Below are 56,127 nucleotides of genomic sequence, written 5' to 3' on the forward strand. Positions count from 1 at the left end.
GTCGCCGCTGTGCGCCGCCTCTCCGCTGCCGGGCGGCGGTGGCGGGGCGTGCAGCTCGCGGTCTGTGCCGCCTCCCTGGCCGTCGCGCTCACCGCCGGTGCCGTGGTCGTCGGGGCCCTGCGGGACAGCGGTACGGCTCCGGTCGCCTCGGCGCCCAGCGGGGTGTCGCCCGAGCTCCTCGCGGGCGGCGATCTCGACAGCGGCATCCGAGCGCTGCAGGCGCACCTCCGGGCCCAGCCCCGTGACTACGGCAGCTGGGCCACCCTCGGTCTCGCCTACGTCGAGCAGGCCCGGACCAAGGGCGATCCCGCCCGCTATCCGCAGGCCCAGCGCGCGCTGGAGCGTTCGCTGCAGGTCCGGCCCGACAACGACGCCGCGCTCGCCGGTCTCGCCGCCCTCGCCGCCGCCCGGCACGACTTCGCCGGCGCCCTCGACCACGCGGACCAGGCCCTGAAGCAGAACCCGTACAGCGAGCGCGCCCTGTGCTCCCGTATCGACGCCCTGGTCGAACTCGGCCGCTACGCCGACGCCTCGAAGGCCGCCGACCTGGCCGACTCTCGCCACCCCGGCGTCCCGGTCTTCACCCGCTACGCCTACGTCCACGAACTGCGCGGCGACGTGAGCACCGCCCGCCGCGTCCTGGAGCAGGCGCTGGCCACGGCCACCTCCCGCGGCGACATCGCGTACGTCGCGACCGCGCTCGGTCAGCTCGCCTGGAACCAGGGCCAGTACCGGACCGCCCTCGACTTCTACGCCCGTGCCCTCGCCGCCGACGACACCTACCTCCCCGCCCTTGAGGGCCGCGCCCGCGCCCAGGCCGCCCAGGGCGACACCGCCGACGCGGTGCGCGGCATGGAGCAGGTCGTGGAGCGGTATCCGCTGCCGCAGCCCCTCGTGGAGCTGGGGGAGTTGTACGAGGCGCGCGGCGCGTCCGGTGACCCGGCCAAGGCCCGCGACCAGTACGCCCTCGTCGACGCCTGGGTCTCACTGGCCCGCGCCAACGGCGTCAACGCCGACCTCGACACCGCTCTCGCCGCCGCCGACCACGGCGACCGCGTGGCCGCCCTGAAGGCCGCCCGCACCGAGTGGGCACGACGCCACACCGTGCACACCGCCGACGCCCTCGCCTGGGCCCTGCACGTCAACGGCCGCGACCAGGAAGCCCTTCCCTACGCCCGCCAGGCCACGGCCACCGGTTACCGCAACGCGGCCTTCCTCTACCACCGCGGCATGATCGAGCGCGCCACCGGTCATACCGACCAGGCCCGCGCCTCGCTCACCGCCGCGCTGAAGCTGAACCCCGGCTTCTCCCCGCTGGGCGCGCGCGAGGCCCGTAAGGCCCTGGAGGCGATGCGGTGAACACCCGTCGTATCGCCGCCTCGGGCGCGGCCGTCCTCACGGCCCTCTGCGCGCTCGTCCTCGGCCCCGCCGGCACCGCGAGCGCCCACCCGCTCGGCAACTTCACCGTCAACCGCTACGACGGCCTGGTCGCCGCCCCCGGGCAGCTGCGTGTCGACCACGTCGAGGACCTCGCCGAGATCCCCGCCACCCAGGCAAAGCCCGACATCACCAGGCTCGGCCTCACCGCTTGGGCCCGTCAACGGTGCGCGAAGGCCGCCGAGGGCAGCGAGCTCACGGTCGGCGGTCACCCGGCCCCGCTCAGCGTCCGTACCGGCCGCGCCCAGCTGCGCCCCGGGCAGGCGGGGCTCAACACCCTGCGCGTGGAGTGCCGGCTGACCGCACCGCTGCCCAAGGGCGACACCCTCACCGTCGGCTTCCACAGCGCGGGCGCCACCACCGGGCCCGGCTGGCGGGAGATCACCGCGCGCGGCGACCGCATGACGCTGACCGCCTCCGACGTGCCGAAGACGTCCGTGTCCCAGGAACTGACCAGCTACCCGAAGGAGTTGCTCTCCTCACCGGCCGACACCGTCAAGGCCTCGCTCCGGGTGCGCCCGGGCGGCCCCGCCCTGGCCGACGACCAGCGGGACGCGCCCGCCGCCTCGATCCTTCCGCGCGGCGCGGACCGCTGGACCCGGGCGCTGGACAACCTGGTCGCGCGCCACCACCTCACGCTCGGTTTCGCCGCGCTCGCCCTGGTCGTCGCCATCGGCCTCGGTGCGATGCACGCACTGGCGCCGGGCCACGGCAAGACCCTGATGGCGGCGACGGCGGCCGCCCGCGGGGGGCGGGCCAGGCTCCGGGACGTGCTTCCCCTGGCCGCGTCGGTGACGGTCACCCACACCCTGGGGGTGGTCGCCCTGGGCCTGCTGGTGACCGCCGGTTCCGCGGCGGCACCGTCGGTGATCGCCTGGCTGGGGATGGCGAGCGGCGCCCTCGTCACCCTGGCGGGCGCGTCCCTGGTACGCCGGGCCTGGCGCAACCGAGGACACGGGCACGGGCACGGGCATGGGCACTCCCACAAGCACGGGCACGGGCACGATCACGGGCACCCCCACAAGCACGACCACGAGCACGACCACCACGGTCACGGTCACACCCACACCCACGGCGGCATCCCCCACACGCACCCCACCGCCCCCACCCTCCGCGGCACCATCCTCCTCGGCTTCGCGGGCGGGCTGGTGCCCAGTCCCTCCGCCGTCGTCGTCCTCGTCGGGGCCGCAGCGCTCGGCCAGGCCTGGTTCGGGCTGCTGCTCGTCGTCGCGTACGGCGTCGGGCTCGCCCTGACGTTGACCGCGGCGGGGGTCGCCGTCGTGAAGCTGGGCAGCGGGATGAACCGTCTCCTGGACCGGCGACCGCGCTGGACCCAGAACCCGGCGGCCGCCCTGGTGCGCAGGGCCGCGCCCCTCGGTTCCGCTTTCGTGGTCCTCGCCCTGGGCGCCGGACTGGTGTTCAAGGGGGCGGCATCCGCACTCGGTTGAGCTACTTTTGGGGAGAAATGACGCGGAGTGGATACATCGCACGGATGCGAATGGGGGACGCCCGTGTCCGAAGAACCGGGCAGTGAACGTGTGATCGCCGGGCGCTACCGTCTGCTGGCCCCCCTCGGTCAGGGCGGTATGGGCACGGTGTGGCGGGCCAGTGACGACGTCCTGCACCGCGAGGTCGCCGTCAAGGAGGTGCGCGCCCCGGCCGGGCTTCCCGCGCCGGAGGTCGAGCGCATGTACACCCGGCTGGAGCGGGAGGCCTGGGCGGCGGCCAGGGTGGCGAACCGGAACGTGGTGACGGTCTACGACGTGGCCCACCAGGACGGCCGCCCCTGGATCGTGATGGAACTGGTCCGCGGCATCGCCCTGTCCGACCTGCTGGACGCGGAGGGACCCCTCTCCCCGCAGCGGGCCGCGCACATCGGCGCCGAGGTACTGGCCGCCCTGCGTGCCGCGCATGCCGCGGGGGTGCTGCACCGCGATGTGAAACCGGCCAACGTGCTGCTGGCGAACGACGGCCGGGTGGTCCTCACGGACTTCGGGATCGCCATGGTCGAGGGCAGCTCCGCGCTCACCATGACCGGCGAGGTCATCGGCTCCCCCGAATTCCTCGCGCCCGAGCGGGCCTTGGGGCGCACGCCCGGACCGGAGTCCGACCTGTGGTCACTCGGTGTGCTGCTGTACGCGGCGGTCGAGGGCAACTCGCCGTTCCGGCACGACACTCCGCTGAGCACGCTCCGTGCGGTCGTCGACGAGGAGCTGCCGCCGCCGCGCCGGGCGGGCCCGCTGGCGCCGGTGATCGAGGGGCTGCTGCGCAAGGAGCCGGCCGAGCGGATCCCGGCGGAACGGGCCGAGCAGGATCTGCGGATCGTCGCGGCGGGTGGCACCCCGCGCACGGGTGCCGCGGTCCACACGCCGACGGTCGCGGCGTTCCCGGGTCCCGCCCGGCCGCCCACCGCCCCGTTTCCCCCGCCGACCGCGACCCGGCCCGCGCCCGCGCCCGTGTTCTCCCCTCCGTCCGAGCCGCCGCCCCGCAACCGGAGGGCGGGCCTCGCGCTGGTGGCGGGCCTGGCCGCGCTCGTCCTGGCGGTGGCGGGGTTGACGTACGCGCTGGTGCCCCGGCACGGCGCGGGCGGTACGAACAGCGGGGCCCCGCACGGCAGCACGGTCAGCGGGCCCGCGAGCAGCCCGGAGGCGAGCACGTCGCGGGCCGCCTCCCCCACCGGCGGCACCTCGGCCGGCAGCGGCAGCGGGGGCGGTCGTACGACGAGCCCGCCCGCCCAGTCGGTCCAGGTGACGGTCACGGGCGCACACACCGACTACACGGGGACCTGTCCGCCGCCGGACGCCAAGACGCCCTCGTTCACGGCCACGTTCACGGTGGGCAGCGTTCCGGTCGACGTGTCCTACCGCTGGGTCACGAAGACGGGGCAGGTCTCTGATCCCGGCTGGAAAACGCTGTCCTTCGCGGAGGGTGACGCGAAGACCAAGCAGCGTCAGGTGATCGTCACCACGTACGAGGAGGGCGGTTCGGTGCGGAACGCGATCGGGGTGGAGGTGCGCAGTCCGGTGAAGGTCACGTCGGAGTCGGTGCCGTTCTCGGTGACCTGTGAGGGGGCGACCCCGTCGGGAGGGGCCTCCCCCTCTTCTTCATCGTGACGCGTGACCGTCAGACCGCGCCGGTCAGCACCGGCAGATAGCCGCCGGACTGGCCGGCCGCGGTCGGGTGGTAGGACTCGCCGATGTTCAGCCAGTTGACGCTGTGCAGCCAGGGGTCTGCGGAGCAGATCTCGTGGCCGCTGAAGGCGGTGCGGACGTCGCCGAAGGTGAAGCCGTGGTCGGCGGCGCGCTTGGTGATGGCGGCGTCGAGGTGGTCGGCTGCGTCGTTGATCGCCGAGCGCTTGGTCCCGGACAGTCCGAGGCAGGTGGTACCGAGCTGGTAGAAGCGGGGGTAGCCCAGCACGACGACGTGGGCCGAGGGGGCCTTGGCGCGGATCGCCGAGTAGACGGTGTCCAGTCGGCCGGGCAGGGTCGAGTCGACGTACGCCTTCGCCGTGGCGATCCGGGAGAGGCAGGCGCTGTCGGACTGGAGCACACAGGTCGTCATGACGTCGGAGAAGCCCGCGTCATTGCCGCCGATGGTGATCGAGACGAGTCCGGTGGCGGCGCCGAGGGTGCCGAGCTGACTGCTCAGCACATCGGTGGTCTTGGCGCCGGAGCAGGCCATGAAGCTGAACGAGGCAGGCGCGTGCGCGGCCTGCCACAGGTACGGATAGGCCTTCGTGCTGCGGTCGCAGTCGCCGCCGGAGCTGAGGTAGCTGCCGGCGCCGACACCGGAGGAGTAGGAGTCGCCGAGCGCCACATAGCCGGTGGCCGCTGCGAGGGGGGACGCCTGCGCCACGGCGGTCCCGGTCAGGGCGAGGCCGAGCGCGAGGAGAAGCGAACTCACATATGCCGCATATCGGGAACGTCTCATGGAACCTCCCTTTAGCAGGATCTCTGCCACAACCGGCATAGCGGCTACGCGTGTTGACAGGAAGTGTCCATGCCAAGACTTTTCGGGTCCGCCCGATTCACCCTCGCTTGAACGGATGTTTGAAGCAGGCCGAGAACCTTCGCGGGCGATTTCGGCATCTTGACGGCCTCCCGCCCGCTGCGCGACATTTAAGCCCGGCATCCGGCGCTTCGGGGGGCAAAGTCGCCCATGCAGACCTCAGGCATCAAGCCACCTTCACCAGAGCGGGACGGGCGGCCGGGGCAGGGTCCGGGGAGGGACCTGCTTCCGCTGCTCATGGGCGTGGCCGTCGCCGTCGCGGCGGTCGGCGCGATCCTCGCGCTGAGCGACTCCGGCTCACCGCTGCGCGGCCCGTTCACCCTGTTCTTCTTGATCGCCGCGCCGGCGACGGCCATCGGAGCCGCCCTGAGGGGGCTGAAACCCTATCCACGCACGGTGGTGTCCGTGGCGGGAGGGATCGCGATCGACCTTCTGGTCGCCCAGGGCATGCTGGCGGTGCACCGGTGGTCCGTGACCGGCGGGATCGTCGCGGTGACGGTGCTCAGCTCCCTCGTCCTCCTGCCCGTCCTGGCCCGGCGGTACCGCGGCCGCGTGGCGGGAAAACGGGGCTGACGACGTGGACATCGGCGCGCACCGCCGGCAATACCAGGACCCTCTGAGGACACGGAAACGTTCCGGTGCCCGAAGAGTGGGTGACACCTCGTCACCCTGTCGTGTTCGGACCCGGAGCGCGTCGCGCCCCGGTCCGGGCGCCGCGCACTGCGGTGCTGTCCCGGCCGGAAGTCTTCGAGCCGGCCGTTCGGACACTCAAGCGGATGGGATAAATCCGTTCGATGAGTTGAGTTACGGCCATACCAACAAAAACGCGGACCCCTTCACAGGTCTTGCCATATCGGCGTAATCGTCAATACCGTCATACATCAACCCGCATCGGTCCATCATCATGCGGCTCCAGGGGAGGGCTCAGGTACCGCGATGGTTCCCGGCGCGGGGCGCGGTAGGGGGGTGCCGTGCTCGGCGACTTGAAAGGTCGTACGAGCCGTGCCGCGCGACCGGCTGCCGTTTCCCGGCAGACGGCCAGCTTTGCCAGCTCACCCGGCGTGTACGGAGATCCATTTCGGCATGCCGTCGGTGAGAACCCCCCTTTCGAACCGGACACAGAGCCGGACCGTCCAGGGGCGGACGGTCCGACCGGACGAGAGGGACAAGACTCATGAGTTCTGTTCTGCGCCCTGCTGTTTCGGATCAAGGTCCGTTAATGCAGGGCAAGTACCGGCCCATCTCCTCTCACCTGGCCATCGCGCCGCCGGTGAGCGTGGTGATCCCCGCCATGAATGAGGCGGAGAATCTCCCCTACGTCTTCAAGACCCTTCCGGACTGGATTCACGAAGTGGTTCTCGTGGACGGCAATTCCACCGACAACACCGTGGAGGTCGCGCGCGAGCTGTGGCCTGAGGTGAAGGTCGTCGAGCAGCGCGGCAAGGGCAAGGGCGACGCCCTGATCACCGGGTTCGCGGCGTGCACCGGCGACATCATCGTGATGGTCGACGCGGACGGCTCGGCGGACGGTCAGGAGATCGTCAGCTACGTCTCCGCACTGGTGTCCGGCGCCGACTTCGCGAAGGGCTCGCGGTTCGCGAACGGCGGCGGCACCTCCGACATGACCCCGATCCGCAAGCTGGGCAACCGGGTGCTGTGCGCGATCGTCAACGCCAAGTTCGGCGCCCGCTACACCGACCTGTGCTACGGGTACAACGCGTTCTGGCGGCACTGCCTGGACAAGATCGACCTCGACTGCACCGGCTTCGAGGTCGAGACCCTGATGAACATCCGGGTGGTCAAGGCCGGCCTGAAGGTGCAGGAGATACCCAGCCACGAGTACCTCCGCATCCACGGCACCAGCAACCTGAGCGCGGTGCGCGACGGTCTCCGGGTGCTGAAGGTGATCCTCAAGGAGCGCTCGAACCGGCGTGCGCTGCGCCGCCGTCCGCGCGCCGTCGCTCTCAACTCGGATCAGGGAGAGATGTCTTGAGCGAGCCGGACATCTCCGTGGTGATCTGCGTCTACACCGAGGACCGCTGGGAGGACATCCTCGCGGCGGTCACCTCGGTGCGGGCGCAGTCCCGGCCGGCGCGCGAGACTCTGCTGGTCGTGGACCACAACGAAGCCCTGCTGGAACGGTTGGCCAGGGAGTACAAGGAGGCCCGGGAGGACGGGTCGGTCCGGGTACTCGCCAACGCGGGCCCCCGCGGTCTGTCCGCGGGCCGCAACACCGGGATCGCCGCCTCGCACGGCGAGATCATCGCCTTCCTCGACGACGACGCGGTGGCCGAGCGGGACTGGCTGAAGCATTTCGCCGAGGGATACGAGGACCCGCGGGTCATGGCCGTCGGCGGCCGTACGATGCCGATCTGGGCGTCGGGCCGCCGCCCGGCCTGGTTCCCGGAGGAGTTCGACTGGGTGGTGGGCTGTACGTACAAGGGGCTGCCGCCCGGCCGGGCCCGGGTGCGCAACGTCCTCGGCGGCAACGCCTCCTTCCGCCGCAGCGCGTTCGACGCGGCGGGCGGCTTCGCCACCGGCATCGGACGCGACGGCGACAAGCGCCCCCTGGGCTGCGAGGAGACGGAGCTGTGCATCCGCCTCACCCGGGCCAGACCCGACGCGATCCTGCTGATCGACGACCGGGCGGTGATCCACCACCGGGTGCCCGAGCCGCGCGAGCACTTCACCTACTTCCGCACCCGTGCCTACGCCGAGGGCCTGTCCAAGGCGCTGGTGGCCCGCAGCGTCGGCGCCGGGAGGGGCCTGGAGACGGAACGCCGCTACGCCACCCGGGTGCTGCCCGCCGGGGTGGGGCGCGGCCTGCGCGACGCACTGCTGGCCCGCCCGGGGGGCGCCGGCCGGGCGGGCGCGATCGTCGCCGGGGTGCTCACCGCGGCCGGCGGGTACCTGGTCGGGAGCGTCCGGGCACGCAGGGGCGACACGGCCTTCTCCGTGGTCGGCATCCCGGACGGTGAGGAGGCCGCCGTATGAGCGACCAGCCCGTGCCGATCCTCATGTACCACTCGGTGGCGACGGCACCCAACGAGGCGACGCGCGCCCTGTCGGTGGCGCCCGAGGCGTTCCGCGAGCAGATGGCCCTGCTCGCGGACCTCAAGTTCACCCCCGTCACCACGGCCGACCTGGGGAGGAGCTGGCGGGCGGGCGCTCCGCTGCCCGAGCGGCCCGTCCTGATCACCTTCGACGACGGTTACGAGGGCGTGCACCGGCACGCGCTGCCCGTGCTCGCCCGGCACGGCTTCGCCTCCACGCTGTTCGTCTCCACCGGCTGGATCCGGGGCACCCACGACATGGGCGGCGGCCTGGACACGATGCTCGACTGGGACCAGGTCCGCGAGCTCGCGGGCGCCGGGGTCGAGATCGGCGGGCACAGCCACACGCACCCGCAGCTCGACCAGCTCGCCGACGACGAGCTCTGGTTCGAGCTGCTGCGCTGCAAGGAGATCGTCGCCGGTGAACTCGGCGCCCGCCCGGTGTCGTTCGCATACCCGTACGGCTACTCCAGCCGCCGGGTGCGCCGCACCGTGCGCGAGGCGGGCTTCACCCAGTCGCTCGCCGTCGGCAACGCTCTCGCCCGCCGCCGCCAGGGCCCGTACGCGCTGCAGCGGGTCACCGTGCGCCGCACCACCGGTGCCGAGGAGTTCGAACGGCTCGTCCAGGGCCGCGCGATCGCCCGCACCTTCGCCAGGGACCGCGCCCTGACCAAGGGGTACGCCATGGTCCGAAGAGCACGCCAGGTCCGCCGGAAGGCCATCCGTTCCCGTGTCTGACACGACCACCACCACCCAGGCCGGTGAGGCCACGACCGAAGAAGCCGGGCAGCCGTCGGGCCGCCGCCTCCGTCTGCCCGGAAGGGGCGGCGGCCCAGGAGGCGGCAGCCAGCTGTTCCGCAACGCCTACGCGCTGATGCTCAACACCGGGATCTCCGCGGTGCTCGGCCTCGGCTACTGGCTGGTCGCCGCCCGCTACTACTCCGACGCAGCGGTCGGCCAGGGCTCGGCCGCGATCGCCGCGATGAAACTGCTCGCGGGGCTCACCGCGGTGACGCTGACGGGTGCCCTGGCCCGCTTCATCCCGGTCGCGGGGCGCACCACCGGTCGCCTCATCTTCCGTACGTATGCGGGCAGTTCGCTGGTCGTGGCGCTCGCCGCCGGGGTGTTCCTGCTGACGCTGAACGTGTGGGGGTCCTCGTACCACTTCCTGCACGGGACCGGTCCCGCCCTGGTCTTCGTGGTGGCCGTCGTCTCCTGGAACCTGCTCACCCTTCAGGACGGTGTGCTGACCGGGCTGCGCAGCGCGCTGTGGGTGCCGGTGGGCAACACCGTCTTCTCCGCGGTCAAGCTGCTGCTGCTCGTCGGTTTCGCGACGGCGATCCCCATGCTGGGCGTCTTCGTCTCCTGGGTCGCGGCCATCGCCACCTCCGCGGTGCCGCTGGGCTGGCTGGTGTTCCGGCGCCTGGTGCCCCGGCACATCGAGGCGACCGAGAACCACGCCGGCCCGCCGTCGCTGAAGGAGATCGGGCGGTTCCTGGCCGGCGACTACACCGGCTCGCTGTTCTCCCTCGCCGTGGTCTACCTGGTCCCGGTGATCGTGGCCTCGCAGGTCAGCCCGGCGGACAACGCGTACTTCTACATCACCACCACCATCGGCGGCACCACCAACCTGCTCGCCATCAACATGGGCGCCTCGCTCACCGTCGAGGGCTCGCACGACCCGGCGCGGCTCGCCGCCAACACCCGGGCGGCACTGAAGCGCATGGCCCGGATCATGCTGCCGGTGTGCGGGCTGCTGTTCCTGGGCGCGCCCGTCATCCTGCACGTCTTCGGCGAGGGCTACGCCCACGCGGCGACCCCGCTGTTGCGCTGGTTCGCGGTCGGCGCGCTGCTGCGGGTCGTGATGGAGACGTACTTCGCGGTGCTGCGCGCCCAGAGCCGTACCTCCGGACTCGCCTACCTCCAGGGACTGCTGTGCGTCCTGGTGCTCGGGCTGACCATGCTGCTGCTGCCCCGGATGGGGCTGACCGGCGCGGGCGTCGCGGAGATCTCCAGCCTGGCGGTGATCGTGGCGATCGCCGCGCCGAAGTTGTTCAGGATCGTGCGCGCGGCCCCGGCGGACGCGGTGCCCGAGGACGCGGCACCGGACGGGGACCTCGCCGACCTGGAGGTCCCCGAACCGAGGAGCGGCCCGTCCTGGGCGAGGAAGCTGGACGCGGACACACTGGCGCTCGGCGTCCATGTGGACTTCGACCACCAGGAACGCAGGCCGGACGTGCGGCCGGGGCCGGGCACCCCTCCCACGGGAACGCCGGTGCCGTACAACACCCCGGACGAGGCCTGGGACGTGACCTCACGCGGCTCGGCCGCCGGGGCGAGGCCGGCCGCGAACGACCCGCAGGGCACCCGGTCGCCCAGGGGGCCGGTCCTGCTCGGCTGTCTGCTCGTCCTCGCGCTCCTGCTGTACTGGGTACCGGCGCTGGGCCTGGACGACGCCGCCCTCGACCGCATGGGCGGCCTCGGCCTGATCTCGGTACTGCCGCTGCCGACGCTTCTCGGCGCAGCCCTGCTCGTCGTCGTGTTCGCCGCCCTGCTGTGGCGCGGCCGCGAGCACAAGGTCCTGCTCCTTGCCACGCTGCTCGCCACCGTCGTCTCGCTGCACGCGCTGCCCGCCGTGATCGAGACCGAGCCGCGGTTCCCGACGGCCTGGCAGCACCTCGGATTCCTCGACTACATCGACCGCACCGGGTCGGCCGTACCGTTCCTGGACGCCCGCTGGAGCTGGCCGGGCTTCTTCGCGGTGGCCGCGTTCGTCGCGAAGGCGTGCGGGGCCGGCGACCTCACCGAGGTCATCCGCTGGTGGCCGCTGACCATCCAGTTGCTCTATCTGGCGCCGATGTTCCTGCTGGTCCGCTCGATGCGGGCGAGCTGGCGGGCCAAGTGGACCGGCATCTGGATCTTCGTGCTCAGCGGCTGGGTCGGCCAGGACTACTTCTCCCCGCAGGGCTTCACGTATCTGTTCTACCTCGCCTTCGTGGCGATCCTGCTGGTGTGGTTCCGCGCGTCGCGCGTGGTGTGGACCAAGCGGCGCCCCGGCGAGGCCGAGGTGGAGCCCACCAGCCGCGGGCAACGAGCCGTGCTGCTCATGGTGCTGATCGCCCTGTACGCGGCGAGCGTCCCGGCCCACCAGCTCACCCCGTTCATGATGCTGGGCGTGCTGGCGGTGCTCGTGCTGGTCGGCCGATCCGAGCTGCGCGGTCTGCCCGTCCTGTTCGCGGTGCTGGTCATGTTCTGGCTGGGTTTCATGGCCGAGCCGTACTGGTCGGGGCACTTCAACGAACTGTTCGGCGGCGTCGGCGGCGTCGGCAGCAATGTGTCGACGTCCGTCGCCGGCCGTATCCAGGGCGGCGACTCGACGCACAAACTGGTGCTGTACACGCGCGTGCTGCTGGCCGGCGTGGTGATGGCGTTCGCCTGCTGGGGCTGGTGGCGGCGGCGCGAGCACAAGTACCGGGAGCGGTCGCTGCTGGTACTCACCTTCGTGCCGTTCCTGGGCTTCGGCATGCAGTCCTACGGCGGCGAGATGGCGCTGCGTGTGTTCATGTTCGCGGTGCCGGGCGCGGCCCTGCTCTGCGCGCTCGCCCTGTTCCCACGCACCGGCGTGACGGCCGAGGAGCGGGACAAGGACCGGGTGAGCCTCGCCCCGCTCGCCGCCCTGATGGCCGGCCTGCTGCTGATGGGCGGCTTCCTGGTGGCCCGCTGGGGCAACGAGCCGTTCGAGCGGGTCCGTCCGGGCGAGGTCGCGGCCATGGACTACGTGTACGCGCACGACAAGCCGACGGTACGGCTGCTGTGGCTGAGCAACGACACGGTCAACGACGTGACGCCGGCGATGCCGTGGGGCGCCAGGGACATGGAGAAGGTCAACTACGTGCCCACCCTGGCGCCCAGCGATCCGGTCCTGGTGTCGGGCCTGGTCAAGTCACTCAAGGACGCGGGCCCCAACTCGTACCTCATGATCAACCGCAGCCAGGTGACGTATCTCCAGATGGACGTGGGCTACTCGGCGACCTGGGAGTCCCGGCTCATCAGGAACCTGGACGACCGCCAGGAGCTGAGCAAGGTCCTGGTCAACGACGACGTCACCCTGTACGCGCTGCGCGAGCAGCCCGCGGGCGAGGTCCCGCAGCCGCACCCGGGCCCGATCGGCCCGCGGGTGACCTGGACGCCGTGGTCGGTGGTCGGGGGGCTCGCGGCCGTGGCGCTGGTGCTGATGCTGACGGCGCGGGAGCTGGTGCGGGTCGCGGTACGGCCGGGAGTACGGCAGCTGCGGGTGCTGCAGTCGAGCTTCTGGTTCTCGCTGCCGCTGCTCGCGGTACTGCTGGCCTCGCTGGTGCAGCGGTTCCTGACCATGGGTAAGGGCTGAGGCTCACACGGCCTACGGGGGCGTACGAGGTGAAGCGGCTCAGCGCTGGAGCCACTTCACCTCGTACGCCTTCATGTCGAACCGCTGGCCGTCGACCTGGGCGCTGATCGTGCGGCCCAGGGTGTTCACCACCAGCACGACCTTGTCGGTGGCGAGGACGCGGACGTTGGGAGCGTCGTCCGGGGCGACCGACACCGTCCGGTACGTGGTGCCGGGCGGGAACTCCTTGGAGAAGCGGGACACCAGGCCGTACATCGGCAGCGCCCGGCCGCCACCGGCGGTGTCGGTCGGCGTCCACAGGCAGCCGGGGCAGTCGGTGCCCTTCTCGTCCTCCGGGTTCCAGTAGAAGCCGGAGGACGCGCCGCCCTTGACCAGGGCGATCATCCCGGCGGCCTGGACGGCGACGCGGCGGTCCTCGCTCCAGCCCTTGCGCTCGTCGTTGCGGTCGGCGGGCTCGACGTAGTACTCGGCCCACCACAGCGGCAGGTTGTGGGTCTGCCGGCGCACCCACGCGCTGACGGCGGTGAACTTGTCGGTCGCGGCGAACTCGTCGGGCAGCAGCTCGTCGTCGTCGGTGTAGCTGGAACCGTCCACGACGACGAAGTCGGCGCCCGCCTTGTGCGTGTTCCAGTAGTCGAAGGCGTCGATGATCCGCTGGTCCATGGCGCCCCAGGGCCCGCGCAGGGCGGTGGACGCGTTCTCCTTCTGCCGCGGGTCGACGCTGTCCATGACCAGGTACGGACCGCCCACCATGATCTTGGGGTCGACCTGTTTGAGCGCCTTGTAGACCAGGTTGTACAGCTCGGTGTAGCCCTCGTAGTCCCAGCGGGCCCTGGAGTCGTTCCAGAAGCCCTTGAACTCGTTCCAGACGATGAAGTGGCGTACGTCCGGGTAGCGCCTGGCGACGGTCGCGGCGAGGGCGGCGAAGTCCTTGTAGTGGGCGCGGGTCGGGGCGGTCTCCAGGGCGGCCTGGCTCCAGTCGGTGTTGTCGGCGCCCGCCTTGCCGCCCTTCATCCAGTCGGGGGCGCAGCACAGGGTGACGACCGGGGTGCCGCCGGTCTTGCGGACGAAGTCGATACGGCGGTCCATCTCCGTGAAGTCGTAGTGCCCCTGGACCGGTTCGGGGTTGCCGGCGCCCCAGCCCATGATGTGCTGGTTCTGCGGCAGCCCGGTACCGGACAGCAGCCCCTCGACGCGCTCGACGGCGCCGTCGCTGCCCTGGTCGGCGCTGTACTGGGTGTGGGTGAAGCCCCAGCCGACATCGGGTCTCGTCACCTCGGGCGGGGTGGCGGGTGTGCCGTGCACCTTGTCGCCGTCGCGTGTGGTGCCCCGGATGCTCGCGCCGTTACCGGGCAGTGTGCTGAGCAGTGTGACCACCAGGGCCAGAGCGGTCACGGCCACGCCGAGCAGTGCGGTGAGGCGCCACCGCCGTTCCCCCGAATTCCACCCATGACGTCCCATCATGGGCCACAGTAACCGGGCCCCTTGGTCCGCGGACAGATTTCAGCGTGCGACAGCCCGGTAACAGCACGTACCGGAAGGGCCGGATCCGTAAAGCCCCACACGGGGACACGGGCGACACATCCGGCGGACCACGGAAAGCGGATGCACCAGGCGGCCCCGTGACGGATCATGGCGGCATGTCTGCGAACCCATACGAAGCTCTGCCGGTGCGGCTCAACGTCGACGACAGCGACTCTCCTTCCGACGTCGTCGACGCGCTGTTCCTCGGCCGCTTCGCGACGGGCGAGCAGCCGTACTCGCACGCGGCCAACATCGACCGCGTGCGGTCCGGGGCCACCCTCCTGCCGCCGGACGCCCGGGTGCTGCGGGTGGCCCGCGACGACGACCGCAGTGCGACCCTCGCGGAGGGCGACGGCTGGACACTGCTGGTCTCCCGCTGGAACCGCGGCGCGGACGTCACGGTGACCGCGACCAGCGCCGAGTTGGCGGAGAAGGTGCTGGGCGAGGCCACGGACGGCGCGGCCGACGAGCCGGAGCCGCAGCCGGAGAACGTGACGATGGGGTTCTGGTACGTGTCGCCGCGGCGCGGCCCGCACCGTACGACACGGCAGATCTCGGCGGGCACCTGGGACGAGGTCCGCCCGAACTACACGGCACCGGTGGCGGACGCCATGGACCGGCTGATGAAGACGACCCCGGAGGACATCGCGGGCCGTCTGCTGCTGCTCCACGGCCCGCCGGGCACGGGCAAGACCTCGGCGCTGCGGACACTGGCCCGCTCGTGGCGGGACTGGTGCCAGGTGGACTGCGTCCTGGACCCGGAGCGGCTCTTCAGCGACGTCGGCTACCTGATGGACATCGCGATCGGCGAGGAGGACACGGCGGGCAAGGGCCGCTGGCGGCTGCTCCTGCTGGAGGACTGCGACGAGCTGATCCGCGGCGAGGCGAAGCACACGGCGGGCCAGGCGCTGTCCCGCCTGCTGAACCTGACGGACGGGCTGCTGGGGCAGGGCCGCAACGTGCTGGTGGGCGTGACGACGAACGAGGACCTGGAGCGCCTGCACCCGGCCGTCGTCCGTCCCGGCCGCTGCCTGGCCCGTATCGAGGTCGGCCCGCTCACCCGCACGGAGGCGGTGAGCTGGCTGGGCCGCGAGGAGGGCGTGGGCCGCGAGGGGGCGACGCTGGCGGAGCTGTACGCGCTGCGGCGGGGCACGTCGCCGGCGTCGGTGCCGGACCAGCGGGCGGGGGCGGGCGCGGGGCTGTACCTGTAGCGGGCTGCTGCTGGTGCTTTGATGGAGGTATGACCCTGTTCGTCGGCACGTCGGGGTGGCAGTACCGGGACTGGCGGGACGTCCTGTACCCGGCGGACGTTCCCATGCGGCTGTGGCTGGAGGAGTACGCGACGCGGTTCGCCACGGTCGAGATCAACAACGCGTTCTACCGGCTGCCGTCGCGGGAGACGTTCGAGGCGTGGCGGGACCGGGTGCCGGCGGACTTCGTGGTGGCGGTGAAGGCGAGCCGTTATCTGACGCACATCAAGCGGCTCAGGGAGCCCGAGGAACCCGTGCACCGTCTGATGAGCCACGCGGCCGGGCTCGGCAACCGCCTGGGCCCGGTCCTGCTCCAGCTCCCGCCCACCCTGCGCGCGGACCCGGCCCTCCTGGACGACTGCCTTGCCTGCTTCCCACCCGGCACCCGGGTCGCGGTCGAGCCACGCCACGACTCCTGGTGGACACCCGAGGTGCGCGCGGTACTGGAGGCGCGGGGTGCCGCCCTGTGCTGGGCCGACGTCCTGTCCCGCCCGGTCACCCCGCTGTGGCGCACCACGGACTGGGGTTACCTCCGCTTCCACACGGGACGGGCCCGGACGTGGCCCCACTACGGCCGGCGGGCCCTGGCCACGTGGGTCCAGCGGATCGGGGCGGCGTGGCCGGAGGAGGTGGACGTCTACGCCTACTTCAACAACGACCCGCACGCGGCCGCGGTCCTGGACGCCACGGTGTTCGCGCGCCTGGCGACCACGGCGGGCATGCGGGTGACCCGCACCCCACGAAGGCTGCCGACGGCACCTGCGGGGACGGCGAAGTGACCCTTGCCGTCCCTTTCCCCGGTACAAGCCGCCCGCAGGGCACCCGCACCCATCAGTCCCCGTAAGCCACCCGCAGGGCATCCCGTACGGCGGCCAGCGCCGCGTCCTCGGCCAGCCCGAGCCGCCGCACCCGCTCGGCATAAGCCTGCGCGGCACTCGCCGCCTCCCTCTCCGCGGCCGAACCGGCGGCAGCCACGAACGTTCCGTTGCGCCCCCGCGTCTCGATCACCCCGTCCTCCTCCAGCGCCCGGTAGGCCTTCGCCACCGTGTTCGCCGCGAGGCCGAGGGACTCGGCCAGCCCCCGTACGGTCGGCAGCCGGTAGCCCACCGGCAGCGCGCCCGCCCGGGCCTGCTCGGAGATCTGCGCCCGCACCTGCTCGTACGGCGGCGCGCTCCCATCGATGTGGATCTTCAAGGTCACGGCCCGATTCTCCCGCACCCACCGGAAAATGAGAGGCATCCCCGCACCGGTCCCCCGTACCGTGCGCCGTCATGACAGTGATCGTGCGCGACCTTCGCCCCGATGTGCTGGCCGATACCGAGGGCTTCGCCCGGGTCCGGCGACTCGCCCTCCCCTTCATCCTGTTCACGCCGGAGTCGATCGCCTACGACGCCGCCCACATGCACCCCGACGCCCACTACCGACCGCTGGTGGCGGAGGAGGACGGCGAGATCATCGGCACGGCCCAGGTCCACCTGGCCCACGAGAGCCGGGAGCCCGGCCAGGGCAGCCTCAACGTGTACGTGCACCCGGAGCGCACCGGACGCGGCGCCGGCTCGCTCCTCGTGCGCGCCGGCGAGGAGCACCTGGCTTCCGTGGGTGCGACCCGGCTGCTGAGCTGGGTCCTGGACGAGCCCGGCAACCGCGCCTTCGCCGAGCGGCACGGCTACCAGGGCAGTCGCTCTGCGCATTTCCTCCGCCTGGACCTGGCGAACGGCACCCTGCCGCCGCTCCAGGACCCGCCTCCTGGCGTCGAACTGCGCACGGGCGCGGAATTCGCCGACGACCCGCGGCCCCTGTTCGAACTGGACGCGGAGTCGATGTCCGACGAACCGAGCGACATCGCCTACGAGTACACCGACTACGAGGCCTGGCTGGAGGAGACCTGGCGCCACCCCCTCTTCAGCCCCGAGCTGACCTCGGTGGCCGTGGTCGACGGCCGCCCCGCCGCCTTCAGCGCCGCCCGTACCGACGGCGGCACCCTCCCCCACTCTCGGCTTCGCTCGGGCGGCGGCACCCGCTACGGCACCGTGATGACCGGCACCGCCCGCGCCTTCCGCGGCCGCGGCCTCGCCAAACTCGCCAAGAACCACTCCCTGCACCGCGCCCGTGCCGCCGGGTTCACGGAGGCGTTCACGGGCAACGACGCGGGCAACGGACCCATGATCGCGATCAACAACTGGTTCGGCTACGAGATCTGCGGCACGGAGGTGCGGTATGTCCGGGAACTCGGCTGAGCGGGCGCTCCACCTGGATGTGGTCCTGGTCAAGGCCGGCCGTACCAAGATCCGTTATCCCGCCGAGCTGCTGCACGACGACGGCTCCCGGATCACCGTACGCGCCGCCTGGGCGGGTGAGGGCATCCGCGACTTCGGCTTCGTACGGTTCGAACCCGGTGATGTCTTCACGGAGCACTACTGGCGTGACCGGTGGTATGCGGTGAAGGAGGTCCGCGACGCCCGGGGCACGCTCAAGGGCTGGTACTGCGACATCACCCGCCCCGCCACGGTCTCCGGCTGCGAGCTCGTCGTCGAGGACCTCGACCTGGACCTGTGGCGCTCGGCGGACGGCAGCACCGTACTGCGCCTGGACGAGGACGAGTTCGCGGCGAGCGGCCTGGCGACCAGGGACCCGGCGGCCGCGGCGGCCGCCGTGCATGCCCTGGACCAACTCGAACTCCTGGCCAAGGAGGGGTCCTTCGAGACCCTGCTGCGCTGACCCGCCCGTCGAGCCGTCCGTCAGACGACCGCCACCACCGCGTACCGCTCGTCGTCCACCTCCCTCCCCCACAGCCGGGCGTCCTCCGACAGCCGCTCGACGCGCACGTCCCTGGCGAGGGGCGTAAGCAGGGCGGTCAGGCGTTCGGCGGGTATGCCGACCGGGCTCACGGTCCCCCATACGCCCTCCACCAGCACCAGGCGGCCGGCGGGGCGCAGCAGTCCCCGCCAGTGGCGCAGGACGCGGCCGGGGTCGGGCAGGGTCCACAGCACATGGCGGACGAGGACCGCGTCGAAGAGCTGTTCGCCGACCGGCGGCGTCGCCGCGTCGCCGACCAGGAACGCGGCGTCGTGGCCGGCGAGCTTGGCGCGGGCCCGCGCGACCATGGCCGGTGACAGGTCGACCCCTGTCACCCGGTGTCCCTGGTGGGCGGCGAGCAGGGACAGGCTGCCGGTGCCGCAGCCGAGGTCCAGGACGTCGCCGGACCGCCGTGGCAGCCACGTGCCGAGCCGGGCGGCCCAGGCCTCGCGGACCGCGGGGTCGCGCAGTCCGTGGTCCGGCTCGTCGTCGAAGGTGGCGGCCTCTGCGTCCCAGTCCATGCCGGGGCTTGTGCCCGCGGAGGTTTGGGGCCCGCTGTTCCTGGCCATGTTCCTGGTCATGTCCGTGTTGATGTCCCGGTTCATGGCTCCAGAGTGACAGCCGCCACTGACAGTCGAATCGTGACAGCCGCCACAGACATACCTCGACCGATGAGGAACCCTCGCCGAAAGGGTCTACCTCCGCGCAAACGCGGAACCCGGTAGGCACAAGGAGGCAGCCATGCGCCGAGTGACCGTGCACAAGCCCCTGAAGAGGACCGACTCCCGCCGGACGCGCGAGGAAGCCGACGAGCGCCCCACGGAGCGCCCGGAGGTCCGCAAGGACATCGCCCGCATCTGGTGGCCGGACGGCTGACCTGGGACGTAGGGGCTGTCTTTGTCCGACCGTCACGGAGGTTGCGTGCCCCCGCAGCTGAGACTCACAGCGATCACGCTCGACTGCTCCGACCCGTTGGCACTGGCCGCGTTCTACCGGCGGGCCACCGGGCTGGAGCTCCACCCCGAATCCAACGGGGACTTCGCCGGACTCACCGGTGAGGACGGGCTCCTCATCGGTTTCCAGCGGGTCGACGACTACCGGGCCCCGCGCTGGCCGGACCAGTCCGTGCCGCAACAGATCCACCTCGACTTCGCGGTCGACGACCTCGACAAGGCCGAGGCACTGCTGCTGGAGTCGGGCGCGGACAGACCGGAGTACCAGCCGGGCGGCGACAGATGGCGGGTCCTGACCGACCCGGCCGGGCATCCCTGCTGCCTCGTCAGGCGCTGATGCCCTCAAGCCAGTCGCTTGCGGTAGTGGAAGCGGTCGTACGGCCCGTCGACGCGGCGCTCGACGACCTCGTATCCGTACCTGGGGTAGATCGTCCGGTTCTCCCACATCAGCGCGTTCGTGTAGAGCCTGACCTCGGTCAGGCCGAGCGCACGCGCGCGGGCGTCCACGAAGGCCAGCAGCCGGCGCCCCACACCCCGGCCCTGGACGTCGGGATGCACGGCGATGCTGTCGAGGAAGAGATGGTCCTCGAACGCCGCCACCACCACAATGCCGTTCACGGGCTGTCCCGTCACGAAAACCCGCCCCGCGGCCACGTCGCCCGCGTGGTCCGCCTCCATGGGCTTCGGCACCACTCCGATACGCGCGATGTAGTGGTGGTACGCGGCGTCCGTCACGGCCCGTACCGCCGGTACGTCGGTGGCGAGGGCCCGCCTGACCTCCTCGGTCGTCCCGGCGTCTTCGGTGGCATCTGTCATGGGCCGAACGGTACTTACCTGATCGCAGGCTCAGCATCCCCTTAACGGGACCATAAGGATCTCCACCACCGGCCCCGAACAGGCGATTTCCCGGCTTCCTGGGGCTAGCTTGCGGTACGCCCCCCACTCCGGGACCTGTCCGGCGGCTCAGGCCGGACAGGCCCCGGCGGGCTTCACCGGAACGTTCAGCTGAACGCCGACGCGCAGGTGGTCTCGGTGGCGTGGGCCGGATCGAGGGCGTTGGCCGCCTCGTGGAAGGCGATCCGGTCGGACAGCCCGATCGTGACGTGCTCCGAGAAATCCACCCCGCACAGGTCCTGCAACAGCACGTTGTGGACGTCGGATCCGCTCAGGAACTGCGAGCGGTACGGCGTGACCACCTCGTCGTACTTGGTGGCGATGACCGTGTAGTGGACGCCGGCCACGGTGTCGCCTCCCGCGTTGAGCTTGGCGAGGAAGGCGGACCCGGCGACCTGGTCGGCGAGCCCGGGCGTCGCCGCGGAGAGAAGGTCCTGCGCGCCGGGGAAGTACGGCAGCAGGTTGGTGAGTCCGTCCAGGGTGGTGCCGTGGTTGTCGGGCGCGATGCCGACGAGGGTGTTCACCTTGGCGGCGCCGCCGAGGAACTTGAGGTAGTAGCGGGGCATCATGCCGCCCTGGGAGTGGCCGACGACGTCGACCTTGGCGGCCCCGGTCGCGGCGAGCACCTTGTCGACGAAGACGGACAGTTGCTCCGCCGACTTGTCGATGGGGCCGAGGCCGTAGAAGAGCGGGACGCCCGGCAGTTGACCGTAGTCGAGCGAGAAGACGCAGTAGCCGCGGTCCTCCAGGTAGGGGGCGAAGGCCAGCCAGTTGTCGACGGAGTTCGCGAAGGTCCCGTGGACGAGGACGACCGGGCGGGGGTGGGCGGCGGAGGGCTTGCAGGAGTAGTCGTTCCAGCCGGTGCTGGGGGCGGCGGCCTCGGCGGTGGCGGCGGGGACGAAGGCGACCGCGGCGGTCAGCGCCAGCGCGGCAAGCGGTCTGAGCAGGCGTTTCCAGGGCAGCATCGGGTGATCTCCTCGCGGCTCGGGGAAGGAGCGATGACCTTGCGCCCTGTGATCCGGATCACGGGATGCTGTTCACTCGTCAAGTTACGAACGAGTAGGTGACAAGTGAAGTTACGCGTCAGTAAAAACTTCCAGTGGTAGCTGAACCGGGCCGCGATTCCTGGTAATGCCCTGAACGTATGCGACGACTCTTCACCAGACGGGTTTGACCGGCCCATAGGGCGCGATACGCAGCAACTGGCGACGAAGGGAGCGGATTTCGCGCTCACCGAGCAGCTCGACCCATGGCCGTACGGCGTCCGCCGCGGCCTCCTCGGCGGCCCGCGTGCAGGCCCACCCGCGCTCGGTCAGCACGATCAGCCGCGCCCGCGCGTCCTCGGGGTGAGGCCGCCGCTCCGCATACCCCTTCCGCACGATCTCCTCGACCAGCCGACTGGCGGCCTGCTTGGTCACTCCGAGGTGGGCGGCCGGCTCCGTGACGGTCGCCCCGTGCGGGGCCAGTCGCGCGAAGGCGAACCCGTGCGCGGGCCGCAACCCCTCGAAGCCACGGGCGACGACTCCGTCGTGGATGCGTTGCGTCAGCTCGCCGGCGACGGCGAGCAGGGCCCGCTGGGAGGCACCCATGCCCGTCGTCCACTCCATTCAAGCCGTCGTCCACGAGATGCACGGCGCCCGCTTCGTCTCGTACGCCACTCCCCTGAGCGGGAGCAAGGAACTGTGCGCCTGGCGAGGGGAGATCCCCGCCGGGACCCGTGCCCCCGCCACACCGTCAACCGGGAGGAGAGCTTCCATCTGCTCGACGGGGAGCTGCTGATCACGCTCGACGGTCGCGCCGAGCGGATCACCGCGGGCGACACGATGATCATCAATTCCGGCACGACCGTCGGTGTCGAGAACCCCACGGACGAGGTCGCCGTCTCCTGGGTCACCACCTCCATCGGTCGGGAGGCGGTGCTCGAGGACGGCACGCGCATCACACCCCCGTGGGCGAGCTGACGCCTACGCGGCCAGCGACCCCCGTATCACCGCCCGTGGCCCGAACTTGGCCCGCGCCCGGTCCGCGACCTCCTCGATGCGGCGGACCTTCTCGTCCACCGGGTCGAAGGTGAGCTGGTGGGCGGCGTGTTCGGCGGAGCTCAGGTCCTCGGCGCGCAGGGCGATCGCACGGACGCGGGCGCGCTGCAGGCCGAGTGCCTCGTACATGCGGTACGCCTCCGCGGTGAGCGCCGCCGAGTGCGCGGTCGGCTCGGCGAGGGTGCGGGTGCGGGTGGTCGCGGAACGGTCGGCGTAGCGGACGGTGAGGGTGAGCCTGCCGCACACCCGCTCCACGGCGCGCAGCCGGGCACCCAGTTCCTCGGTGGCCGACAGCAGGGCGCTGCGGTGCCGGTCCGGGTCCAACTCGTCGCGCCGGAAGGTGCGTTCGGTGGCCAGCGAGCGCGTGACGGCGTTGGGCACGACCCGGCCGCGGTCGACGCCGTGCGCCTTCTCGTGCAGTTCGCGGCCGACCCGGGCACCGACGAGCCGCTGTACCGTCGACAGGGGCGCGGCGGCGAGCCGGCCGATGGTGTCGAGCCCGTACTCGCACAGCGTGCGGGCGGTGGTGCCGCCGACCCCGGGCAGCGCGCGGACCGGGCGGTCGGCCAGGAACTCCGCGATCGCGTGCGGGTCGCCGGGCACCACCCGGATCTCGCCGGGCGCCGCCTCCGCGAGGGCCATGCGGGCCAGCATCGGCCCGGGCCCGGCCCCGATCGCGCAGTCCACCCCGTGGTGCGCGAGGGCCCGTACGCGGATCAGCCTGGCCAGTTCGACGGCGTCCCGTCCGAAGTACCGTTCCGCTCCCCCGAGGTCGGCGAGCGCGGCGTCGGGCGGCAGCGCCTCGACGACGGGCGTGAACTCCTCGAGGAGCCCGAGCAGCCCGGGCAGGGCCGCCTCGTACATCTCGGGCAGCTGGAAACGTACGCAGAGGATGGTCATCCCGCACTCCCCGGACTCTGGTGCCACAACTTCCTTCCGCCCGCCGGGCCCTCGCCCGCGGGACGCATGTCGGCCCAGGGGTTCATCTCGTACCCCGTGGGCATCCGGATGCGCCGGCCCTTCGCCGCGTCGCCGTCGCCGCCGTCCGACGGGTGCGGTACGGGCTCCGCCAGTCGCGCCGCCACCTCGTCGAGGCCGCCCTGCGCCCGCAGCTCCATCAACTCGGCGAGGTTCCAGGCGGCCGAGCCGACCACGCTGAGGCTGCGCGGTCCGCGCCGCTGCACCACCCCGCGCACCAGCAGCAGCCAGGAGTGGAAGACCGTGTGGGCGCAGGTGTCGTGGGAGTCGTCGAAGAAGGCGAGGTCGACCAGCCCCGTGCCGTCGTCGAGGGTGGTGAAGATGACCCGCTTGCCGGAGCGGATCGGCGGGGTCTGGGTGGCCGCCTTGGCGCCCGCGACCAGCACCGTCTCGCCGTGCCGGGCGTCGCGCAGCCGGCGTGCCGAGATCACGCCCAGCTCGTCGAGGAACGTGCGGTAGTCGTCCATCAGGTTGCGCGAGGCGTCCATGGACAGCACGCCCAGCTCGGCGCTCAGCCGCTCCGCCGAGGAGAGGTCGGGCAGCCCGGCCGGCGCGGTCCTGCGTCCGCCCGCCAGGGGAAGCTGGCCGCCGCCCGCGCCCCGGGAGCCCCGGTGCAGTTCGGTCAGGTGCAGTTGCAGGTCACGGCGGTTGGCGCCGAACGCGTCCAACGCGCCGACCTGGGCGAGCCGCTGGGCGAGGGGACGGCTCGGCCGGGCCCGCTCCCAGAAGTCGAGCAGCGAGGCGTACGGCTGCCCGGCCTCGATCCGCTTGGCCTCGACCTCGCTGATGCCGTGCACGTCGGAGAGGGCGAGGCGGAGGCCCCAACGCCCCATCGCATCAGGTGATTCAGACACCAGTTCGATGCGGTGGGCGACGCCCGACTTGTTCACGTCCAACGGCAGGATCGGCACCCCCCGGCGCCGCGCGTCCGCCAGCAGCAGCCGCTTCGGGTACATCCCGGGGTCGTGCGTGAGCAGGCCCGCGTAGAAGGCGGCCGGGTGATGGGCCTTCAGCCACGCCGACTGGTACGTGGGGACGGCGAAGGCGACCGCGTGCGCCTTGCAGAAGCCGTAGGAGCCGAACGCCTCGACGATCTCCCAGGTGCGCTGAATCGTTTCTGCGTCGTACCCCCTCGCCGCCGCCCGCTGTGCGAACCACACCCGGATCCGCCCCTGCGCCTGAGGGTCGGACAGCCCGCGCCGCACCTGGTCCGCCTCGCCCCGCCCGCAGCCGGTCATGATGTCGACGATGTGGATGACCTGCTCGTGGAAGACGACGACGCCGTACGTCTCCTTCAGCGGCTCCGCCAGGTCCGGGTGCGGGTAGCGGACGGGCGCCCGCCCGTGCCGGGCCTCGATGAACGGCCGCACCATGTCGGCCGCGACCGGCCCGGGCCGGAAGAGGGAGATGTCGACGACCAGGTCGTGGAAGGTCGCCGGCTGGAGCCGTCCGACCAGGTCCCGCTGGCCCGGCGACTCGATCTGGAAGCAGCCCAGCGTCTCGGTGGACCGGATGAGCTGGTACGTCGCCGGGTCGCCCGGCGCCAGGGAGTCCAGGTCGATCCGCCTGCCCTGGGTCCGCTTCACCTCCGCGACGGCGTGCGCCATGGCGGACTGCATCCGCACCCCGAGCACGTCGAGCTTGAGCAGCCCGAGCTCCTCCACGTCGTCCTTGTCGAACTGCGACATGGGGAAGCCCTCGCCGCTGGTCGGCATGACCGGCGTACGGGACAGCAGGGAGGCGTCGGAGAGCAGGACCCCGCACGGGTGCATGGCGACCCCGCGCGGAAGGGCGTCCAGGGCCTCGACCAGCTCCCACAGCAGGCCGTACCGCTCCTTCTCCCCCGCCAGCCGCCTCAGCTCGGGCAGCTCCTCCAGCGCCGCCCGGGCGTCGCGGGCGCGGATGTGCGGGAAGGACTTGGCGATGCGGTCGATCTCGGCCGGGTCCATGGACAGGGCGGCGCCCACGTCACGGATGGCGTGCCGCACCCGGTACGTCTCCGGCATCGCGACCGTGGCGACCCGCTCGGTGCCGAACCGGTCGATGATCGCCCGGTAGACCTCCAGACGGCGCGCGGACTCCACGTCGATGTCGATGTCGGGCAGGGCGGTGCGCCGCCTGGACAGGAAGCGCTCCATCAGCAGCCCGTGCTCGATCGGGTCGGCGTGCGCGATGCCGAGGAGGTGGTTGACCAGGGAGCCCGCGCCGGAGCCGCGCGCCGCGACCCGGATGCCCATCGTCCGTACGTCGTCCACGACCTGGGCGACGGTGAGGAAGTAGGAGGCGAAGCCGTGGTGGGCGATGATGTCCAGTTCCTCGTGCATCCGCTCCCAGTAGTCCCGGCGGCCGGCGTAGCCGCGCAGCACCATGCCCGCCGCCGCCCGGGAGGCGAGCGCGCGCTGGGCGGTGCGGCGGCCGGCGCCGACGAGGTGCGGTTCGGGGAAGTGGACGGTGCCGATGCCGAGGTCGTCCTCGGGGTCGACCAGGCACTCGGCGGCCGTGACCCGGGTCTGCTCCAGCAGGCGGTGGGCGGTGTCGCGGCGGAAGCCGGCCGCCTCCACCACCCGCTCGGCGATCTTGAACATGGCGCCCGGGTCCTTGAGCCAGGCCTCGCCGGAGTCCAGCTCCTTGGTGGGGTCGAGGGGGACCAGACGGCGGGCGGCGTCCAGGACGTCGGCGACCGGGCCGAGACCGGGGTCGGCGTACCGGACGGCGTTGCTGAGCACGGGCCGGACGCCCTGCTCGGCGGCGAAGCCGACGGTGCGGGCGGCCAGGCGCAGGGAGCCGGGGCCGGTGCCGGTGCGGCCGTGCCAGACGGCCTCCAGGCGCAGCGCGTCGCCATAGACCTCACGCCAGGGCGCGAGCAGCTTCGCCGCGCGGTCGGGGCGTCCGGCGGCGAGGGCGCGGCCCACGTCGGAGTCGGGGCCGAGCAGGACGGTCAGGCCGTCGGCGTGGTTGTCGGCCCAGGGCAGCAGCGGGGTGCCCTCGTGGCCGTGGGCGGCGGAGACCAGGCGGCACAGGTCGGCCCAGCCGCGGGCGCCGTCCCGGGCGAGGAAGACCGCGCGGGGGGTCGACTCGTCGATGAAGGCACCACCGCGCACAGGGGTACGGCGCCTCTCGCGCCGCACCGGCTCGTACTCCGCCACCGCCAGCTCCGCCCCGAACAGCGGTCGGACCCCCGCCGCCGCGCATGCCTTGGCGAACCGGACCGTGCCCGCGAGGGTGTCCCGGTCGGTGAGCGCGAGGGCGTCCATGCCCAGCTCACCGGCGCACTCGGCCAGCCGCTCCGGGTGCGAGGCGCCGTACCGCAGGGAGAACCCGGAGGCGGTGTGCAGATGCGTGAAACCCGGCACACGCACCTCCCGTACCCGTGAGCCACCCACACGACTCTCGAACGCCCGTTCCCATCTCCCCCGCCCCCACCATAGACCAATTTTCGAACTCTCGTACGACACCCTTCCCCGGCGCGTCACAGGTACAAACAGGGCAATTCGTACACGTGAGAGTCCCCGCTCCCGGCGTGCGGGCACAGGGACTCCGTCGGCAGTGCGAGCGGGACGTTCCGCCCCGATCCCTTCGGCAAAGGCCGGATCAGGGTTCTCCCTGCACAGCCACCCCGGTCTGGTCCTGTCCGGATTTCACCCCTCCAGGGTCCGGAATCAAGCCAGAAGCAGGATGGGGCCGAGGCGGCGCCGTCGGCTGCTGTGCCCGCTCCAGGAACCTGAGCAGTTCCACCGGGAAGGGCAGCACCAGCGTCGAGTTCTTCTCCGCCGCCACCGCCACCACCGTCTGCAGCAGCCGCAGTTGCAGTGCGGCGGGCTGGTCGGACATCACTCCGGCCGCCTCCGCCAGCTTCTTCGACGCCTGGAGTTCCGCGTCGGCGTTGATGACGCGGGCCCGCCGCTCGCGGTCGGCCTCGGCCTGCCGGGCCATGGACCGCTTCATGGTCTCCGGCAGCGACACGTCCTTGATCTCGACGCGGTCGATGGTGACGCCCCACTCCACGGCCGGGCTGTCGATCATCAGCTCCAGACCCTGGTTGAGCTTCTCCCGGTTGGAGAGCAGGTCGTCCAGTTCGCTCTTGCCGATGATGGACCTGAGGGAGGTCTGCGCCATCTGCGAGACGGCGAACCGGTAGTCCTCGACCCGGACGATCGCGTCGGCCGGGGAGGTCACCCGGAAGTACACCACGGCGTCCACCCGGACCGTGACGTTGTCCCGGGTGATGCCCTCCTGCGCGGGCACCGGCATCGTCACGATCTGCATGTTGACCCTGCGGAGCCGGTCGACGAGCGGCACGACCAGCGTCAGCCCGGGTCCCCGCACCTCGGGCCTGAGCCGCCCGAGGCGGAACACCACTCCCCGCTCGTACTGCTTGACGACCCGGAGCGCCGCCATCGCGTAGACGGCCCCGGCGGACGCGAGCGCCGCCCCCGCCGCCACCAGCTCCTCGACCATGCCGGCCCCCAGGGTCCGAAGTGGGCGCATCAGGTGTGTACTTGGCGCCTGCTTCGACGGTAGACCCGTGACGCGACAAGGGCGAGCCCCCGCACGCGGGTTGCGTGCGGGGGCTCGCCTGCTGCCGGATGCAGGTCAGGCCGTGCGGGCGACCGGCCCGAAGGGCCTTGGCGTTCCTCCGTGTCAGTAGACGTGGACGCCGTAGGCGCTCAGGGCCTCGGTGACCGGCTGGAAGAAGGTCGTGCCGCCGGAGGTGCAGTCGCCGCTGCCACCGGAGGTCAGACCGTAGGCGATGCCGCTGTTGGAGTAGAGCGGGCCGCCGGAGTCGCCGGGCTCGGCGCAGACCGTGGTCTGGATGAGGCCGTAGACGACGTCCCCGTTGCCGTAGTTCACCGTGGCGTTGAGCGCGGTGACGCGGCCGCTGTGGATGCCGGTGGTGGAGCCGCGGCGGTAGACGGTGGTGCCGACGGACGGGGTGGCCGCGCTGGTGATGTCGACGCTGCCCACGGTGCCCGGCTTGGACACCGAGCTGTTGGTGTAGCGCACGATGCCGTAGTCGTTGCCGGGGAAGCTGGAGCCGGCCGTGGTGCCGAGCGTGGTGGAGTGCGAGGAGTTCGACCACCAGGTGCCCGCGCCGTCGGTGCAGTGACCGGCGGTCAGGAAGTAGTAGTTCCCGCTGTTGTCCTGCACGTTGAAGCCGAGCGAGCAGCGCCAGCTACTCGCATAGATGGCGTCGCCGCCGGAGATCAGCTTGTTGAACCTGCCCGGGGTGTGCTTGATCGTGAGGGCGCCGGCGTTGCCGCCCGCCTCCTGCTTGATCTTGGCGATCTCGGCGTTCGAGACCGTGCTGTCGACGGTGACGACGACGCGGTTCGTCTTCGGGTCGACGGCCCAGGCGGTGCCCGGGACATCGGCCTTGAGCACCGAGTCGCTCGCCCTGGTCAGCTGGTTCGCACTGAAGGTCTGTGCGGAGCTCGCGTTCGCGCTGGGGACCGTGAACGCGGCCGCGGCCAGGAGCCCGGTGGCCACGGCGATCAGCCGGGTCCGTCTCGCGAGGCCGCTCGTGGGGTTGGTGCGCTTGAACCTCACTTGTCGTTCCCCTCCAAGGGAAGTCGGGGGCCCACTGTGGGGGATGGGGCCCGTGAGTCGCAGCCGGGGGCCGTGTCATCCGGATTCCGGACACGCCGTGCCCCTGACAAGCGCTGTGGGGGAGTATTCGGCCGCCCGACCGAACGGCGCAAGGCGCCTTTCGGCCGTACAGTCTTTAACCTCTCTAGGGCCCAAAGAGGTTGACAGGGGCCCGGTGACGACTTGTGTCTACAGCAGGGCGCGCTCCCCCGCCTCGATCGCGACGCCCAGCGTGTTGCCGGGGGGCGGGAAGGGGCAGAGGAAGTGGTCCGCGAAGGCGCAGGGCGGCAGCAGCGCGCGGTTGAAGTCCACGGTCGTGCGCCCCTCGGCGTCGGGCGCGGGCGGCCGCAGGAACCGGAAGCGGAAACTGGTGTCCCCGCTGGTGGCGTCGGCGAACACGGCCCACAGCGAGCCGTCGCCCTCGACCGACACCTGGAGTGTCAGGTCCTGTCCGTCGAGGGTGAAGGCGAGCACTCCGCCGAGGCCGAGCCCGCGATGACGCCCGTCGGCGTTCTCGACGCGGACGGTGCGGCTCTCCCCGTACGGGGTGAAATGCCCCTCGACGGACCAGCGCGGATCGTAGGGTGTGGCGTCGATGCCGCGGAAGGCCCGGCGTGTCGGGGCGGCCGGGTCGTAGGCGCGCACGCCCCACACGCCCTCGCGGGCGAGGACGACCAGGCGGCGCTCGCCGGCCGCGACGCGGGCCGCGCTCACCGGTCCGCCGTCGGGGTCCAGGCGGACCTCACCGGTGAACGGCCGTCCGTCGACCGCCAGTCCGTCGGTCTCACCGGCCGTCAGCACCACCGCGTCACCGTCGTCCGTCCACCGCCCGGGAATGTCCGGAATACGACCGTCCGGATAGTCCTCCAGCCAGTAGGTACCGGTCAACGCGAGCGGCCCGTACGGCTCCGACACCTGCGCGGTGCGGTGCTCGTGCCACAGCTTCCACTCGTCGGATGCGTCCGTCGTCATGTGGTCAACCCTTCCATACGGGATCCGCGTGCCCGGGGTGCGAGCGCAGCGTGGTGGGATGCGGTACGAGGAAGAACCCCTCGGCGGCGCCCGATCGGACGAACGCCTCCCTCGGGGGACGTCGGACGGAGTGCGGTGTCATGACGTTCCCCCTGTCACGACGTACCGGTGGGCGGGCCCGGGCAGACCCAGGTGCTCCCTGAGCGTGCTGCCCGGATAGAAGGTGCGGAACAGGCCTCGGTGCTGGAGCAGCGCGACCGTGCCGTTGACGAGCCGCTCCAGGTCACGGCGTGGCTCGGCGGGTGTGAGGTGGAAGCCGTCGACGACACCGGCCGCATGCCAGTGGGCGATCAGTTCGGCCAGGTCGACGGGGCCGCCGCGGTAGAAGGGGCCCTGCGCGGTCTGCCGGGGGCCGCCCCCTCCTCCCTCAAGTTCTCGGCTTCGCTCGAACAGGGCGGACCCCCATCCGGGTTCGGCCACGTGTTCGCCGTCACCCAGGTCGACGGTGAGGCTCGCCAGGAAGCGCAGGGCGTCCGGTTCTCGGCCGAACTCGCGTGCCGCGTCCCGCAGTTCGTCGCGTACGGCGGCGGCCTGCGCGGGGCTCGTGACGCGGGCGAGTGCCACGTCGGCGTGGCGCGCGGCGCTCGAACGGGTGCGTACGTCGGTGGCGTCGACGACGTGGACCGGGCGGCCCTGCGGGGACCCGGAGTCCTCCCACCCCTCCAGCAGCCGGGTCTCTCCCTCGGCCGCCGGCAGGTCGAGGTGCCGGCCGGCCCGGCCGCCGCTGACCCGGTCGAGGGTCGCGAGGGCCGCCCGGGCGCGGGACGGCTCCGTGGACGTGCGGGGCACCAGGCCGATGCGGCGGGTGGCGGGAGCGACGCGGGTCAGCACGGCGAGCGCGTCGAGGCCCGGCGCCCCGGAACCGTCGGGGCCGAGCCATGCGGAGTCGTCGCCGAGCGTCACGAAGTCGAGCGCACCGCGCTCCGCGAGCCGTACCGCCTCGGCATAGGGGTCGGCATCACGGGCCTCCCGCTGGTCGACGGCGGCGGCCAGGTGCAACAGCCCCCGGCCGTGCGATGAGGTCATCTCGAGTGAAACCTTTCTGTGGCTGGCTGTGACTGACTGGACGTCACAGCGCCGTGGACGGGCGGCACAGGACGGTGAGCGCGGCCCGTGCCGCCGCGTCGTTCTGCCGGAACGCGGGCCCGCCGGTGCGGGGCCGGGTGAACGCGCCGGAACCCCGGGCGTCGGTGTGCGGGCCGAGCGCGAAGCGCCGTGGGTGCGGGCGGCCGGAGCGGTCCAGCACGCGCCCGTCGGCGGGGTCGACGGCGAGCAGTCCCTCGGCGGTGGCGGCGGCGCCGTCCGCGTACAGCGCCCGCAGCAGCCGGTCGCGGGTGCGCTCGACCGTGGGGTGCGGCAGCCGCGCCTCGACCAGCGCACGGGCCTCGACGAACGCGCCGGGCACAGTGCCGCTGGACGCCCGGAAGACGCCGTCCTCGGCCGTGACGCTCATGTCGGCGCCGAGGAACCTCAACACGCCCGCGCGGGACAGCGCGAGCATCTGCCGCAGCCGGGGCCCGGGCGGACCGGAGGCCAGGTAGCTGAAGAAGCCGTGCCACCAGGAGCCGATGTCACCGAGCCGCACCAGTTGCCCGTAGACGGAGAGGAGTGCGAGGAAGACCGCGAGGTCCGGACTGTGGGCGGGGTCGTGACGCCGGGCCAGGTCGGCCTCGATGTAGCGGCGCAGGCCGTCCTGGAGGTCGTCGTGGGACGCGTGGCGCACGCCGTCCAGTGGACGGTCGAGAGCGGTCAGGTCCAGGCGGTCGGCGGGGTCGGGGACGGCGGCGGCCACCAGCGCGGGCAGCGAGGCCGCCTCCGCCACCGCGTACTTCTCCTCGAAGTCCGTCCAGGCGACCGCGGTGCGGTCGGGATGGGCGGTGAACAGCCGGTGGTAGTGGGCGAAGCCCAGCTCCTTCTCGACCAATGGCCACACATCGCGCCGGAAGTCGAAGCCCTCGGGGCGCGCCAGCAACGCGTCGACCTCGGCGGGCCCGAAGAACCGGGGCAGCGGCGGCCTCTCCCCCGTCCAGTCGTAGCCGATCTTGGAGTGGTAGGGCACGCCGCGCCGGGAGCCGACGTACAGGACCGGTTCACGTCCCGACGGCACGTACGCGTCTCCCTCGTACCGTCCGCCGCGCCCCTCGGTCAGCAGCACCATGAGATCGACGAAGGCGAGCCCGAAGCCGCGGACGAGGACCGGCTCGCCGGCCTTCAGCGGCGACAGGTCGCTGTCGGCCGTGAAGTCGGGCGGCAGGTGGACGAGGCCGTGCTCGCGGGCGTACGACGCCAGCGCGCGTTGTTCGTCGTCGAGTTCCGCGTCGAGGTGACCGAGTGTGAGGACCACGAGGTCGGCGGTCAGTGGCTCGGACCGCCCCTCCAGCCAGACCCGTTGCCGGCCGTCGCGCGGACCGTCGACCCGGACGGCGAGGCAGGGGTGGTGGTGGACGCGGACACCGTGCGGCAGCGCGGCGACCGTCTGTTCGTACACCCAGCGCAGGTACGTGCCCTGCCGCTGCCGGTCGGCGAACACCCGGCCGTCGACGCCCGCCCACTCGTGCAGGGTTGGGCCCTCGCGCACCGGACCCTGCATGGTCACCGTCTCGTCGGTGAACATGGTGACGTCCTCGGCCTGGGAGTTCATCCACAGCAGCGGCGACTGTGCCTCACGCCAGATGCGTCCCGCGCCGGGCGGATACGGGTCCACCAGGTGCACGTCCAGCTCGGAACCGGCATACAGCTCGGGCGCGTTGGCGGCGATCCGCTCCAGGAAACCGGTCCCCCGCGGTCCGGCCCCCACGATCACCAGCGAAGGTCGGTCACCGCTCATGGTGTGCGCTCCGCACCGCGCGCGTAGTACTTCTCCACGTAGTACTGGCCGACGCTGAGCACCGAGGTGACGATGACGTACCAGAGGGTGGCCACCATCAGCAGCGGGATGACCTGGTAGGTGCGGTGGTAGATCAGCTGCGCCGAGTAGAGCAGGTCCTGGACGGCGATGACGCTGACGATGGAGGTGCCCTTGAGGGTGCCGATCAGCATGTTCGCGGCCGGCGGCACGATGGACCGCATCGCCTGCGGCAGCACGATCCGCCACCAGCGCTGCCACCGGCTCAGACCGAGCGCCTGCGCGGCCTCGATCTGGCCGCGGTCGACGGAGAGCATGCCACCGCGCACCACCTCGGCGGCGTACGCGGCCTCGTGCAGCGTCAGGCCGACGACGGCGACCGTCACCGGGCCGAACAGGTTCACGGTCTTCACACCGAGGATGTACGGGTACAGGGCGCCGATGTTGAACCAGAACAGCAGCTGCACCAGGATCGGCACCGAACGGAACAGCCAGACGTAACCCCAACTCACGCTTTTCAGTACGGGGTTGGCGGACATCCGGGCCGCGGCGAGCAGGGTGCCCAGCGCGAAGCCGAGGCCCATGACGACCGCGGTCAGCCAGAGGGTCAGCCAGAGGCCGCGCAGGACGGCCGTGGAGGTGAAGTAGGCGCCGACGACGTCCCACTGGAACGCCTCGTTGCGCACGATGGAGGTGAGGGCGAACCCGAGCAGGACCAGGACCACGAGGGCCGCGACCCACTGACCGAGGTGGCGCCGCGGGACGAGGCGCGGGGGTACGGCTTCTTCGGCAGCCGCGGCCGGTTTGGCGAGGGTCTCGGAGGACATGCGAAGGCTCCGTGATACGTCGAGTCGAACACGGGTGGGTGCCTTCACACAGGCGCTGTACGGCCGAGCCCCTCAGCAGGGCCGTGCCCCGAGCGTACGTGGCCGTTTCCCCGCACTGTCAAGGCCGTCCACACTGTGAGCCATGCGTCTCAAGTCGGTTGACGCGGAAACGGATGCCTGTTCCACTTGACGCATGCGTCCACAGCAGCGGCTCGTCACCCGCTCCCACATCGACTTCGGTCGCGTGTGGTCCTGTTCCTGTTGAGCTGACGCCCTGCACGCCCTGACGCCCTGATCCGCAGGGCCACTTTCGCGTTCCCCCACGCGTTTTCCACGCCTTCACACGCGCCGCCCTCCCCTCTTCGCGTTCCCTCGCGCGCTTCACTTCCGGCTCAGGAGACCGCTGACCCATGCGTACGTCGACACGTACAAACAAGAGGCTTTTGGCCCCCTTTGTCCTTGCTGTCTCGGCAGCTCTGTCGCTCACCGCGTGCGGTTCCGGCGACGCCTCGGGATCAGGCGGAACCGATGCCCAGGCCGCGGCCAGAACCGGGAAGATCCCGGCCACGGACGTCGTGTCGGCCATCAAGACCTACGAGCCCGCCGCCAAGCTGCTTCCGGCGGGCGTGCACCAGCTCACGGTCGGGGTCGCCGTCTCCGGCCAGTTGCCGGGCACCAGCTATCTCGACGACGGCAAGACGCTCGTCGGTCAGGACGTCGACTTCTCCGACGCCGTCGCCAAGACGCTCGGGATCGAGCTGAAGCTCGAACCGGCGAGCTTCGAGGCGATCCTGCCGGCGCTCGGCAGCGGCAAGTACGACTTCGGTGCGAGCAACTTCGGTGTGACCGACGAGCGGCGCAAGACGATCGACTTCGTCACCTACATCAACGACGGCCAGGGCTTCGCCGCCCGCAAGGACAGCGACCTCACCAGAATCACGAACCTCAAGCAGCTGTGCGGCCTGAACGTGGCGACCGGCGCGGGCACGACCTTCGAGGCGACGCTGGAGGCGAACAAGCACGTCTGCACGGACGCGGGCAAGAAGGCCTACGCCGTGCAGACGTACAGCGAGTCGGGCGCGCTGTGGTCGTCCCTGCAGCAGGGCCGCAGCGATGTGGTGATGTCGACGATCAACGGCCTGCGGTACGCGGTCGCTCAGCAGCCGGGGCTGAAGTTCCTGAACGAGTACCACCGCCTCGACGTCGGTTTCGCCTTCAAGAAGGGCACTCCGCTGGCAGCGGCGTTCCAGGCCGCGGTGAACCATCTGATCGCCGACGGAACGTACGAGAAGATCCTGAAGAAGTGGGGGACGACGGAGTCGGCGATCAGCAAGTCGCGGATCTCACCTCCCGAGCTGAAGAACTGAAGGGTCCCTCCCCGCCTCCATCGGGTGCGGGGCGCAGGAGTCCCTGCTCGGTGGCGAGGTCGAAGGCGACACGCTGCACACGGTCGAACGCCTCGGCGACGTCGCGCACCTCGGCCCCGGCCCGGCCGGGCACCGCGAGCGGTGCCGGTGGGCCGGGGTGCTCGACCCAGGTGCCGCTCCGCACGGCGGCGACAGCGCGCGGCAGCTGGGTGGCGGCCACCTCCAGGGCCTGCTGGGCGAGGGCGGCGAGCGGGGTGGAGACGGAGCGTACGCAGTCGAGGGCGAGGTGGCCGAGCACGGCGACGGTACCGAGCGCGAACAGGACGAACAGCAGCAGGTCCCGCTGGGCGGCGCTCTCGAGCGCGGCGGCGCGCTCCTCCACGTCCTTGCCGAGCGAGATCTGCACCGCGCGCAGTCCGTCGTCGGTGGAGGTCATGGACTCCCACCAGGCCATCGGAGGAATGCCGGGCGTGCCGAGGCGGCCGTCCGCGTGCACGGCGACGCTCTCGTAGGCGAGGGCGCGTTCGGCCTCGGGTGTGCCGAGCACGGCGTCGAGGCCCCGTCGCCGGGCGGCGGTGGCGTAGCGCCGAAAGCTCTCCAGGGCGGCGAGCCTGGCCGCGCGCAGCTGCAGGAACCGGCCGTAGTCGTCGCCGCGGAACCGTCCGGCGCGTACCGAGCCCAGAACGATGGCGCGCTCCTCGTCGATGGACTCCTTGGCGTCACCGAGGATGCGGAGCGCCTGGCAGGCGGTGCGGACCCGGACGTCGTACACGTCGCCGAGGCCGAATTCGAGCCGGTCGAGGACGGTGATGCCGGCGCTGAAGGAGGCGAAGGTCTCCTGGACGGTGCCGGTGCCGTCGTCGGCGCGCCGACGGACCGCGGTGAGCCCGTCGAGCCGTCCCAGGGACGCGCGCAGGGAGGCGGCGGCATCGTCGCGGCCCCGCGACGCTCGTTCCAGCCGGGCGCGGGCGGCGTCGGTGGCTTTGCGCTGCGTGAGCAGCTTCGTGCCGAACTGCCGTACGCCGCCGACGTACCCGGTCGTCAACCCACGCTCCTTCTGCAGCTCGTGGACGAGCCCCTGGACGGCGATCTCCAGCTGGGCGTGGTCGGCGGTGACGGCCGCGTCGCGGTGTTCGGCGATCTGCTGGGCGGCGGCCGCGCCGAGCAGGGAGAGCAGGACGGCGAGGGCGAGGACGAGGAACCTCAGCAGCCTGGCGCGGGTGGTGGGGGGTGTGACGTCCACTGATGAAGTGCCTTAAGTGCCTTATATGGAGGACGAATGGTCGGAGGGGCAGAAAATCGTTCTGCCCCCGGGCCAACGATCTCCATGGCGCACCGGTCACCAGATCATGTTCTTGTTTTACGCGACGGACATCAGCAGTCGCAGCCACAGTCGCATCCGTCGCCGCAGGAACGGCGAGGACCGCCGTGAGGACAGGGGCCGATGGTGCGCCGCCATCCGGCGGCCCACTCGACCTGAGTCTCCGTCAGAACCGAGAGTTCGGCAGGCCGTCGTAAACACGACACCCCCCGGGTGGCTCATAGGACGTTGAGCCGCGGACGTTGAGCTGCGGCAGCTTGTCCACCACCTCGTTCACCCGTACGCACTCACCGTCACCCGGACGCCGCGACAAATCGTATTTCACTCATAGTCAGCAGGCGCTTGGCTTCGAAGTCTTGGGGCACAGGGCCTCTCGACGGATCCGCTGTGCACCAGTACCGTCACGAAACCCCCGCGCGGCGTCTATCCCCTTGGCGCCACATCCGCATCATGGACGACCATGGGGTTACGGAAGGCATGAAAAAGACCGCTGTGAGAGGAGGCGTCCATGGGATCGGTGCGCAAGGCGAGTGCCTGGCTCGGCCTCGTCGACGACAACGATGACGAGCGTTACTACGACGACGACTACGCCGAGGACCAGGAGCACGGCGACGCCTGGGTGACCGACCCGCGCGTCAAGGTCGCCTCCGACACGGCGGAGGAGAAGGGCCGCCGGATCGGCACGGTCACCCCGGACAGCTTCCGGGACGCCCGGGTCATCGGCGAGCTGTTCCGGGACGGGGTCCCGGTGATCATGAACCTCACGAACATGGATCCGGGCGACGCCAAGCGCGTGGTCGACTTCGCGGCCGGTCTGATCTTCGGCCTGCGCGGCTCGATCGACCGTGTCTCCAGCCGGGTCTTCCTGCTGACCCCCGCGAACACGGAGATCGTCAGCGGCGACGCCGCGAGCCGGAGCACCGACGGCTTCTTCAACCAGAGCTGAGGCAGGGCCGCTCACCGGCCCTGCCCGCTCCCGGGCTCCGGGTCACCGGAAGGCGTCGAGCCCGGTGAGCGCCTTGCCCAGCACGAGCTGGTGCATTTCGACGGTGCCTTCGTAGGTGAGCACCGATTCCAGGTTGGTGGCGTGCCGCATCACGGGGTACTCCAGGGAGATCCCGTTGGCGCCGAGGATCGTGCGCGCGGTGCGGCAGATCTCGATGGCCTCGCGCACGTTGTTGAGCTTGCCGAAGCTGACCTGTTCGGGACGGAGCCGTCCCGCGTCCATGCGCCGCCCGAGGTGGTGGGCGAGCAGGATCCCCTTGTGCAGTTCGACCGCCATGTCGGCGAGCTTGGCCTGGGTGAGCTGGAACCCCCCGATCGGCCTGCCGAACTGTTCCCTGCTCTTCGCGTACTCCACGGCGGCCTCGAAGCACGACCGGGCAGCCCCCATGGCGCCCCACACGATTCCGTAGCGGGCGTGGGAGAGACAGCTGAGCGGACCCTTGAGTCCCCCGACACCGGGCAGTACGGCGTCGGCGGGCAGCCGTACGTCGTCCAGCACCAGCTCGCTGGTGACGGACGCGCGCAGCGACCACTTGTGCTTGATCTCCGGAGCGGAGAACCCCGGGCGGTCGGTGGGGACGACGAACCCGCGGATGCCGTCGTCGGTGCGCGCCCAGACGACGGCGACACCCGCGACGGAGCCGTTGGTGATCCACATCTTGCGGCCGCTGAGGACCCAGTCGGAGCCGTCGCGCTTGGCGTACGTCCGCATCGAGGCGGGGTCGGAGCCGTGGTCGGGTTCGGTGAGCCCGAAGCAGCCGATGACCTCGCCGGCGGCCATACGGGGCAGCCACTGCTGCTTCTGCTCCTCGCTGCCGTAGCGGTGGATGGCGTACATGGCGAGGGAGCCCTGCACGGAGACCAGGGACCGGATGCCGGAGTCGGCGGCCTCGAGTTCCAGGCAGGCGAGCCCGTACTGCACGGCACTGGCTCCCGCACAGCCGTAGCCGCTGAGCGACATGCCGAGGGCGCCGATGCCGCCCAGCTCACGGGCGAGCTCACGGATGCCGGGCAGCTCGCCCTTCTCGTACCACTCGCCGACGTACGGCAGCACGCGGTCCGCCGCCCAGGTCCGTACGGTGTCGCGGATGGCGCGGTCCTCGGCGTCCAACAGGTCGTCGATCCCGAGCGGGTCGGCCGGGTCGAAGGGCGGCAACGTCGAGGACGCGTTCATGGGGGCAGCCTCCGTGACACTGAAAACTAGCAGCGCTAGCCGGGTGGGACGGGGCCGACGCTACGACGCGGTGCGTTCGGCGTCCAGTACCGGATCCGGGGCTCTAAGCCGAAACGCGCGAGTCGACCCGCGAGTCGGCCGCCTCCCGAGGTGCCGTCACCCCCGCAGCAGGCGACTCACAGTGCATCACCCGCGGCAGCCTCACCGCCATGACCGCACCCAGAAGCAGCAGCCCGGCGCTCACCAGCAGCGTCACATGCAGGCCGTGCACGAAGGAGTCCCGCGCGGCGTGGCGCAGCGCGGCGCCCCGCGTACCGCCCAGCCGGTCCGCCACCTCATAGGCCTCCCCCAGCGAGTGCCCCGCCGCGCGTGACGCGTGCGCCGGCACCCCGGGCACCGACGACAGCCCGGGCGCGTACGCCGCGTTCATCACGCTGCCCAGCAGCGCGATCCCGATGCCCGCGCCCAGCTGGTACGACGTCTCGCCGATCGCGGCCGCGCCACCGGACTGCTCCTGCGGCGCCTCGCTCAGCATCGACTCGTACGCCCCGAACAGCGTGGTCTCCAGGCCGAAGCCCAGCAGGACGAAACCGGACAGCAGCAGTGCGGGGTCGTCCTCCCCGCCCATCGCCGTCAGCAGGAGAACCGCCGCGGCGGTGAGGCAGAAGCCGAAGGCGACCATCCGGCGCGGGCCGAACCGGTGCAGCAGCTGGGAGCCGACCAGGCCCGCCGCCATCGCCGCGAAGGTCAGCGGCAGCAGCCTGAGGCCCGTCTGCAGCGGCGACAGGCGCAGCACGAGTTGCAGGTACTGCGCGGCGATCAGCTCCAGACCGACCAGCGCGAGCATCGCCAGCACGATGCACCCCACCGAGGTGCTGAACGCCGGACGCGCGAACATCCGCAGGTCCACCAGGGGGTGTGCGCGGCGTCGCTGCCGCCGTACGAAGCCCACCAGCAGGGCCGCGCCCACCAGCAGCGGCAGCAGGGTGGCCGGGCCGAACGGCGGCTGCCCGCCGCCGAGCCGCTTCACCCCGAGCACCAGCCCGAACAGACCGCCGGCCGCCATGAGCGCACCGGCCACGTCCCACGGCCCGTCCCGCTCCCCCTTCGACTCGGGCAGCAGCAGCCGTCCGACCGGCAGACTGACCAGCATCAGCGGGATGTTGATCAGGAAGACCGAACCCCACCAGAAGTGCTCGAGCAGGAAGCCGCCGAGCAGCGGACCGACCGCGGCGCCCACGGCGGCCACCGCGCTCCAGATGCCGATCGCGAGCGCCCGTTCGCGCCGGTCGGGGAACACCTGGCGGAGGATGGACAGGGTCGCCGGCATGATCATCGCACCGCCCACGCCGAGCAGGGCCCGCGCCGCGATCAGCACCTGGGCGTCCTGGGCGAGGGCGGCGACGCCGGAGGCGACGCCGAAGAGTCCGTAGCCGAGCAGCAGGACGCGTCTGCGGCCGATCCGGTCGCCCAGCGTGCCGAACAGGATCAGCAGCGAGGCGCAGACGAGCGGATAGGTGTCGACGATCCAGAGCAGTTCTATCGCGCCGGGCTTGAGGTCCTGGGTGACGGCGGGCATCGCCACGTGCAGCACGGTCGCGTCGACGGCGACGAGCAGCAGGCTCACGCAGAGGACGACGAGCACGACCCAGCGGTTGGCACCGGCCCCGGCCGTCCTACGGCGCAGCCGAGCGGCGGCCGTGGTCGTCCCGGACATGTACGTACCTCCCAGATGATCCCTCGCTTCGGCGGATCCACGGGGTGGGGACCTCCCCGCGGTAGCGGCCGGGAGGAGCGGTACTCCGGGCCCACGCAACGAAGCGAGTGAGTGGTCAGCGTATGCGAGTTCCCCCGGCCGTCGGGTGGCAGACCTCTCACGTTCGACTGGGAGAAAGTGTGGTATGCACCACGCCGCTCTCGGTCCACCACGCCCGGCTGGCCGCTCCGGTTCCGTACGGCGCCGATAATCGGGCAGGTGACCGATCTTGTAACGCGCCCGGTGCCGGCCCCCACCGACACCCTGCGCCGGGCCGCGCCCGCCCTCGTGGGGTACGCCGCCGTGCGTGCCCTGGGGCTCGTCGTGCTCGCCGTGTGGAGCGCGGCGCGCGGCACGAGCCCGCACACGCTGCTGAGCGCCCGTTGGGACGCGCTGTGGTACAGCCGGGTCGCTGCGCTCGGTTACGGCTACGAGGTCCGGCTGCCGAACGGAGACGTGCACTCGAACCTCGCGTTCTTCCCGCTGCTGCCCTGGCTGGAGCGGCTCGGCTCGGCACTGACCCCGTTGTCGTACGCCGACGCGGGCCTGGCCGTCTCGACGCTCGCCTCGCTCGCCGCGGCCTGGGGGATCTTGGCCGTCGCCGATCATGTGTACGGGCGCCGCGTCGGGGTGTGCGCGGTGCTGGTGTGGGCGGTGCTGCCGGTCGGGATCGTGCAGTCGATGGCATACAGCGAGTCCTTGTTCACGGCGCTCGCCGCCTGGGCGTTGTACGCGGTGCTGAGGGAGCGCTGGGTGAGTGCGGGCGTGCTCGCGTCGCTGGCGGGGCTGACCCGTCCGGTCGGCGCGGCGGTGGTCGCGGCCGTGTGGGTGGCGGCGATCCACTCGGCGGTGCGCGACCGGGGCACGCCGCCGGCCGAACGGCCGCCCCGCGCCTCCGTCCGCCGGGTGCTGGGGATGCTGCTCGCTCCTGTCGGCGCCGCCGGGTACGTCCTGTGGGTCGGTCACCGCACCGGCCGGGGCCCGCTCGGCTATCTCGACGTCCAGGCGGGGTGGCGCAACGGCTTCGACGGCGGCTACGCCTTCGCGCGCTTCGCCGCCGCCAGGTTCACGTCCCTGGCCTCGGTGCCGGCCGGCGTGGGTCTGGTGGCCGGGATCGCGTTGATCGTCTGGCTCTACGTGGTGTGCGTACGCCAGGGCCAGCCCGTGCCGTTGCTCGTGTACGCGGGTGTGGTCACGGCGCTCGCGCTCGGCGCGGCGAGCTACTTCGGCTCGAAACCGCGCCTCCTGATGCCCGCCTTCCCCCTGCTGTTGCCCCTCGCCCGCGCTCTCGCCCGGGGACGCCCATCCAGGTCGGCGGCGGTCCTCGGCGGTGTCGCGGTGGCATCGGCCGTCTACGGAGCGTTCTGGCTGAACGGCTCGGGCCCGCCGTGATCCACTCCGCGACGCCCGGTGATCGGCCGGGGAATTGGGTCCGAGCATTCGGTGAACGAATAGATAAGGGTCATTAAAACGGGACCCCGAAGATCAATGGAATTGAGAGTCACTCCTCGCAGCACATTGCGGAATCAGTTGAAATAAACGCCCTGTTGAGAGGAATCCCACATCACATGGTCATCACAAACCCAGTGATTCGGGCGGGTCCACAGCTCACCCGCTGTAACGTCGATTGAGTGCGTACCGAACGAAAGCTGAGCCGTTGGGAGCGGGTCTTCGCCCGGCTGGACCGTGAGCCGGGCCGACCGGCCCACATCGACGTGCCCAGGATGAGCCGGCACCGAGTCGTTCTCTTCTCGGCAACTCTGGCCTTCTACTTGGCGATCGTGTGGGCCGTCGTCGTCTCCTCCTGGCTGGTCCGGCTCGACTGGCAGGTCATGTTCTTCCGGCCGTACCAGCAGTGGCCGCAGATCCACGCGTTCCTCGACTACTACGTGGTGCTCGGCCAGCGCGGCCCCACCGCGGTGATGGTCGCGGCCTGGCTCGGCTGGCGCTCGTGGCGGCAGCACACCCTGCGCCCGCTGCTCACGCTGGGCGCGGCCCTGCTGCTGCTCAACATCACGGTCGGCGCCGCCAAGTACGGCATGGGCCGTCTCGGACCGCACTACGCGACCGTGATCGGGTCGAACGAGATGTGGCGCGGCGGCGATATATTTCCCTCCGGTCACACCGCGAACGCCGTGGTGACCTGGGGCATCCTCGCCTACCTGGCCTCCACGCCACGAGCCAGACGCTGGCTGTCCGCGCTCTCGGCGGTGACCTCCCTGGGCGTCGGCATGACCACGGTCTACCTCGGTACGCACTGGCTGAGCGATGTGCTCCTCGGCTGGGCCGCGGGCCTGCTGATCCTGCTGGCCCTGCCCTGGTGCGAGTCGCCGATCGCCACCGCCGAGGTCCGCATCCTCGCCCTGAGGGACCGCCTGCGCAGCCGCCGTGCCGCCCCCGCGCCCGCTCCGGCCCCGGTCGGCTCGCCGTCGCTGGTCGTCACCCCGCGCGCCGCCGCGGAGGAGCCGGCGCCGGTGCGGGAGCCGGTGACCGCCGCCCGCGCCCCGCGCTCCCCGGCCTATCTGGCTCCGGGACCGCACATGACCCGGGCGGAGCGCACCCCGGTCACCCCCGTGGGCAGCCGCCGCCCGCCGCACTCGGACCGCGCCTCGCGCGGCACCGCCTCGGCCAGGCCCCTGGCGGGCGGCTGACCGGCGCATCTCCCGGGGGCCGGTACGCACCCACTCCCCCGCAGGGCGAAGGCCCCGGCTCACAGGAGCCGGGGCCTTCGCCATCGGTACCGGGCGGTTCGTTCGGTCAGCCCTTCCAGGAGCGCTTGACCCTGCCGCCCTCGACCTCGAAGTTGATCCGCCCGGCGAGGTACTCCATGGTGATGATCGAACCCGGCGGCAGCGAGCGGACGGTGCGCCAGCCGCGTTCACGGGCGAGCCGCTCGGCCTGCCCGGCCTCCAGGCCGACGTAACGCTCCGGAGAGTCCTCGGGTTCGGCGTCAGGTGTGGGATGGGGTGCCATGCCGCCACCGTAGGCCGCGGGCTCCCCGGGTGGAAGCCCGGAACGCCACAGCGGCCCCAGATACCCCTACGATCACGCTTCTGTCACAGGATCACGACACCCGTTTCGCCCCAACGGCGTCACACGTACGGGCGGTTCTGGTCGCGCCGCGCACGCCGCCGAACACAATTCGGGGCTAGCTTGACCACCGTCGGAAGGGGTTCGGAATAACCCCGCGGAAAGCCAGGTGCGCAGTTACCACCGCTCTTTCCATTCCGATTCCGGGATACTCCGCGCCACCTGACTCCGCATAAGAAACACACGGCTTCAGCACAGAATCCCCGTATGTCTGCAGTCGGCGCCGTTGGCGGCGCGCGCATCATGACGCGAGCCCGCGGGAGTGCCGAGCCGCGGGCGCCGACAGGCCCAGGGCGCGACGAGCGAGAGGGCAAGCATGGGGACGGACACGGCGCGGGTGATCGCGGGGCCCGTACCGAGGAGACGGGCCGGGCGGCTGGTCGTCGACTGGCTGACGACCACCGACCACAAGAAGATCGGCCATCTCTATCTGATCACGTCGTTCGGCTTCTTCCTGATCGGCGGCGTCATGGCGTTGCTGATGCGCGCGGAACTGGCCCGGCCCGGCCTGCAGATCATGAGCAACACCCAGTACAACCAGCTGTTCACCCTGCACGGGACGATCATGCTGCTGCTGTTCGCGACCCCGACCTTCGCGGGCTTCGCGAACGAGATCATGCCGCTGCAGATCGGCGCCCCCGATGTGGCGTTCCCCAGGCTGAACATGCTGTCCTACTGGCTGTTCCTGTTCGGCGGGCTGATCGTGCTGGGGTCGCTGCTGACGCCGGACGGTGCCGCCGACTTCGGCTGGTTCGCCTACGCCCCGCTCAACAGCCACCAGCACACGCCGGGCATCGGCGCCGACATGTGGATCCTCGGGCTGGCGCTGGCCGGTTTCGGCACGATCCTCGGCGCGGTGAACTTCCTGACGACGATCGTCGGGATGCGCGCGCCGGGGATGACGATGTTCCGAATGTCGATCTTCACCTGGAACACGCTGTTCACGTCGATCCTCATCCTGATGGCGTTCCCGGTGCTGGCGGCGGCGCTGCTGGTCCTGGAGGCGGACCGGCGGTTCGGCTCGCAGGTGTTCGAGTCCGCGGACGGCGGCGCCATCCTGTGGCAGCACCTGTTCTGGTTCTTCGGCCATCCCGAGGTCTACATCATCGCGCTGCCGTTCTTCGGGATCATCACGGAGATCATCCCGGTCTTCAGCCGGAAACCGATCTTCGGCTACCTCACGCTGGTCGGCGCCACGATGGCGATCACGGGTCTGTCGATCGTCGTCTGGGCGCACCACATGTTCGCCACGCAGGCGGTGCTGCTGCCGTACTTCTCGTTCATGTCGTTCATGATCGCGGTGCCGACGGGGGTGAAGTTCTTCAACTGGAGCGGCACGATGCTGCGGGGCTCGCTGTCGTTCGAGACGCCGATGCTGTGGGCGACCGGCTTCCTGGTGTCGTTCCTGTTCGGCGGGCTGACCGGGGTGATCCTGGCGTCGCCGCCGCTGGACTTCCATGTCACCGACTCGTACTTCGTGGTTGCCCACTTCCACTACGTGGTCTTCGGCACGGTCGTCTTCGCGACCTTCGGCGGCTTCTACTTCTGGTGGCCCAAGTTCACCGGCCGGATGCTCGACGAACGGCTCGGCAAGATCCACTTCTGGACGCTGTTCACCGGCTTCCACACCACCTTCCTGGTGCAGCACTGGCTGGGCGCGGAGGGCATGCCGCGCCGGTACGCCGACTATCTGGCCGCCGACGGGTTCACCGCGCTCAACACCGTCTCCTCGATCGGCGCGTTCCTGCTCGGCCTGTCGACGCTGCCGTTCCTCTACAACGTCTGGAGGACCGGCCGGTACGGCCCGAAGGTGGAGGCCGACGACCCGTGGGGTTTCGGCCGCTCCCTGGAGTGGGCGACCTCCTGCCCGCCGCCGCGGCACAACTTCGTCACACTGCCCCGGATCCGCTCGGAGTCCCCGGCGTTCGACCTGCACCATCCGCTGTACGCCGGTCAGGCTCCGCAGCCCGAGCCAGAGCGGCATCAAGCCGGTCCCGGGCCGTCCTGATGATCTCGGTGAGCTCGGCGGGCTCCACGACCTCGAACGCGAAGCCGGTCATGATCACATGGACCAGCATCGCCTCCAGGCTCGGGGCCCCGGTGCGCAGCAGACAGCTGCCCTCGCTCTCCGCCTCCAGGGTCCCGGCCGACGGGGAGATGCGCTCGGCCGCCTCCTGCAGCGGCACCAGCAGCCGCAGGACGGCCCGCGCGGCGTACGCGCGCGTGGAGACGCCCCGTGACACATATGCGGCCAGGTCGTCGGCCGGGGGTGTGCGCGGGGTGAAGCGGGGGCCGTGCGGTGGCCTCGGGGTGATGCGGTCGACGCGGAAGGTGCGCCAGTCGTCGCGGTCGAGGTCCCAGGCGACCAGGTACCAGCGGCGCTCGGTGCACACCAGGCGGTGGGGCTCGACGGTACGGCGGGTGGGGGCACCGTCGTGATCGCGGTACTCGAAGCGCAGCCGCTCCGCGTCCCGGCACAGGTGGGCCAGCTCGGTGAGGAGGCCCGGGTCGACGGGGGACGGGGCCGGTCCGCGCAGCATGGGCACGGTGAAGGCGTTGAGGGCGCTCACGCGGCGGCGCAGCCGGTCGGGCAGCACCTGCTCCAGCTTGGCGAGGGCGCGAACGGAGCTCTCGCCGATGCCCTCGATCCCCTGCCCCGCGGCCGTGCGCAGCCCCACGGCCACGGCGACGGCCTCGTCGTCGTCCAGCAGCAGCGGCGGCAGCTCGGCTCCCGCACCGAGCTGGTAGCCGCCGCCGGTGCCGGGACTGGCGTTGACCGGGTAGCCGAGGTCGCGCAGCCGCTCCACATCGCGGCGGACGGTACGGGGGCTCACGCCGAGACGCTCGGCGAGGTCGGCTCCGGACCATTCGCGGTGGGTCTGGAACAGGGACAGCAGGCGCAGCAGTCGTGCCGAGGTCTCCAGCATGGGCCCGAGTCTGCCAGGCCTTGCGGACACCCCCTGTCCGCAAGGGCGACAGCGTCCGGGGCCGGCGTCTGAGGGCCACGGGGAGCGACGGCCGTCGGTCGTACACGAACGCGTCGGGCCCTGACGTCCCGCTGTGACGTCAGGGCCCGAGGGACGGGCGCGGTCAGAGTTCGAGCCGCTGCCCGGGAACGATCAGGTCGGGGTCGCCGCCGATGACCGCCTTGTTGCGCTCGTACAGCCGCTGCCAGCTGGTGCCGTGCCGCTCGGCGATGGCGCTGAGCGTGTCGCCCTGCCGCACGGTGTAGTCACCGCGGGAGGCGCTGCGGTTGACGTGGCCCGTCGAGCGCTGGGGCGCCTTCCACGACTGCTTGGCGGGGGCGGACTCGGTGGTGGCCGCGGTCGCGGACGAGCGGCTGCTCACCTCGGCGCCCGACGCGGCGGGCGCGCTGCCGTAGGCTCCGGCGCGCTGCGAGCAGACCGGCCAGGCGCCCCAGCCCTGGGCCTGCTGGACCTTGCCGGCGACGGCGATCTGCGCCTCACGGGAGGCCTGGTCGGCGGTCGGGGCGTAGGCCGTGCCGCCGTACGCGCGCCAGGTGCCGGCGGAGAACTGCAGTCCTCCGTAGTAGCCGTTGCCGGTGTTGATGTGCCAGTTCCCGCCGCTTTCGCACTGGGCGATGCGGTCCCACACTCCACCGTCGGCCGCGGCGGCGTTGCCGGTCGCGGCGAGCAGTCCGAGCGGGGCGAGCAGGGCCGCGCCGGCGAGGACCGCCGAGTTACGGGTCGTACGAGTCTTACGGGTGTTATCGGCACATTCGGACATGTAATTCCCTCTCCACAGACCCGGATCCCCCAAGGCGGGGCGCGCCGTCCCGCGCATGGAACGCGGTCGTCGCACTCCGCCCCGTCCACCGGAGGTGGTGCTGCGCGCCGGCGGTGCGGCGCGGCCGGTGGACGTACCCGGGCGGTGCTCGTTGCACACGGCGGAGGAATGTAAGGAGGTCGGCGGTCCGGAATCAACCAACTAGCTGTCATTCCAGGCCAGTTGGCTGTTACCGCAGGTATCGACGATTTCCGGCCACCCATTTCATGCGCCGATTTCCTGATTTGTCGACCAGTGACCGCGACGATTTGTGAGTCAGTTCACGGAACCAAATCCCGTCCGGATCCCGGAAGTTGACATGGAGTAACCGATTCCGCAAGGAGCCTCACCCTGCGCGCTGGTTGGTTCGATTCCGTTCGCCTCCGGGCGTGACTCCGGCCACAGATCGCCCGTTGTCATCTTCATGAGCCGGGGACCCCCGGGCTCATGGGCCGGGAGCCACCCGGCACCGTCACGTACCGCATCCCGAGGGAGCCACCCGTGCCGCGCATGCTCGACGTCAGCGACGCCGTACGCGCCGAGATCGGCGACGAAGAAGCCGATCGGCTGCTCGCCGGAGACAACACCCCGGGCAGTTACGACTGCACCTCCTGCCGCACGCCGGGCGACTCCGAACAGGAGCGCACCAGCACCGTCCTGTTCGTCGGCGAGGAGACGGCCGTCCTCGCCTTCGCCCACGCCACCTGCCTGCCCTCCCAGGTCGTCCAGGTCACCGAGGAGCAGCTGCAGGGCGCCGTCCGCTCCATCACCGCCCACCAGGGGGCCGGCACGGCCGTCCCCGAACAGGCGGTGCTCGGTGTCACCAGCGGACTGGTCCTGATCGCCGGGGAACTGCACCCGGCGCTCGTCGTGGAGCCGACCGCACCGATCGCCCGCCCGGGCACGACCGGGATCGGCGACGACTTCCTGCCCCTGCTCATCGAGCAGGGCTTCATGCCGCTGACCGCGATCGAGTCGGTGCCGCCGGTGCTGCACGGCTGGTCGGTGCTGCTCGCCGTGGGCCAGCTGCACGCGGTGCTGCAGCCCGGGGCGAACGGCGGGCAGCCGGTGGCGTGGTGGCAGGCGCACCAGCCGCTACAGGTGACGGACGGGTGGCGGGCGGCCGCCAACAAGCACCAGCAGGTCCTGATGTTCGCGGCGCCGGTGGGGTCGATCGGGCGTCAGCCACGCGAGGACCTGCTGCGGGAGGCGCTGGACAGGGCAGCGGCGAACGGCAAGCTCGTGGCCGCGGCGCTGCCTCTGGCGGGCATCTGAGGCCTGGGCGCCGCCGCTGCCGACGAAGCGGACTAATCGTGCGCATCCCTTGGGCGGCGGGGTCGTTGGCACCTACGTGCACGCATATGACGTCCCCCGCCGCCAGTCCTATCAGCCGATCCGCTCCGGGGCAGCAGCCCAGGACCCCTCCGCCACGCCGATCTACGACGCGCTCTACGCCGAGTACGTCCGGTCCTTCCGGGCATGCCCGGGCGACCGCAGTGGCGAGGAGGAGCTGGGCTTCACCGCCTTCTCCGCGTCCCCCCAGCACGGGACCGGGCGCCTGACCGCCCAGTACGGCCATACGGCCTCGGCGGCCACGGTCTGGCAGCAGGTGGCGCGGCACGCGCGGGGCATGCACCACGTCCCGGCGCTGCCGCCCGCACCACGCAGGGGACTGTGAACGCGGCGGCAGAACAGAGGAACACGAAGAGGGCCGGTCCCCTGCGGGACCGGCCCTCGTGTCACTTCATGTCGTGCGCCTGTCGCTTCCTGTCGGTCACTTCTTCTTGCTGCGCTTCTCGCGCACACGGACCGAGATGTGGATCGGCGCCCCCTCGAAGCCGAACTCCTCGCGCAGCCGCCGCTCGATGAAGCGGCGGTAGCCCGCCTCGATGAAGCCGGAGGCGAAGAGCACGAACCGCGGCGGCTTGGTGCCCGCCTGCGTACCGAAGAGGATGCGCGGCTGCTTGCCGCCCCGGACGGGGTGCGGGTGCGCGGCGACGAGCTCGCCGAGGAACGCGTTGAGGCGGCCCGTCGGCACCCGGGTCTCCCAGCCCGCGAGGGCGGTCTCGATCGCCGGGACCAGCTTCTCCATGTGGCGGCCGGTGCGCGCCGAGACGTTCACGCGCGGCGCCCACGCGACCTGGCCCAGCTCGGTCTCGATCTCCCGCTCCAGGTAGTAGCGGCGCTCCTCGTCGAGGGTGTCCCACTTGTTGAAGGCGAGGACGAGCGCACGACCCGCCTCCACCGCCATGGTGACGATGCGCTGGTCCTGGACGGAGATGGACTCGGAGGCGTCGATGAGGACGACCGCGACCTCGGCCTTCTCGACCGCCGCGGCGGTGCGCAGCGAGGCGTAGTAATCGGCGCCCTGCTGGAGGTGGACCCGCTTGCGGATGCCGGCCGTGTCGACGAACTTCCAGGTCTTGCCGCCGAGTTCGATCAGCTCGTCGACCGGGTCGCGGGTGGTGCCCGCGAGTTCGTTGACGACGACGCGCTCCTCGCCCGCGACCTTGTTCAGCAGCGAGGACTTGCCGACGTTCGGGCGGCCGATCAGGGCCACCCGGCGCGGTCCGCCGACCCCGGCGCCACCGAAGGTCTGGGCGGGCGCTTCGGGCAGGGCCTCGAGGACGGCGTCCAGCATGTCGCCGGTGCCGCGGCCGTGCAGCGCCGAGACGGGATGCGGCTCACCGAGGCCCAGGTTCCACAGGTACGCCGCGTCGGCCTCGCCGCTCGGGCCGTCGACCTTGTTGGCGCACAGCACCACCGGCTTGCCGGCCTTGCGCAGCAGCCGGACGACGGCCTCGTCGGTGTCGGTGGCGCCGACCTTGGCGTCGACGACGAACACGACCGCGTCGGCGGCCTCGATCGCGTACTCGGCCTGCGCGGCCACGGAGGCGTCGATGCCGAGGACGTCCTGCTCCCAGCCGCCGGTGTCGACGACCTTGAAGCGGCGGCCCGCCCACTCCGCCTCGTAGGTGACGCGGTCGCGGGTGACACCGGGCTTGTCCTCGACCACGGCCTCACGGCGGCCGATGATGCGGTTCACCAGGGTCGACTTGCCGACATTGGGGCGGCCGACGACGGCGAGCACGGGCAGCGGGCCGTGTCCGGCCTCCTCGATGGCGCCCTCGACGTCCTCCAGGTCGAAGCCCTCTTCCGCGGCGAGCTCCATGAACTCCGCGTACTCGGCGTCGCCGAGCGCCCCGTGCTCGTACTCGTGCTCGGCCGAGCCGTCGGGCTGGATCTGGTCGTTCATGAAGTCCGTACCTCGTTCATCGTGGTGATCGGTGGAACACCGCTGGTCACGGTGATCCACTACTCAAGTCTCGCTCTTGCGCCCGGTAAGGCGCCTGGCGTTTTCCAGGTGCTCGGTGAGCTGCTTCCGGATGCGCACGGTCGCCTCGTCCAGTGCCTTGCGCGTACGCCGCCCGCTGCCGTCGCCCGCCTCGAACGGTTCGCCGAAGACGACATCGATACGGCTGCGCAGCGGGGGCAGCCCCTGTGTCAACCGACTGCTCCGCTCGGAACTTCCCAGTACCGCGACCGGAACGATCGGCGCCCCGCTGCGGACCGCGAAGTAGGCGAGCCCGGCGCGCAGCGAGGCGAAGTCGCCCTCGCCGCGGGTGCCCTCGGGGAAGATGCCGAGGACTCCCCCGTTCTCGAGCACGCCGAGCGCCCGGGTGATGGCCGTGCGGTCGGTGGCCGTGCGGTCCACCTTCAGCTGGCCGATCCCGCTCAGGAACGGGCCGAGCGGGCCGACGAACGCCTCCTTCTTGATCAGGAAGTGCGTCGGCCGGGGCGCCACGCCCATGACCATGGGCCCGTCGATGTTGTGGGAGTGGTTCACGGCGAGGATCACCGGGCCGCTCGCGGGCACCTTCCAGGCGCCGAGCACGCGCGGCTTCCACAGCCCGTACATCAGCGCGACGCCGATACGCCGCCCCACCTCGGCGCCGAGCAGCGAAGGAGCCTCGGTCACTTCCCGGCCCGCTTCTCCTCGACGAGGGTGACGACGCACTCGATGACCTGCTGGAGAGTGAGGTCGGTGGTGTCCACCTCGACCGCGTCGTCCGCCTTGGCGAGCGGGGACGTCCTGCGGCTGGAGTCGGCCGCGTCCCGCTTGATCAGCGCCTCACGGGTGGCGTGCAGGTCCGCGCCCTTCAACTCGCCGTTGCGGCGGGCGGCGCGCGCCTCCGGGGAGGCGGTGAGGAAGATCTTCAGGTCGGCGTCGGGCAGCACGGTGGTACCGATGTCACGGCCCTCGACGACGATGCCGTTCTCGGCGGAGGCGGCGATCGAGCGCTGCAGCTCGGTGATCCGGGCCCGCACCTCGGGCACCGCGCTGACCGCGCTGACCTTGGAGGAGACCTCCGGGGTGCGGATCGGGCCGGAGACGTCCGCGCCGTCCACGGTGATGGTGGGGGCCTTCGGGTCGGTGCCGGAGACGATCTCCGGCTTGCCCGCCACGGCCGCGATCGCGGTGGGGTCCGTTATGTCGATGCCGTTGTTCACCATCCACCAGGTGATCGCCCGGTACTGGGCGCCGGTGTCCAGGTAGCTCAGCCCGAGCTGTGCGGCCACGGCCTTCGAGGTGCTCGACTTGCCCGTGCCAGCGGGGCCGTCGATGGCGACAATCACTGCCGGGGCGGTCCGGGCGGCGCCGTTTTCCACGGTGGGAACACCTTCCTGGTGCGGTGTGGCGGATGTGTGGGCGGGGCGCGGGCCTGGAAGCGCCCCGCACAAGGTTACTGGCTCGCCGGGCCCGGTATGCCGGGCCTTCCCCGCACCTGGGCGGGGCAGCGCCCGGCACGGACCCGTGACCGGTCGTACGCCCGCCCTACTGCCTGATCACCCAGCCGCGCTCCCGCAACGCGGCGCTCAGCACCGGGGCGGCCGTCTGTTCGACCATGAGCTGCACCAGGCCGGCCTGCTGCCCCGTCGCGTGCTCGATGCGGACGTCCTCGATGTTGATCCCGGCCCTGCCCGCGTCCGCGAAGATACGGGCCAGCTGGCCGGGCTGGTCGTCGATGAGGACGGCCACGGTCTCGTACGCGCGCGGGGCGCTGCCGTGCTTGCCGGGCACCCGGACCTGCCCGGCGTTTCCGCGTCGCAGCACGTCCTCGATGCCCTCGGCGCCCTCACGCCGCTTGGCGTCGTCGGAGGACTGCAGGGCCCGCAGGGCCTGGACGGTCTCGTCGAGGTCGGCGGCGACCTCGGAGAGCAGATCGGCGACCGGGCCCGGGTTGGCGGACAGGATGTCGATCCACATACGGGGGTCGGAGGCCGCGATCCGGGTCACATCCCGGATGCCCTGCCCGCACAGCCGCACGGCCGCCTCCTCGGCGTGCTCCAGGCGCGCGGCGACCATGCTGGACACCAGGTGGGGCATGTGCGAGACGAGCGCGACGGCCCGGTCGTGGGCGTCGGCGTCCATGACGACCGGCACGGCACGGCAGTGCGAGACCAGCTCCAGGGCGAGGTTCAGCACCTCGGTGTCGGTGTCCCGGGTCGGGGTGAGCACCCAGGGTCGGCCCTCGAACAGGTCGCCACTGGCCGCCAGCGGGCCGGACTTCTCCCGTCCGGACATGGGGTGGGTGCCGATGTACGAGGCCAGGTCCAGGCCGAGGGCCTCCAGCTCGCGGCGCGGTCCGCCCTTGACGCTGGCCACGTCGAGGTAGCCGCGCCCGAGGCCGCGCCGCATGGCGTCGGCGAGCGCGGCGGCCACATGGGCGGGCGGGGCGGCGACGATCACCAGGTCGACCGGGCCCTCGGGCGCCTCGTCGGTGCCCGCGCCGAGCGCGGCGGCCGTACGGGCCTGCTCGGGGTCGTGGTCGGCGAGGTGCACGGTGACCCCGCGGGCGGCGAGCGCCAGGGCCGCGGACGTGCCGATCAGCCCCGTACCGATGACGAGTGCGGTCCTCACTGGGCGATGTCCTTGCGAAGGGCGGCGGCGGCACCGAGGTAGACGTGCGCGATCTCGGAGCGCGGCTTGTCGGACTCGATGTGGGCGAGGATGCGGACGACCCGGGGCATCGCGCCCTCGATGTCCAGTTCCTGGGCGCAGATCAGCGGTACGTCGACGATGCCGAGCTTGCGGGCGGCGGCCGCCGGGAAGTCGCTGTGCAGGTCGGGTGTGGCCGTGAACCAGATGCTGATCAGGTCGTCGGTGGTCAGCCCGTTGCGCTCCAGGATGGCGGTGAGCAGGGCACCGACCTGCTCGTCCATGTGCCCGGCCTCGTCCCGCTCGAGCTGAACGGCGCCACGGACCGCTCGTACCGCCACGGTGGTGCTCCTTGCTGATCTACGAAAAGGTCTGCTCACCAGCGTAGGGCACCCCCGCGCCCCAAAGGGGCGCGGGGAACTGCGCGATCAACCGCGACGAGCCCGCATTCGCCAACCGGCAGCAGGACCCGAGCTCTCAGGCGTTAGAGATCGACTTCCCTCATCAGCATCCCGACCTCCGTGTTGGACAACCGCCGAAGCCACCCGGACTTCTGGTCCCCCAGCGTGATCGGGCCGAAGGCCGTCCGCACCAGCTTGTCCACAGGGAACCCGACTTCCGCGAGCATGCGCCGCACAATGTGCTTGCGGCCCTCGTGCAGCGTCACCTCGACGAGGTAGTTCTTGCCGGTCTGCTCGACCACCCGGAAGTGGTCCGCGCGCGCGTACCCGTCCTCCAGCGGGACGCCCTCCTTCAGCCGCTTGCCGAGGTCGCGCGGGATCGGGCCCACGATGTGCGCGAGGTAGGTCTTCTTCACGCCGTACTTGGGGTGGGTCAGCCGGTGCGCCAGCTCGCCGTGGTTGGTGAGCAGGATGACGCCCTCGGTCTCGGTGTCGAGCCGTCCGACGTGGAAGAGCCGGGTCTCCCGGTTGGTGACGTAGTCGCCGAGGCACTGGCGGCCCTCCGGGTCCTCCATCGTGGAGACGACACCGGCCGGCTTGTTGAGCGAGAAGAACTGGTACGACTGCGTGGCCACGGTCAGCCCGTCGACCCTGATCTCGTCCTTCTCCGGATCGACCCGCAGGCCCTGCTCGGTGACGATCTCGCCGTTGACCTCGACCCTGGCCTGCTCGATCAGCTCCTCGCAGGCCCGCCGGGAGCCGTAGCCGGCGCGCGCGAGCACCTTCTGCAGGCGCTCGCCCTCCTGCTCGGCGCCCGGGAAGGTCTTGGGCAGCTTGATGTCCTTCTTCCCGGCGTACCGCGCCCGGTTGCGCTCCTCGATCTGCGCCTCGTACTCGCGCGGGCGCGCCGGGGCCGTACGATCGCGCCCGCCCCGCTGCTGGGGCTGCTGGGGCTGCTTGGGGCCGCCCTTGGCGCCGCCGCGGGCCGCGCCGCCGCGCCCGGACTTCGGGCCGTCCTTCGTGGCGCCCGGGCCGACGTCGTAGCGGCGCTCCTCGGGGCGGGGCTTGCGGGGGCGGCCCTGCCCCTGCTTCTGGTCCCTGTTGTTGCCGGCACCGCGGTGGTTACCGCGCCCGCCGCTCTTGCCGCTGCCGCTGCTTCGCATCAAAGTTCCGTCGTCGTCTTCGTCGTGTGATCGTCGTCTGCGTCCGGAGCATCGGGAGCGTCCGGGTCGAACGACGGTACGCCCTCCTGGGTCTCGGCCTCGATCGCCTCCGCCTCCGGGAGGAAGGGCGCGAGCTCCGGAAGCTCGTCCAGGCCGCGCAGGCCCATCCGCTCCAGGAAGTAGTTCGTCGTCCTGTACAGGATCGCACCTGTTTCGGGTTCCGTGCCCGCCTCCTCGACGAGACCGCGCTGGAGCAGGGTGCGCATGACACCGTCGCAGTTCACCCCGCGCACCGCGGAGACACGGCTGCGGCTGACCGGCTGGCGGTACGCGACCACGGCCAGGGTCTCCAGGGCGGCCTGGGTGAGGCGGGCCTGCTGCCCGTCGAGCACGAACCGCTCCACGGCGGGCGCGTACGCGGCGCGGGTGTAGAAGCGCCAGCCGCCCGCGACGAACCGCAGCTCGAAGCCGCGGCCCTGCACGGTGTACTCGTCGGCGAGCTCGCGCAGGGCGTCGGCGATCTGCCTGCGGGGGCGCTCAAGGATCTTGGCCAGGTGCTCCTCGGTGGCGGGCTCGTCCACGACCATGAGGACGGCCTCAAGGGCGGGCTTGAGGTCGAGGCCGGCGACCGTGTTCAGCCCGGCCGGTACGTCGATGGTGTCCTCGCTCACGCCTTCTCCTCCTGTTGGGGCTGCTTGGCCTCCTCGGGCGGCCGGTCGAACTCGTCGGTGACCATCGGGGTCTCGTCCCCGTCGCCGCCCGTCCAGCGCACGATCAGCTCACCGAGGGCGGCCTCCTGCTCCAGCGCCACGGCCTTCTCCCGGTACAGCTCCAGCAGGGCGAGGAAGCGGGCGACGACGGTGAGGGTGTCGTCGGTGTCCTCGACCAGTGTGCGGAAGCTGGCCTCTTTGAGCTCCCTCAGCCGTGCCACGACGATCCCGGCCTGCTCCTGCACGCTGACGAGCGGGGCGTGGATGTGGTCGACGTACACCTGGGGCTTGGGCTTGGGCTGCATCGCCTTGACGGCGAGCTTGGCGAAGCCCTCCGGGCCGATGCTGATGACGACTTCGGGGAGCAGCTCGGCGTGGTGGGGCTCGAGGCCCACGGTCCGTGGGTGGCGCCGGGCTTCTTCCTCCGTCCTCCGGTTGAAGATCTCCGCGATCTGTTTGTACGCCCGGTACTGCAGCAGCCGCGCGAACAGCAGGTCCCGGGCTTCGAGCAACGCGAGGTCGGCCTCGTCCTCGACCTCGGCCGCGGGCAGCAGCCGCGCGGCCTTGAGGTCGAGCAGCGTGGCGGCGACGACGAGGAACTCGGTGGTCTGGTCGAGGTCCCAGTCCGGCCCCATGGCCCGGATGTGCGCCATGAACTCGTCGGTCACCTTGGACAGGGCGACCTCGGTGACGTCGAGCTTGTGCTTGGAGATCAACTGGAGGAGCAGATCGAAGGGGCCCTCGAAGTTGTCGAGCCGGACCTTGAAGACTCCGTCACCGGGTTCCGCCGGGGGTTCGGCGGCC

50 protein-coding genes and 1 pseudogene (2 of these 51 running past the window's edge) are annotated in these 56,127 nt (G+C 71.4%); 22 read left to right on the top strand and 29 right to left on the bottom strand.

Annotated elements, in window-relative coordinates:
• The 3 genes from ACFYZJ_RS23940 to ACFYZJ_RS23950 form a co-directional block, all read left to right on the top strand.
• Positions 1 to 1,359: the 3' portion of a tetratricopeptide repeat protein gene (locus ACFYZJ_RS23940; RefSeq protein WP_388571093.1), read on the top strand. It extends 360 nt beyond the left edge of the window; the window shows 1,359 of its 1,719 coding nt (coding positions 361-1,719); its start codon lies beyond the left edge, outside the window; it ends in the stop codon at positions 1,357 to 1,359.
• Positions 1,356 to 2,885, top strand: a complete 1,530-nt coding sequence (locus ACFYZJ_RS23945) for a sulfite exporter TauE/SafE family protein (protein WP_388571095.1) — start codon at positions 1,356 to 1,358, stop codon at positions 2,883 to 2,885. Before ACFYZJ_RS23940 ends, ACFYZJ_RS23945 begins: the two co-directional genes overlap by 4 nt.
• A 63-nt stretch (positions 2,886 to 2,948) precedes the next feature.
• Positions 2,949 to 4,550 (top strand): serine/threonine-protein kinase, encoded by a 1,602-nt coding sequence (locus tag ACFYZJ_RS23950; protein WP_388571097.1) that lies wholly within the window; start codon positions 2,949 to 2,951, stop codon positions 4,548 to 4,550.
• Positions 4,551 to 4,560: 10 nt separating this feature from the next.
• On the opposite strand, the gene ACFYZJ_RS23955 is transcribed toward ACFYZJ_RS23950, so the two are convergent.
• Entirely contained in the window at positions 4,561 to 5,367 is an 807-nt protein-coding gene (locus tag ACFYZJ_RS23955; protein ID WP_388571099.1) for an SGNH/GDSL hydrolase family protein, read from the bottom strand.
• Positions 5,368 to 5,595: 228 nt separating this feature from the next.
• Between ACFYZJ_RS23955 and ACFYZJ_RS23960 the strand changes: the two genes are divergently transcribed.
• From ACFYZJ_RS23960 to ACFYZJ_RS23980, 5 genes are all read left to right on the top strand, one after another.
• Positions 5,596 to 6,018, top strand: a complete 423-nt coding sequence (locus tag ACFYZJ_RS23960; RefSeq protein ID WP_388571101.1) for a hypothetical protein — start codon at positions 5,596 to 5,598, stop codon at positions 6,016 to 6,018.
• 601 nt (positions 6,019 to 6,619) lie between these two features.
• Positions 6,620 to 7,438 (top strand): glycosyltransferase family 2 protein, encoded by an 819-nt coding sequence (locus ACFYZJ_RS23965; RefSeq protein WP_388571103.1) that lies wholly within the window; start codon positions 6,620 to 6,622, stop codon positions 7,436 to 7,438.
• Positions 7,435 to 8,439, top strand: coding sequence for a glycosyltransferase (locus ACFYZJ_RS23970; protein WP_388571104.1), 1,005 nt, complete (start codon positions 7,435 to 7,437; stop codon positions 8,437 to 8,439). Before ACFYZJ_RS23965 ends, ACFYZJ_RS23970 begins: the two co-directional genes overlap by 4 nt.
• Entirely contained in the window at positions 8,436 to 9,236 is an 801-nt protein-coding gene (locus ACFYZJ_RS23975) for a polysaccharide deacetylase family protein (RefSeq protein ID WP_388571105.1), read from the top strand. Before ACFYZJ_RS23970 ends, ACFYZJ_RS23975 begins: the two co-directional genes overlap by 4 nt.
• Positions 9,229 to 12,885, top strand: coding sequence for a lipopolysaccharide biosynthesis protein (locus ACFYZJ_RS23980; protein WP_388571107.1), 3,657 nt, complete (start codon positions 9,229 to 9,231; stop codon positions 12,883 to 12,885). The genes ACFYZJ_RS23975 and ACFYZJ_RS23980 overlap by 8 nt, the downstream gene beginning before the upstream one ends.
• 39 nt (positions 12,886 to 12,924) lie before the next feature.
• Here ACFYZJ_RS23980 and ACFYZJ_RS23985 read toward each other — a convergent pair whose 3' ends face one another.
• Entirely contained in the window at positions 12,925 to 14,346 is a 1,422-nt protein-coding gene (locus ACFYZJ_RS23985; protein WP_388571228.1) for a xylan 1,4-beta-xylosidase, read from the bottom strand.
• 179 nt (positions 14,347 to 14,525) lie between these two features.
• Between ACFYZJ_RS23985 and ACFYZJ_RS23990 the strand changes: the two genes are divergently transcribed.
• Both ACFYZJ_RS23990 and ACFYZJ_RS23995 read left to right on the top strand, forming a co-directional pair.
• On the top strand, positions 14,526 to 15,620 hold the full coding sequence (locus tag ACFYZJ_RS23990) for a DUF5925 domain-containing protein (protein WP_388571109.1): 1,095 nt from the start codon (positions 14,526 to 14,528) through the stop codon (positions 15,618 to 15,620).
• 29 nt (positions 15,621 to 15,649) lie between these two features.
• A complete protein-coding gene (locus ACFYZJ_RS23995) occupies positions 15,650 to 16,438 on the top strand; it encodes a DUF72 domain-containing protein (protein ID WP_388571111.1) in 789 nt (262 codons plus the stop codon).
• A 52-nt stretch (positions 16,439 to 16,490) separates the two neighbouring features.
• Here ACFYZJ_RS23995 and ACFYZJ_RS24000 read toward each other — a convergent pair whose 3' ends face one another.
• The gene (locus ACFYZJ_RS24000) at positions 16,491 to 16,859 is read right to left on the bottom strand and encodes a GntR family transcriptional regulator (protein ID WP_388571113.1); all 369 of its coding nucleotides are present in this window, start codon (positions 16,857 to 16,859) and stop codon (positions 16,491 to 16,493) included.
• Positions 16,860 to 16,930: 71 nt separating this feature from the next.
• Here ACFYZJ_RS24000 and ACFYZJ_RS24005 point away from each other — a divergent pair, with 71 nt between their 5' ends.
• The gene (locus ACFYZJ_RS24005; protein ID WP_388571115.1) at positions 16,931 to 17,896 is read left to right on the top strand and encodes a GNAT family N-acetyltransferase; all 966 of its coding nucleotides are present in this window, start codon (positions 16,931 to 16,933) and stop codon (positions 17,894 to 17,896) included.
• Complete coding sequence (locus ACFYZJ_RS24010; protein ID WP_388571117.1) at positions 17,877 to 18,377, top strand: DUF402 domain-containing protein; 501 nt, start codon at positions 17,877 to 17,879, stop codon at positions 18,375 to 18,377. The genes ACFYZJ_RS24005 and ACFYZJ_RS24010 overlap by 20 nt, the downstream gene beginning before the upstream one ends.
• Before the next feature lie 20 nt (positions 18,378 to 18,397).
• Here the strand turns inward: ACFYZJ_RS24010 and ACFYZJ_RS24015 are convergent, their stop codons facing one another.
• A complete protein-coding gene (locus ACFYZJ_RS24015; RefSeq protein ID WP_388571230.1) occupies positions 18,398 to 19,024 on the bottom strand; it encodes a class I SAM-dependent methyltransferase in 627 nt (208 codons plus the stop codon).
• A gap of 172 nt (positions 19,025 to 19,196) precedes the next feature.
• Here ACFYZJ_RS24015 and ACFYZJ_RS24020 point away from each other — a divergent pair, with 172 nt between their 5' ends.
• Both ACFYZJ_RS24020 and ACFYZJ_RS24025 read left to right on the top strand, forming a co-directional pair.
• A complete protein-coding gene (locus ACFYZJ_RS24020) occupies positions 19,197 to 19,331 on the top strand; it encodes a hypothetical protein (protein ID WP_103840696.1) in 135 nt (44 codons plus the stop codon).
• A 45-nt stretch (positions 19,332 to 19,376) separates the two neighbouring features.
• On the top strand, positions 19,377 to 19,745 hold the full coding sequence (locus ACFYZJ_RS24025; protein WP_388571118.1) for a VOC family protein: 369 nt from the start codon (positions 19,377 to 19,379) through the stop codon (positions 19,743 to 19,745).
• Between the two features lie 5 nt (positions 19,746 to 19,750).
• Here the strand turns inward: ACFYZJ_RS24025 and ACFYZJ_RS24030 are convergent, their stop codons facing one another.
• From ACFYZJ_RS24030 to ACFYZJ_RS24040, 3 genes are all read right to left on the bottom strand, one after another.
• Positions 19,751 to 20,224 (bottom strand): GNAT family N-acetyltransferase, encoded by a 474-nt coding sequence (locus ACFYZJ_RS24030; RefSeq protein ID WP_388571120.1) that lies wholly within the window; start codon positions 20,222 to 20,224, stop codon positions 19,751 to 19,753.
• Positions 20,225 to 20,409: 185 nt separating this feature from the next.
• Positions 20,410 to 21,267, bottom strand: coding sequence for an esterase/lipase family protein (locus ACFYZJ_RS24035; protein ID WP_388571122.1), 858 nt, complete (start codon positions 21,265 to 21,267; stop codon positions 20,410 to 20,412).
• Between the two features lie 192 nt (positions 21,268 to 21,459).
• The gene (locus ACFYZJ_RS24040; protein WP_388571123.1) at positions 21,460 to 21,909 is read right to left on the bottom strand and encodes a MarR family winged helix-turn-helix transcriptional regulator; all 450 of its coding nucleotides are present in this window, start codon (positions 21,907 to 21,909) and stop codon (positions 21,460 to 21,462) included.
• Between ACFYZJ_RS24040 and ACFYZJ_RS24045 the strand changes: the two are divergent.
• Positions 21,890 to 22,263 (top strand): annotated as a pseudogene (locus ACFYZJ_RS24045) (cupin domain-containing protein). The gene ACFYZJ_RS24040 and the pseudogene ACFYZJ_RS24045 overlap by 20 nt on opposite strands.
• Before the next feature lie 3 nt (positions 22,264 to 22,266).
• Here ACFYZJ_RS24045 and ACFYZJ_RS24050 read toward each other — a convergent pair.
• From ACFYZJ_RS24050 to ACFYZJ_RS24085, 8 genes are all read right to left on the bottom strand, one after another.
• Positions 22,267 to 23,241, bottom strand: a complete 975-nt coding sequence (locus ACFYZJ_RS24050; protein WP_388571125.1) for a hypothetical protein — start codon at positions 23,239 to 23,241, stop codon at positions 22,267 to 22,269.
• Entirely contained in the window at positions 23,238 to 26,672 is a 3,435-nt protein-coding gene (locus ACFYZJ_RS24055) for a DNA polymerase III subunit alpha (RefSeq protein ID WP_388571127.1), read from the bottom strand. Before ACFYZJ_RS24055 ends, ACFYZJ_RS24050 begins: the two co-directional genes overlap by 4 nt.
• A gap of 238 nt (positions 26,673 to 26,910) precedes the next feature.
• Entirely contained in the window at positions 26,911 to 27,777 is an 867-nt protein-coding gene (locus tag ACFYZJ_RS24060) for a slipin family protein (protein WP_388571232.1), read from the bottom strand.
• A gap of 183 nt (positions 27,778 to 27,960) precedes the next feature.
• Positions 27,961 to 28,866: a S1 family peptidase gene (locus ACFYZJ_RS24065; protein WP_388571129.1), complete on the bottom strand. Its 906-nt coding sequence runs from the start codon at positions 28,864 to 28,866 to the stop codon at positions 27,961 to 27,963.
• A 228-nt stretch (positions 28,867 to 29,094) separates the two neighbouring features.
• On the bottom strand, positions 29,095 to 29,877 hold the full coding sequence (locus ACFYZJ_RS24070; RefSeq protein WP_388571131.1) for a DUF1684 domain-containing protein: 783 nt from the start codon (positions 29,875 to 29,877) through the stop codon (positions 29,095 to 29,097).
• A gap of 138 nt (positions 29,878 to 30,015) precedes the next feature.
• Entirely contained in the window at positions 30,016 to 30,963 is a 948-nt protein-coding gene (locus ACFYZJ_RS24075) for an LLM class flavin-dependent oxidoreductase (protein WP_388571133.1), read from the bottom strand.
• A 43-nt stretch (positions 30,964 to 31,006) separates the two neighbouring features.
• Positions 31,007 to 32,764, bottom strand: a complete 1,758-nt coding sequence (locus tag ACFYZJ_RS24080; protein ID WP_388571135.1) for an FAD/NAD(P)-binding protein — start codon at positions 32,762 to 32,764, stop codon at positions 31,007 to 31,009.
• On the bottom strand, positions 32,761 to 33,609 hold the full coding sequence (locus ACFYZJ_RS24085) for an amino acid ABC transporter permease (RefSeq protein ID WP_388571137.1): 849 nt from the start codon (positions 33,607 to 33,609) through the stop codon (positions 32,761 to 32,763). Before ACFYZJ_RS24085 ends, ACFYZJ_RS24080 begins: the two co-directional genes overlap by 4 nt.
• Positions 33,610 to 34,019: 410 nt before the next feature.
• On the opposite strand from ACFYZJ_RS24085, the gene ACFYZJ_RS24090 reads away from it, so the two are divergent.
• On the top strand, positions 34,020 to 34,976 hold the full coding sequence (locus ACFYZJ_RS24090) for an ABC transporter substrate-binding protein (RefSeq protein WP_388571138.1): 957 nt from the start codon (positions 34,020 to 34,022) through the stop codon (positions 34,974 to 34,976).
• Here the strand turns inward: ACFYZJ_RS24090 and ACFYZJ_RS24095 are convergent.
• Positions 34,936 to 36,219: a nitrate- and nitrite sensing domain-containing protein gene (locus tag ACFYZJ_RS24095; RefSeq protein WP_388571140.1), complete on the bottom strand. Its 1,284-nt coding sequence runs from the start codon at positions 36,217 to 36,219 to the stop codon at positions 34,936 to 34,938. The two genes, ACFYZJ_RS24090 and ACFYZJ_RS24095, sit on opposite strands and share 41 nt — an antisense overlap.
• 586 nt (positions 36,220 to 36,805) lie before the next feature.
• Between ACFYZJ_RS24095 and ACFYZJ_RS24100 the strand changes: the two genes are divergently transcribed.
• On the top strand, positions 36,806 to 37,243 hold the full coding sequence (locus ACFYZJ_RS24100; protein ID WP_388571142.1) for a cell division protein SepF: 438 nt from the start codon (positions 36,806 to 36,808) through the stop codon (positions 37,241 to 37,243).
• Positions 37,244 to 37,285: 42 nt separating this feature from the next.
• On the opposite strand, the gene ACFYZJ_RS24105 is transcribed toward ACFYZJ_RS24100, so the two are convergent.
• Together ACFYZJ_RS24105 and ACFYZJ_RS24110 are read right to left on the bottom strand one after the other, a co-directional pair.
• Positions 37,286 to 38,476, bottom strand: coding sequence for an acyl-CoA dehydrogenase family protein (locus tag ACFYZJ_RS24105; RefSeq protein WP_388571144.1), 1,191 nt, complete (start codon positions 38,474 to 38,476; stop codon positions 37,286 to 37,288).
• Positions 38,477 to 38,579: 103 nt separating this feature from the next.
• Positions 38,580 to 40,193 carry an MFS transporter gene (locus ACFYZJ_RS24110; protein WP_388571146.1) on the bottom strand — a complete coding sequence of 538 codons (1,614 nt, stop codon included), beginning with the start codon at positions 40,191 to 40,193 and terminating at the stop codon, positions 38,580 to 38,582.
• Between the two features lie 258 nt (positions 40,194 to 40,451).
• Between ACFYZJ_RS24110 and ACFYZJ_RS24115 the strand changes: the two genes are divergently transcribed.
• The gene (locus tag ACFYZJ_RS24115) at positions 40,452 to 41,624 is read left to right on the top strand and encodes a glycosyltransferase family 39 protein (RefSeq protein WP_388571148.1); all 1,173 of its coding nucleotides are present in this window, start codon (positions 40,452 to 40,454) and stop codon (positions 41,622 to 41,624) included.
• 239 nt (positions 41,625 to 41,863) lie between these two features.
• On the top strand, positions 41,864 to 42,883 hold the full coding sequence (locus ACFYZJ_RS24120; RefSeq protein WP_388571150.1) for a phosphatase PAP2 family protein: 1,020 nt from the start codon (positions 41,864 to 41,866) through the stop codon (positions 42,881 to 42,883).
• A gap of 106 nt (positions 42,884 to 42,989) precedes the next feature.
• Here the strand turns inward: ACFYZJ_RS24120 and ACFYZJ_RS24125 are convergent, their stop codons facing one another.
• Positions 42,990 to 43,205 (bottom strand): I78 family peptidase inhibitor, encoded by a 216-nt coding sequence (locus tag ACFYZJ_RS24125; RefSeq protein WP_388571152.1) that lies wholly within the window; start codon positions 43,203 to 43,205, stop codon positions 42,990 to 42,992.
• A gap of 433 nt (positions 43,206 to 43,638) precedes the next feature.
• Here ACFYZJ_RS24125 and ctaD point away from each other — a divergent pair, with 433 nt between their 5' ends.
• Positions 43,639 to 45,330: a cytochrome c oxidase subunit I gene (ctaD, locus tag ACFYZJ_RS24130; protein ID WP_388571154.1), complete on the top strand. Its 1,692-nt coding sequence runs from the start codon at positions 43,639 to 43,641 to the stop codon at positions 45,328 to 45,330.
• Here ctaD and ACFYZJ_RS24135 read toward each other — a convergent pair.
• Both ACFYZJ_RS24135 and ACFYZJ_RS24140 read right to left on the bottom strand, forming a co-directional pair.
• Positions 45,212 to 46,249, bottom strand: coding sequence for a helix-turn-helix transcriptional regulator (locus ACFYZJ_RS24135; protein ID WP_388571156.1), 1,038 nt, complete (start codon positions 46,247 to 46,249; stop codon positions 45,212 to 45,214). The two genes, ctaD and ACFYZJ_RS24135, sit on opposite strands and share 119 nt — an antisense overlap.
• 163 nt (positions 46,250 to 46,412) lie before the next feature.
• Complete coding sequence (locus ACFYZJ_RS24140; protein WP_388571158.1) at positions 46,413 to 47,069, bottom strand: transglycosylase family protein; 657 nt, start codon at positions 47,067 to 47,069, stop codon at positions 46,413 to 46,415.
• A gap of 540 nt (positions 47,070 to 47,609) precedes the next feature.
• Here ACFYZJ_RS24140 and ACFYZJ_RS24145 point away from each other — a divergent pair.
• Entirely contained in the window at positions 47,610 to 48,383 is a 774-nt protein-coding gene (locus ACFYZJ_RS24145; protein ID WP_388571159.1) for a hypothetical protein, read from the top strand.
• A gap of 76 nt (positions 48,384 to 48,459) precedes the next feature.
• Positions 48,460 to 48,786, top strand: coding sequence for a hypothetical protein (locus ACFYZJ_RS24150; RefSeq protein ID WP_388571161.1), 327 nt, complete (start codon positions 48,460 to 48,462; stop codon positions 48,784 to 48,786).
• A gap of 96 nt (positions 48,787 to 48,882) precedes the next feature.
• On the opposite strand, the gene der is transcribed toward ACFYZJ_RS24150, so the two are convergent.
• The 8 genes from der to ACFYZJ_RS24190 form a co-directional block, all read right to left on the bottom strand.
• A complete protein-coding gene (gene der / locus ACFYZJ_RS24155) occupies positions 48,883 to 50,364 on the bottom strand; it encodes a ribosome biogenesis GTPase Der (protein ID WP_388571162.1) in 1,482 nt (493 codons plus the stop codon).
• 63 nt (positions 50,365 to 50,427) lie between these two features.
• Positions 50,428 to 51,087 carry a lysophospholipid acyltransferase family protein gene (locus ACFYZJ_RS24160; RefSeq protein WP_388571163.1) on the bottom strand — a complete coding sequence of 220 codons (660 nt, stop codon included), beginning with the start codon at positions 51,085 to 51,087 and terminating at the stop codon, positions 50,428 to 50,430.
• A complete protein-coding gene (cmk, locus tag ACFYZJ_RS24165) occupies positions 51,084 to 51,779 on the bottom strand; it encodes a (d)CMP kinase (protein ID WP_388571165.1) in 696 nt (231 codons plus the stop codon). Before cmk ends, ACFYZJ_RS24160 begins: the two co-directional genes overlap by 4 nt.
• A 166-nt stretch (positions 51,780 to 51,945) precedes the next feature.
• Complete coding sequence (locus tag ACFYZJ_RS24170; RefSeq protein ID WP_388571166.1) at positions 51,946 to 53,031, bottom strand: prephenate dehydrogenase; 1,086 nt, start codon at positions 53,029 to 53,031, stop codon at positions 51,946 to 51,948.
• Positions 53,028 to 53,390, bottom strand: coding sequence for a chorismate mutase (aroH, locus tag ACFYZJ_RS24175; RefSeq protein ID WP_388571168.1), 363 nt, complete (start codon positions 53,388 to 53,390; stop codon positions 53,028 to 53,030). The genes ACFYZJ_RS24170 and aroH overlap by 4 nt, the downstream gene beginning before the upstream one ends.
• A gap of 143 nt (positions 53,391 to 53,533) precedes the next feature.
• A complete protein-coding gene (locus ACFYZJ_RS24180) occupies positions 53,534 to 54,613 on the bottom strand; it encodes a pseudouridine synthase (RefSeq protein WP_388571170.1) in 1,080 nt (359 codons plus the stop codon).
• The gene (scpB, locus tag ACFYZJ_RS24185) at positions 54,613 to 55,284 is read right to left on the bottom strand and encodes an SMC-Scp complex subunit ScpB (RefSeq protein WP_388571171.1); all 672 of its coding nucleotides are present in this window, start codon (positions 55,282 to 55,284) and stop codon (positions 54,613 to 54,615) included. The genes ACFYZJ_RS24180 and scpB overlap by 1 nt, the downstream gene beginning before the upstream one ends.
• Positions 55,281 to 56,127 carry the 3' portion of a segregation and condensation protein A gene (locus ACFYZJ_RS24190; protein ID WP_388571172.1) on the bottom strand. Its footprint extends 224 nt past the window's final position, so 847 of the gene's 1,071 nt are visible here — the last part of the coding sequence; its start codon lies beyond the right edge, outside the window; the stop codon is at positions 55,281 to 55,283. The genes scpB and ACFYZJ_RS24190 overlap by 4 nt, the downstream gene beginning before the upstream one ends.

This window comes from Streptomyces sp. NPDC001848 (assembly GCF_042891915.1).
GTDB lineage: Bacteria > Actinomycetota > Actinomycetes > Streptomycetales > Streptomycetaceae > Streptomyces.

Excerpts from the sequence above, each read along its gene's own strand:
- ACFYZJ_RS23955 (WP_388571099.1), bottom strand. The coding sequence starts at position 5,367 with ATGAGACGTTCCCGATATGCGGCATATGTGAGTTCGCTTCTCCTCGCG.
- ACFYZJ_RS23960 (WP_388571101.1), top strand. The coding sequence starts at position 5,596 with ATGCAGACCTCAGGCATCAAGCCACCTTCACCAGAGCGGGACGGGCGG.
- ACFYZJ_RS23965 (WP_388571103.1), top strand. The coding sequence starts at position 6,620 with ATGAGTTCTGTTCTGCGCCCTGCTGTTTCGGATCAAGGTCCGTTAATG.
- ACFYZJ_RS23975 (WP_388571105.1), top strand. The coding sequence starts at position 8,436 with ATGAGCGACCAGCCCGTGCCGATCCTCATGTACCACTCGGTGGCGACG.
- ACFYZJ_RS23985 (WP_388571228.1), bottom strand. The coding sequence starts at position 14,346 with ATGGGACGTCATGGGTGGAATTCGGGGGAACGGCGGTGGCGCCTCACC.
- ACFYZJ_RS23990 (WP_388571109.1), top strand. The coding sequence starts at position 14,526 with ATGTCTGCGAACCCATACGAAGCTCTGCCGGTGCGGCTCAACGTCGAC.
- ACFYZJ_RS23995 (WP_388571111.1), top strand. The coding sequence starts at position 15,650 with ATGACCCTGTTCGTCGGCACGTCGGGGTGGCAGTACCGGGACTGGCGG.
- ACFYZJ_RS24005 (WP_388571115.1), top strand. The coding sequence starts at position 16,931 with ATGACAGTGATCGTGCGCGACCTTCGCCCCGATGTGCTGGCCGATACC.
- ACFYZJ_RS24010 (WP_388571117.1), top strand. The coding sequence starts at position 17,877 with ATGTCCGGGAACTCGGCTGAGCGGGCGCTCCACCTGGATGTGGTCCTG.
- ACFYZJ_RS24015 (WP_388571230.1), bottom strand. The coding sequence starts at position 19,024 with ATGGCCAGGAACAGCGGGCCCCAAACCTCCGCGGGCACAAGCCCCGGC.
- ACFYZJ_RS24020 (WP_103840696.1), top strand. The coding sequence starts at position 19,197 with ATGCGCCGAGTGACCGTGCACAAGCCCCTGAAGAGGACCGACTCCCGC.
- ACFYZJ_RS24030 (WP_388571120.1), bottom strand. The coding sequence starts at position 20,224 with ATGACAGATGCCACCGAAGACGCCGGGACGACCGAGGAGGTCAGGCGG.
- ACFYZJ_RS24035 (WP_388571122.1), bottom strand. The coding sequence starts at position 21,267 with ATGCTGCCCTGGAAACGCCTGCTCAGACCGCTTGCCGCGCTGGCGCTG.
- ACFYZJ_RS24040 (WP_388571123.1), bottom strand. The coding sequence starts at position 21,909 with ATGGAGTGGACGACGGGCATGGGTGCCTCCCAGCGGGCCCTGCTCGCC.
- ACFYZJ_RS24050 (WP_388571125.1), bottom strand. The coding sequence starts at position 23,241 with ATGACCATCCTCTGCGTACGTTTCCAGCTGCCCGAGATGTACGAGGCG.
- ACFYZJ_RS24060 (WP_388571232.1), bottom strand. The coding sequence starts at position 27,777 with ATGGTCGAGGAGCTGGTGGCGGCGGGGGCGGCGCTCGCGTCCGCCGGG.
- ACFYZJ_RS24070 (WP_388571131.1), bottom strand. The coding sequence starts at position 29,877 with ATGACGACGGACGCATCCGACGAGTGGAAGCTGTGGCACGAGCACCGC.
- ACFYZJ_RS24075 (WP_388571133.1), bottom strand. The coding sequence starts at position 30,963 with ATGACCTCATCGCACGGCCGGGGGCTGTTGCACCTGGCCGCCGCCGTC.
- ACFYZJ_RS24080 (WP_388571135.1), bottom strand. The coding sequence starts at position 32,764 with ATGAGCGGTGACCGACCTTCGCTGGTGATCGTGGGGGCCGGACCGCGG.
- ACFYZJ_RS24085 (WP_388571137.1), bottom strand. The coding sequence starts at position 33,609 with ATGTCCTCCGAGACCCTCGCCAAACCGGCCGCGGCTGCCGAAGAAGCC.
- ACFYZJ_RS24090 (WP_388571138.1), top strand. The coding sequence starts at position 34,020 with ATGCGTACGTCGACACGTACAAACAAGAGGCTTTTGGCCCCCTTTGTC.
- ACFYZJ_RS24100 (WP_388571142.1), top strand. The coding sequence starts at position 36,806 with ATGGGATCGGTGCGCAAGGCGAGTGCCTGGCTCGGCCTCGTCGACGAC.
- ACFYZJ_RS24105 (WP_388571144.1), bottom strand. The coding sequence starts at position 38,476 with ATGAACGCGTCCTCGACGTTGCCGCCCTTCGACCCGGCCGACCCGCTC.
- ACFYZJ_RS24110 (WP_388571146.1), bottom strand. The coding sequence starts at position 40,193 with ATGTCCGGGACGACCACGGCCGCCGCTCGGCTGCGCCGTAGGACGGCC.
- ACFYZJ_RS24125 (WP_388571152.1), bottom strand. The coding sequence starts at position 43,205 with ATGGCACCCCATCCCACACCTGACGCCGAACCCGAGGACTCTCCGGAG.
- ctaD (WP_388571154.1), top strand. The coding sequence starts at position 43,639 with ATGGGGACGGACACGGCGCGGGTGATCGCGGGGCCCGTACCGAGGAGA.
- ACFYZJ_RS24135 (WP_388571156.1), bottom strand. The coding sequence starts at position 46,249 with ATGCTGGAGACCTCGGCACGACTGCTGCGCCTGCTGTCCCTGTTCCAG.
- ACFYZJ_RS24140 (WP_388571158.1), bottom strand. The coding sequence starts at position 47,069 with ATGTCCGAATGTGCCGATAACACCCGTAAGACTCGTACGACCCGTAAC.
- der (WP_388571162.1), bottom strand. The coding sequence starts at position 50,364 with ATGAACGACCAGATCCAGCCCGACGGCTCGGCCGAGCACGAGTACGAG.
- ACFYZJ_RS24180 (WP_388571170.1), bottom strand. The coding sequence starts at position 54,613 with ATGCGAAGCAGCGGCAGCGGCAAGAGCGGCGGGCGCGGTAACCACCGC.